This is a genomic window from Sinorhizobium sp. NFACC03 (assembly GCF_900103435.1).
GTDB lineage: Bacteria > Pseudomonadota > Alphaproteobacteria > Rhizobiales > Rhizobiaceae > Ensifer.
The window spans coordinates 1-56,977 of record NZ_FMXF01000003.1; the positions used below are offsets into that span (position 1 = coordinate 1).

General features: G+C 63.3%; 53 protein-coding genes (1 of these 53 cut by a window edge). 19 read left to right on the forward strand and 34 right to left on the reverse strand.

The genetic code is table 11. The annotated features are described in order from the left end of the window. On the reverse strand, positions 1-351 hold a 351-nt coding region (locus BLU35_RS06935), incomplete at its 3' end, for an isochorismatase family protein (RefSeq protein WP_143032895.1). Positions 352-743: 392 nt separating this feature from the next. Here BLU35_RS06935 and BLU35_RS06940 point away from each other — a divergent pair. The 5 genes from BLU35_RS06940 to BLU35_RS06965 all read left to right on the forward strand — a co-directional run bounded on the left by BLU35_RS06940 (position 744) and on the right by BLU35_RS06965 (position 6,498). After that, positions 744-1,259 carry a BA14K family protein gene (locus BLU35_RS06940; RefSeq protein WP_093232491.1) on the forward strand — a complete coding sequence of 172 codons (516 nt, stop codon included), beginning with the start codon at positions 744-746 and terminating at the stop codon, positions 1,257-1,259. A gap of 93 nt (positions 1,260-1,352) precedes the next feature. Continuing rightward, positions 1,353-1,742, forward strand: coding sequence for a MerR family transcriptional regulator (locus tag BLU35_RS06945; RefSeq protein WP_210185117.1), 390 nt, complete (start codon positions 1,353-1,355; stop codon positions 1,740-1,742). A 98-nt stretch (positions 1,743-1,840) separates the two neighbouring features. Next, a complete protein-coding gene (locus BLU35_RS35910; RefSeq protein ID WP_210185118.1) occupies positions 1,841-2,527 on the forward strand; it encodes a hypothetical protein in 687 nt (228 codons plus the stop codon). Between the two features lie 412 nt (positions 2,528-2,939). After that, positions 2,940-4,253, forward strand: a complete 1,314-nt coding sequence (locus BLU35_RS06955; protein ID WP_093232493.1) for an MFS transporter — start codon at positions 2,940-2,942, stop codon at positions 4,251-4,253. Positions 4,254-4,914: 661 nt separating this feature from the next. Next, positions 4,915-6,498 (forward strand): Na+/H+ antiporter, encoded by a 1,584-nt coding sequence (locus BLU35_RS06965; RefSeq protein WP_093232495.1) that lies wholly within the window; start codon positions 4,915-4,917, stop codon positions 6,496-6,498. A gap of 59 nt (positions 6,499-6,557) precedes the next feature. On the opposite strand, the gene BLU35_RS06970 is transcribed toward BLU35_RS06965, so the two are convergent. From BLU35_RS06970 to BLU35_RS06980, 3 genes are all read right to left on the reverse strand, one after another. Further along, positions 6,558-6,824, reverse strand: coding sequence for a DUF2277 domain-containing protein (locus tag BLU35_RS06970; protein WP_057255194.1), 267 nt, complete (start codon positions 6,822-6,824; stop codon positions 6,558-6,560). A gap of 105 nt (positions 6,825-6,929) precedes the next feature. Then, positions 6,930-8,249 (reverse strand): DUF2778 domain-containing protein, encoded by a 1,320-nt coding sequence (locus BLU35_RS06975; RefSeq protein WP_286161450.1) that lies wholly within the window; start codon positions 8,247-8,249, stop codon positions 6,930-6,932. Positions 8,250-8,504: 255 nt separating this feature from the next. Beyond that, a complete protein-coding gene (locus tag BLU35_RS06980) occupies positions 8,505-9,395 on the reverse strand; it encodes a LysR family transcriptional regulator (protein ID WP_093232496.1) in 891 nt (296 codons plus the stop codon). 97 nt (positions 9,396-9,492) lie between these two features. Between BLU35_RS06980 and BLU35_RS06985 the strand changes: the two genes are divergently transcribed. Then, entirely contained in the window at positions 9,493-10,242 is a 750-nt protein-coding gene (locus tag BLU35_RS06985; RefSeq protein ID WP_093232497.1) for a sulfite exporter TauE/SafE family protein, read from the forward strand. Between the two features lie 115 nt (positions 10,243-10,357). Here BLU35_RS06985 and BLU35_RS06995 read toward each other — a convergent pair whose 3' ends face one another. From BLU35_RS06995 to BLU35_RS07005, 3 genes are all read right to left on the reverse strand, one after another. Continuing rightward, on the reverse strand, positions 10,358-12,220 hold the full coding sequence (locus BLU35_RS06995; RefSeq protein ID WP_176907151.1) for an adenylate/guanylate cyclase domain-containing protein: 1,863 nt from the start codon (positions 12,218-12,220) through the stop codon (positions 10,358-10,360). A 224-nt stretch (positions 12,221-12,444) separates the two neighbouring features. Next, complete coding sequence (locus tag BLU35_RS07000) at positions 12,445-13,629, reverse strand: glycoside hydrolase family 5 protein (protein WP_093232499.1); 1,185 nt, start codon at positions 13,627-13,629, stop codon at positions 12,445-12,447. Between the two features lie 151 nt (positions 13,630-13,780). Beyond that, on the reverse strand, positions 13,781-14,671 hold the full coding sequence (locus tag BLU35_RS07005; RefSeq protein ID WP_093232500.1) for a LysR family transcriptional regulator: 891 nt from the start codon (positions 14,669-14,671) through the stop codon (positions 13,781-13,783). A gap of 104 nt (positions 14,672-14,775) precedes the next feature. On the opposite strand from BLU35_RS07005, the gene BLU35_RS07010 reads away from it, so the two are divergent. The 4 genes from BLU35_RS07010 to BLU35_RS07025 all read left to right on the forward strand — a co-directional run bounded on the left by BLU35_RS07010 (position 14,776) and on the right by BLU35_RS07025 (position 17,695). Further along, positions 14,776-15,390 carry a nitroreductase family protein gene (locus BLU35_RS07010; protein WP_093232501.1) on the forward strand — a complete coding sequence of 205 codons (615 nt, stop codon included), beginning with the start codon at positions 14,776-14,778 and terminating at the stop codon, positions 15,388-15,390. Beyond that, on the forward strand, positions 15,387-16,241 hold the full coding sequence (locus tag BLU35_RS07015) for an EamA family transporter (protein WP_093232502.1): 855 nt from the start codon (positions 15,387-15,389) through the stop codon (positions 16,239-16,241). Before BLU35_RS07010 ends, BLU35_RS07015 begins: the two co-directional genes overlap by 4 nt. 62 nt (positions 16,242-16,303) lie before the next feature. After that, a complete protein-coding gene (locus BLU35_RS07020) occupies positions 16,304-17,323 on the forward strand; it encodes a 2-dehydropantoate 2-reductase (RefSeq protein WP_199536466.1) in 1,020 nt (339 codons plus the stop codon). A 12-nt stretch (positions 17,324-17,335) separates the two neighbouring features. After that, positions 17,336-17,695: a TonB-dependent receptor gene (locus BLU35_RS07025; RefSeq protein ID WP_093232504.1), complete on the forward strand. Its 360-nt coding sequence runs from the start codon at positions 17,336-17,338 to the stop codon at positions 17,693-17,695. 98 nt (positions 17,696-17,793) lie between these two features. Here BLU35_RS07025 and BLU35_RS07030 read toward each other — a convergent pair whose 3' ends face one another. From BLU35_RS07030 to BLU35_RS35575, 4 genes are all read right to left on the reverse strand, one after another. Then, positions 17,794-19,236, reverse strand: coding sequence for a TRAP transporter large permease (locus BLU35_RS07030; RefSeq protein ID WP_093232505.1), 1,443 nt, complete (start codon positions 19,234-19,236; stop codon positions 17,794-17,796). Then, on the reverse strand, positions 19,233-19,748 hold the full coding sequence (locus tag BLU35_RS07035; RefSeq protein WP_093232506.1) for a TRAP transporter small permease: 516 nt from the start codon (positions 19,746-19,748) through the stop codon (positions 19,233-19,235). Before BLU35_RS07035 ends, BLU35_RS07030 begins: the two co-directional genes overlap by 4 nt. 66 nt (positions 19,749-19,814) lie before the next feature. Then, positions 19,815-20,828, reverse strand: a complete 1,014-nt coding sequence (locus BLU35_RS07040) for a TRAP transporter substrate-binding protein (RefSeq protein WP_286161451.1) — start codon at positions 20,826-20,828, stop codon at positions 19,815-19,817. Between the two features lie 227 nt (positions 20,829-21,055). Next, positions 21,056-21,454, reverse strand: coding sequence for a hypothetical protein (locus tag BLU35_RS35575; protein WP_176907153.1), 399 nt, complete (start codon positions 21,452-21,454; stop codon positions 21,056-21,058). A gap of 573 nt (positions 21,455-22,027) precedes the next feature. On the opposite strand from BLU35_RS35575, the gene BLU35_RS07050 reads away from it, so the two are divergent. Beyond that, positions 22,028-22,996, forward strand: coding sequence for a TerC family protein (locus BLU35_RS07050; protein WP_502688139.1), 969 nt, complete (start codon positions 22,028-22,030; stop codon positions 22,994-22,996). A gap of 66 nt (positions 22,997-23,062) precedes the next feature. Here the strand turns inward: BLU35_RS07050 and BLU35_RS07055 are convergent, their stop codons facing one another. The 4 genes from BLU35_RS07055 to BLU35_RS07070 all read right to left on the reverse strand — a co-directional run bounded on the left by BLU35_RS07055 (position 23,063) and on the right by BLU35_RS07070 (position 27,461). Further along, positions 23,063-23,947: an aldose 1-epimerase gene (locus tag BLU35_RS07055; RefSeq protein WP_093232509.1), complete on the reverse strand. Its 885-nt coding sequence runs from the start codon at positions 23,945-23,947 to the stop codon at positions 23,063-23,065. Positions 23,948-23,950: 3 nt separating this feature from the next. Then, entirely contained in the window at positions 23,951-24,901 is a 951-nt protein-coding gene (araH, locus tag BLU35_RS07060; RefSeq protein ID WP_093232510.1) for an L-arabinose ABC transporter permease AraH, read from the reverse strand. Further along, positions 24,898-26,412 (reverse strand): L-arabinose ABC transporter ATP-binding protein AraG, encoded by a 1,515-nt coding sequence (araG, locus tag BLU35_RS07065; protein WP_093232511.1) that lies wholly within the window; start codon positions 26,410-26,412, stop codon positions 24,898-24,900. The genes araH and araG overlap by 4 nt, the downstream gene beginning before the upstream one ends. A 65-nt stretch (positions 26,413-26,477) precedes the next feature. Then, positions 26,478-27,461 carry an arabinose ABC transporter substrate-binding protein gene (locus tag BLU35_RS07070; RefSeq protein WP_058330106.1) on the reverse strand — a complete coding sequence of 328 codons (984 nt, stop codon included), beginning with the start codon at positions 27,459-27,461 and terminating at the stop codon, positions 26,478-26,480. A 184-nt stretch (positions 27,462-27,645) separates the two neighbouring features. On the opposite strand from BLU35_RS07070, the gene BLU35_RS07075 reads away from it, so the two are divergent. From BLU35_RS07075 to BLU35_RS07085, 3 genes are read left to right on the forward strand one after another with little or no spacing between them, the layout of a single operon-like run. After that, positions 27,646-28,413, forward strand: coding sequence for a FadR/GntR family transcriptional regulator (locus BLU35_RS07075; RefSeq protein WP_058330105.1), 768 nt, complete (start codon positions 27,646-27,648; stop codon positions 28,411-28,413). 54 nt (positions 28,414-28,467) lie between these two features. After that, entirely contained in the window at positions 28,468-29,616 is a 1,149-nt protein-coding gene (gene dgoD / locus BLU35_RS07080) for a galactonate dehydratase (protein ID WP_057255211.1), read from the forward strand. 11 nt (positions 29,617-29,627) lie between these two features. Then, a complete protein-coding gene (locus BLU35_RS07085) occupies positions 29,628-30,404 on the forward strand; it encodes an SDR family oxidoreductase (RefSeq protein WP_093232512.1) in 777 nt (258 codons plus the stop codon). Positions 30,405-30,534: 130 nt separating this feature from the next. On the opposite strand, the gene BLU35_RS07090 is transcribed toward BLU35_RS07085, so the two are convergent. The 13 genes from BLU35_RS07090 to BLU35_RS07155 form a co-directional block, all read right to left on the reverse strand. After that, positions 30,535-32,604, reverse strand: a complete 2,070-nt coding sequence (locus tag BLU35_RS07090) for an ATP-dependent helicase (RefSeq protein ID WP_093232697.1) — start codon at positions 32,602-32,604, stop codon at positions 30,535-30,537. Between the two features lie 622 nt (positions 32,605-33,226). Beyond that, positions 33,227-34,666, reverse strand: coding sequence for an NAD-dependent succinate-semialdehyde dehydrogenase (locus tag BLU35_RS07095; RefSeq protein WP_058330102.1), 1,440 nt, complete (start codon positions 34,664-34,666; stop codon positions 33,227-33,229). Between the two features lie 238 nt (positions 34,667-34,904). Further along, positions 34,905-36,107, reverse strand: coding sequence for a 3-oxoadipyl-CoA thiolase (pcaF, locus tag BLU35_RS07105; protein WP_093232513.1), 1,203 nt, complete (start codon positions 36,105-36,107; stop codon positions 34,905-34,907). After that, on the reverse strand, positions 36,100-38,082 hold the full coding sequence (locus tag BLU35_RS07110; RefSeq protein ID WP_093232514.1) for a 3-hydroxyacyl-CoA dehydrogenase NAD-binding domain-containing protein: 1,983 nt from the start codon (positions 38,080-38,082) through the stop codon (positions 36,100-36,102). The genes pcaF and BLU35_RS07110 overlap by 8 nt, the downstream gene beginning before the upstream one ends. Before the next feature lie 10 nt (positions 38,083-38,092). Then, positions 38,093-38,488 (reverse strand): RidA family protein, encoded by a 396-nt coding sequence (locus BLU35_RS07115; RefSeq protein ID WP_058322299.1) that lies wholly within the window; start codon positions 38,486-38,488, stop codon positions 38,093-38,095. Then, entirely contained in the window at positions 38,466-38,894 is a 429-nt protein-coding gene (locus tag BLU35_RS07120) for an acyl-CoA thioesterase (protein WP_093232515.1), read from the reverse strand. Before BLU35_RS07120 ends, BLU35_RS07115 begins: the two co-directional genes overlap by 23 nt. 12 nt (positions 38,895-38,906) lie before the next feature. Further along, positions 38,907-40,094 (reverse strand): acyl-CoA dehydrogenase, encoded by a 1,188-nt coding sequence (locus BLU35_RS07125; RefSeq protein ID WP_093232698.1) that lies wholly within the window; start codon positions 40,092-40,094, stop codon positions 38,907-38,909. A gap of 17 nt (positions 40,095-40,111) precedes the next feature. After that, a complete protein-coding gene (locus BLU35_RS07130) occupies positions 40,112-41,308 on the reverse strand; it encodes an acyl-CoA dehydrogenase family protein (RefSeq protein WP_093232516.1) in 1,197 nt (398 codons plus the stop codon). Between the two features lie 2 nt (positions 41,309-41,310). Then, on the reverse strand, positions 41,311-42,153 hold the full coding sequence (locus tag BLU35_RS07135) for an enoyl-CoA hydratase family protein (RefSeq protein ID WP_093232517.1): 843 nt from the start codon (positions 42,151-42,153) through the stop codon (positions 41,311-41,313). 2 nt (positions 42,154-42,155) lie between these two features. Continuing rightward, positions 42,156-42,932 (reverse strand): SDR family NAD(P)-dependent oxidoreductase, encoded by a 777-nt coding sequence (locus tag BLU35_RS07140; RefSeq protein WP_093232518.1) that lies wholly within the window; start codon positions 42,930-42,932, stop codon positions 42,156-42,158. Further along, positions 42,929-45,250, reverse strand: coding sequence for a bifunctional salicylyl-CoA 5-hydroxylase/oxidoreductase (locus BLU35_RS07145; protein WP_093232519.1), 2,322 nt, complete (start codon positions 45,248-45,250; stop codon positions 42,929-42,931). Before BLU35_RS07145 ends, BLU35_RS07140 begins: the two co-directional genes overlap by 4 nt. Positions 45,251-45,464: 214 nt before the next feature. Continuing rightward, a complete protein-coding gene (locus tag BLU35_RS07150) occupies positions 45,465-45,986 on the reverse strand; it encodes a MarR family winged helix-turn-helix transcriptional regulator (protein ID WP_058322305.1) in 522 nt (173 codons plus the stop codon). Positions 45,987-46,087: 101 nt separating this feature from the next. Further along, positions 46,088-46,846, reverse strand: coding sequence for a GntR family transcriptional regulator (locus tag BLU35_RS07155; protein WP_093232520.1), 759 nt, complete (start codon positions 46,844-46,846; stop codon positions 46,088-46,090). 160 nt (positions 46,847-47,006) lie between these two features. On the opposite strand from BLU35_RS07155, the gene BLU35_RS07160 reads away from it, so the two are divergent. The 5 genes from BLU35_RS07160 (at position 47,007) to BLU35_RS07180 (ending at position 52,141) form a co-directional block, all read left to right on the forward strand. Beyond that, positions 47,007-47,996 carry an ABC transporter substrate-binding protein gene (locus BLU35_RS07160; protein WP_093232521.1) on the forward strand — a complete coding sequence of 330 codons (990 nt, stop codon included), beginning with the start codon at positions 47,007-47,009 and terminating at the stop codon, positions 47,994-47,996. Between the two features lie 64 nt (positions 47,997-48,060). Then, positions 48,061-48,840 (forward strand): ABC transporter ATP-binding protein, encoded by a 780-nt coding sequence (locus BLU35_RS07165; protein WP_058330093.1) that lies wholly within the window; start codon positions 48,061-48,063, stop codon positions 48,838-48,840. A 5-nt stretch (positions 48,841-48,845) separates the two neighbouring features. Further along, positions 48,846-49,769 (forward strand): ABC transporter permease, encoded by a 924-nt coding sequence (locus tag BLU35_RS07170; RefSeq protein WP_058322309.1) that lies wholly within the window; start codon positions 48,846-48,848, stop codon positions 49,767-49,769. A 15-nt stretch (positions 49,770-49,784) separates the two neighbouring features. After that, complete coding sequence (gene kynU, locus BLU35_RS07175; protein ID WP_093232699.1) at positions 49,785-51,032, forward strand: kynureninase; 1,248 nt, start codon at positions 49,785-49,787, stop codon at positions 51,030-51,032. Between the two features lie 140 nt (positions 51,033-51,172). After that, on the forward strand, positions 51,173-52,141 hold the full coding sequence (locus BLU35_RS07180; RefSeq protein ID WP_093232522.1) for a threonine ammonia-lyase: 969 nt from the start codon (positions 51,173-51,175) through the stop codon (positions 52,139-52,141). Between the two features lie 9 nt (positions 52,142-52,150). Here BLU35_RS07180 and BLU35_RS07185 read toward each other — a convergent pair whose 3' ends face one another. The 6 genes from BLU35_RS07185 to kynA form a co-directional block, all read right to left on the reverse strand. Then, complete coding sequence (locus BLU35_RS07185) at positions 52,151-52,837, reverse strand: ABC transporter ATP-binding protein (RefSeq protein WP_093232523.1); 687 nt, start codon at positions 52,835-52,837, stop codon at positions 52,151-52,153. Continuing rightward, positions 52,834-53,583, reverse strand: a complete 750-nt coding sequence (locus tag BLU35_RS07190) for an ABC transporter ATP-binding protein (protein ID WP_093232524.1) — start codon at positions 53,581-53,583, stop codon at positions 52,834-52,836. The genes BLU35_RS07185 and BLU35_RS07190 overlap by 4 nt, the downstream gene beginning before the upstream one ends. Then, positions 53,576-54,547: a branched-chain amino acid ABC transporter permease gene (locus tag BLU35_RS07195; protein WP_093232525.1), complete on the reverse strand. Its 972-nt coding sequence runs from the start codon at positions 54,545-54,547 to the stop codon at positions 53,576-53,578. Before BLU35_RS07195 ends, BLU35_RS07190 begins: the two co-directional genes overlap by 8 nt. A 7-nt stretch (positions 54,548-54,554) precedes the next feature. Next, the gene (locus BLU35_RS07200) at positions 54,555-55,475 is read right to left on the reverse strand and encodes a branched-chain amino acid ABC transporter permease (RefSeq protein ID WP_093232526.1); all 921 of its coding nucleotides are present in this window, start codon (positions 55,473-55,475) and stop codon (positions 54,555-54,557) included. A 94-nt stretch (positions 55,476-55,569) separates the two neighbouring features. After that, positions 55,570-56,709 carry an ABC transporter substrate-binding protein gene (locus BLU35_RS07205; RefSeq protein WP_093232527.1) on the reverse strand — a complete coding sequence of 380 codons (1,140 nt, stop codon included), beginning with the start codon at positions 56,707-56,709 and terminating at the stop codon, positions 55,570-55,572. A gap of 42 nt (positions 56,710-56,751) precedes the next feature. After that, on the reverse strand, positions 56,752-56,977 hold the end of the coding sequence (kynA, locus tag BLU35_RS07210) for a tryptophan 2,3-dioxygenase (protein WP_093232528.1). 611 nt of this gene lie beyond the right edge of the window; 226 of the gene's 837 nt are visible here — the last part of the coding sequence; the start codon falls outside the window, past its right edge; the stop codon is at positions 56,752-56,754.

A 56,977-nucleotide genomic window follows, 5' to 3' on the forward strand; every position in this document is an offset into this window, starting at 1 on the left:
GGTCCACAGCCCGGAGACGACGATTTTCTTGCGGCCGTTGGCGGCATTTTGGGCCAGGGCATCGCGGACGTTCTGATCGTCCCAGGAATTCATCGAGGTGCGTTCGAGAATGTCGTTTTCCGGGAAGACGGCGAGCAGTTCGGGATAGGTGTGGCCGGAGAAGGACCCGGTTTCGACGGTGGTGATGGTCGTTGGAATGTTGAAGACCTTTGCGGCCTTGGCGAGACCGACGACGTTGTTCTTCAGCACCTGCCGATCGATCGACTGAACGCCGAAGGCCATCTGCGGCTGCTGGTCGATGAAGATCAGCTGGCTGTTCTGGGGGGTCAGGACTTCGAGTTTGCTGGACATGGACTTTCTCCTCTTTGAGCTGGTTGGCAAGCGGGGCGTCGGTGCCCGGTCTTGGTCGGTCTGGGGTGAACTGGTTTGGTGAGAACAGGTGTAGCCGACCGGGTTGCGCTGCTGAATTGCAATAATGATTTCGATTGAATTGCGTAAAATGAAATAATTGGTGATTGCGGGTTTGTGTATCCGCCAACGGTCAAGGGCGGCAGCCGACCGGGCGTGGAGATGCCGGCGACCCGATCCGTCGTGTGCGGCCAAGCGGATGCCGCGTGCGGTTGTTCGAAAGAGGCGCATCGGGGTGCGCGCCATACCCGGCGCCGCGCGCCGTCAAAACGCAGTGCTTCTGCGCCCTTTCCGATGTATACTTCAGGACAAGCGGGGAAAATGGAGGTAAGCCAATGAACAGGCTAACGATCATTGCCTTGTCCATGGCGTCGGCGCTGACCAGCGTTTCGCCAGCCATGGCATTTCCCACAGCAGCGGACGTCCCGAAGATCGAGACGACGCAAGCGCAACTGGTTCAGTACAGACGATACGGTGGCGGTTACCGCGGTGGTTACCGCGGCGGTTACCGCGGTGGTTACGGTGGCGGTTACCATCACGGGCACGGTGGCGGCGACGATTGGGCCTGGGCGCTCGGCGGACTGGCCGTCGGTACGATCATCGGTGGCGCGCTGGCGCAGCCCTATTATGGCTCGGGCTACTACGATCAGGGCTATTATAACCAAGGCTATTACGGCGGCCCGACCTACTATCGACCGCGTTATTATGCGCCACGCTATTACCGGCAGACCTATTATGGCGGCAACGCGCATACGAGCTGGTGCTATGCCCGCTACCGGTCCTACAGGGCTTACGACGACACGTTCCAGCCCTATCACGGTCCGCGGCAGATTTGCATCTCGCCCTACTGACGGGTCTTAGGCCTTCGAGAGAAGGCCAACACTTGACGAACATAGGCCTATTCCCTAAATCTACACCCAACGTCAGGTTTAGGTGAGTGCCATTTGTCGTCCCTCATGCAGATCGGAGAACTGTCGGAACGTGCAGGCGTCAGCCACCGCACGATCCACTATTATGAGCGCCTCGGGCTGGTGACACCGGCCGAGCGCGAGGGCACGGGTTATCGCTACTACGACGAAGTTGCCGTCAAACGGCTGGAAAAGATCGCCGCACTCAAGCGTCTCGGCCTGAGCCTCGACGAAGTCGCCGCGGTCATCGACCTCTATTTCGAGGATGCAAGCGGCATCAAGAGCAAGGAAAGGGTACTGGAAATCCTGCAGGCCCAGCTCGTCAACGCCAATGCCCAGCTTGATGAACTCTCAGCATTCAAACGCGACCTGGAATCAAACATTACCCGCATGCAAGAGCTGATCGCGCAAGCGAGGCGGACCTAGAGCAGGGCCGGCGGGGATAATTGCGTCGGAAATCTACACTTGACGTCAAGTTACCTATTGCCTCACCCGATCTCCAAGCCAACCGAAGGAGTTTTGACATGCCTCGCATACAGCCCCTCATTGTGCTCGCTGCTCTCGGTCTCGTCTTCTCGCCAACCACGGCCAGCATTACGCTTGCGGAAACTCAGAAGGGAAAGTCCATGGCAACGCTTTCGGCGCAGCCCGTGGCGGCCGTCATCAAGGCAGTCATGCCGGTCGGCTACGATGAAGTCGCTCGACGCCCTGTCACTCTGGATGGCCAAGGTGCCGAACTTGTGCGTTATCAGCGAACGGACGGCCGCAACGGGGCACTCGGTAGCGAGCATTTCAGCACCGTCATCGCCGCGGATGGCCGGCTCAAGGGCTTCGCTCGCATCGACGGCGCTCTGGTTGGCGGTCAACTGCCGACGCGCGAGGAAACGCAGGCGATCGCCATGGATTTCCTGCGCGACGCGGCGCCCGATCTCCTGCCGGTGCTGAAGATCAGCTGGATCGAACGCCATGATGAGCCGCTACGGGTCGCCCGCAATGGGCGCACGGAAGACCTGACCCTGACGGGCATGAAAGTCAAAATGCGGAATACGGTCGATGGTCTCTGGATGTGGGTCATCGTCGGCGCGGACCGCAAGGTCATGGTGTTTGAGCGCGACATCAGCTGGATCACATTCCCGGGCCATCGCGGCACGGAGAAGTGGCTTCACGACTCGTGGCTCGTCGAAAACGGACACGATGTTGACCGAGGCTGACCGTCGTCCTCGCGGGGAGCACCTGCCGGAAGGGCGTTCCTGATCCGGCTGCCTGAACCAGAGGGTAGCCGGCGGCGGCGATATCGGAGTTGATCCACAGCAGGTCGCGAACGAGGTCGATAAGGAGCGCGTTGCCTTTCGCATCGGCCGCCGCTTCGATGCGCTCGCGACCAAGATGCCGGCTGACAACCTCATCCTTCAGTTAAGAGCGCGAAACCGGTCTCTAATGACGATCTTTCCGTGTGTGATGTCCGCGCGGATACAACTTCGGATTTCTTTCGAAAGATTCTTTGCAAGGCGGCGCAAACCGTCTTTGTCGCGGTACAGCCGATCCGATGCCGCTTCGGGGGCCGCTGTTCAAGTTCGATCTGCCGACGTAGTGTCCGCGCATTGATTTCTAAGGCAGGACGGAATGACGACGATCACGATGAACGAAGCGCTCGACCGCGCCGGCACGGGACCCTATCAGTACCGCTTGATTGGCATCTTCGGCTTGGTCTGGGCGGCCGATGCCATGCAGGTTCTTGCCGTTGGCTTCACGGCAGCCTCCATCGCCGCGACGTTCGGTTTGACGGTTCCGCAGGCACTCCAGACCGGTACCCTGTTCTTTCTCGGCATGCTGATCGGAGCGATTGGTTTTGGTCGGCTTGCCGATCGCATCGGTCGCCGGCGGGTGCTGATCGTCACCGTGGCCTGCGATGCCATCTTCGGCATGCTGTCGATCCTCGCACCCAGCTTCGGCGTCCTTTTGTTCCTGCGTTTCCTCACGGGCGCTGCAGTCGGCGGTACCCTGCCGGTCGACTACGCCATGATGTCGGAGTTCCTGCCCGCCCGAAGCCGCGGCCGCTGGCTCGTCATGCTCGAAGGGTTCTGGGCCGTGGGAACGCTGATCGTGGCGGTGGCGGCATGGCTCGTTGCGCTCGCGGAATTCACGGACGCATGGCGCTACATTTTCGCGGTCACGGCCATCCCGGCGGTGCTCGGCCTCGGACTGCGCTTCCTCGTTCCGGAGTCGCCGCTCTATCTGCTTCGTGCGGGCAAGGCTGCCGAGGCAAAAGCCATCGTCAACCGGATGCTCGTCGCCAATCGTCACCCTCAGCTCGAAACGACCGTATCGATCGCGCTTCCTGCGGCCTCACCGAGCGCCGGCATCTTCTCTGGGGATCTGCGCCGCCGCAGTCTTCTGATCTTGGCCGTGTGGTTCCTCGTCTCGGTGTCCTACTACGGCGTCTTCACCTGGATGCCGCCGCGGCTCGCGGGTGAAGGCTTCGGCTTCGTCCGCGGTTATGGTTTTCTCGTTCTCATCGCTTTGGCGCAAATCCCGGGCTACGCGCTCGCCGCCTATGGCGTCGAGACATGGGGACGCCGGCCGACGCTGGTCGGCTTTTGTCTTCTCTCCGCCTTGAGCTGCCTGCTTTTCGTCGTGGCAGATGGGGCGGCGGTCATTGCAGCGTCACTGCTCGTCATGAGTTTTGCGCTGCTCGGCACCTGGGGTGCGCTCTATGCCTATACGCCGGAGCTCTATCCGACGGAGTCGCGGGCAACCGGAATGGGCGCGGCGGGCGGCATGGCACGCCTCGGCGGTCTGCTCGCCCCTTCCTTGATCGGCATTCTGGTGGTCCAGAGCTTCGGGCTTGCAATCGGCACCTTTGCCGGTTTGTTGCTGGTGGCTGCGATCGCGGCCTGCCTGATCGATGCGGAAACCCGTCTTGCGTCGCTTGCGTGAGGGTCCGCGGACGAACGCGTCCATCTCTCCGGTGAAAAGGGCACTAATCACAGAGCTGACGAAATGACAGATCTACCAAGGTGTTGCGGCAAGATCGGCCTGTGCACAACCGGTGGATAGAATGCGGACAACTCGGGTAGCGATGACGCCGGGCTTTCTGATCGAGAAAACCGCTCTAGCATGCACATGCGGCCGATCCCACGGTCGCTAGTGTAGCAGCTATATCATCGGGACCGGTGCATGGCGCCGGTCCCGATCCTCTATCCAGAGCTTTTTCGGCCGCAGGCGCCGTTCCGCCATCTTTTGCAACACGCCGCGCTGACCGGGTGCGGGTGAGGGCCCCCGCTTGGGCCTGCTCGTGTGCGGTGCACGCATAGCTGCATTGCATAATAATTGTTTTCCAGATGGTCAAAAATCAGGCATAAAGCACACAGCTGATGCACATGGCGGTTCTCCTCCCAATACCGCCGCAGCAGCTGTTCCCCTCTGGAGGTTTATTGACCTTCACACCTTATGGGCCGCGGTCTTCCGTCGGCCCTTTTTTCTTTTCTGGCCGCGCCTCTTTTCTCGGCTCAAACCGCGCTGTTGATGCGCCGCGCCAATTGCGTTTCGGCAAAGCGCGTTCTGTAATGCCCTCGTCCTGGAGGGGGAGGCAGAGCGCGTGGAACCGACACATTTGTTCGAGCTGGTGATTGGCATGTTTGTGGCCATCATCGCGCTGCACTTTGTCGCCGACAGGTTCGGGTCACCGCCTTCCGTCGCACTGCTGGCCGGCGGCGCACTGCTTGCCTTCGTGCCGGGCCTGCCGGCGATCGCGGTGGATCCCGATCTGGTGCTCGTCATTTTCCTGCCGCCGCTGCTGCTCGACGGCGCATGGACGATCGCCGTCGGTCGGCTGCACCGGCATCTGATCGGCATCGCCTCGCTGGCGATCGGTGCGGTGTTCTTCACCTGTGCCGTGGTCGCCGTGGTCACGCATCTGCTTTTCCCCTCGCTCCCCTGGGCCGCCTGCGCGGCGCTTGGGGCGATTGTGTCGCCGCCCGACGCGGTCTCGGCCCGTGCCGTGTTGCAGCGTGTGCGGCTGCCTCGGCGGCTGCAAATACTGCTCGAGGGGGAAAGCCTGCTCAACGACGCGAGCGGCCTTGTGCTCTTTCGTTTCGCGATTGCCGCCGGCGTCACCGGGGCCTTCAGCGCGAGCGAGGCGGTCGGCAGCTTTTTCGTGCTGGCCATCGGCGGCGCCCTTGTCGGTACCGCCATCGGCACGGCCTGGGTCCTGCTCGCGCGCCGTCTTGGCGACGAATACTTGATCATCGCGGCCACGGCCCTGCTATCCTGGACTTCCTACCTGCTCGGCGAGTTCCTGCATGTTTCAGGCGTCATTGCCACCGTCACCACCGGCCTGATCGCAAGCTGGCACCAGCACACCGTGCTCACGGCGGCCACACGCATGCGCGGCTCGTCGTTCTGGACCGTCATCGTCTTCCTGATGGAGGCCGCCGTCTTCATTCTGATCGGCCTGTCGCTTCGCGGCGTCGTCGAGCGCGGAGGCGGCTTCGATGTCGTCGCCGCCACCATGTGGTGGCCAATCCTAACAATTCTCGTGGCGCTCTCCGTCGCGCGCTTTGCCTGGGTGTTTGGCTCGGATTTCGCCATCCGCCTCGGAAACGCCCTTGGGATGGAGCGCTATCGGCCGCTTGGGGCACGCGCGGCAACGGTGGTCTCCTGGGCAGGTGTGCGCGGTGTTGTCACGCTGGCCTTGGCCCTCAGCATACCGGAGGGCTTTCCCGGTCGCGACTTCATCCTCGTGACGTCCTTTGCCGTCATCCTGGGGACCGTGCTCGTCCAGGGCACCACGCTCGGGCGGGTGATCGCATGGGCGGGGCTCGTCGAGCCACCATCGGAAAAGGCGCGCCTCAGCATGAGCCAGGCCGAGGCGGCCATGGCGCAGGCGCAACTCGTGACCATTCAGAGCCACGCCTATGATGACGGAGGCACCCTCATCCATCCGCAACTGCTCGACAGGTATCAGCGCCGGGCGGTGTCGATCGTCGATTATGCCGAGCGCACGGAGCACTACACGCCCATTCTTCATGCCCACTTCGACGTCGTGCTCGAAGCGGTCGCAACCGGACGGCGCGAACTCATCCGGCTTCATCGCGCCGGCGAGATCGACGACGAGACGCTGCATGAATTGGAACGCGACCTCGACCTTGAAGAATTGAGTGCGCTCGCCGCCAAGGCGTGAGGAGCGCTCCCACGGGGTAGGGAACAAAGCACGTCGGCTATTGCTGACGCTACATTGTCTCAGGCAAACCGGATCGCGTTCCTAGCGCGTGCCTTGGCCGCTTCTTCTTCGCGGTTGCGCGGCGGCTGTGATGTTTCCAGTGAATAGAGCAATTCCCGGGCGCAGGCCGCGATCGAATTGACGGCGTGCTCGAAGGCCGCCTCGTTGCGCTTGGCCGGTTTGGTTGTTCCGCTCAGTTTGCGCACGAACTGCAACGCGGCGTCATGGATCTCCGCATCCGTCGCCGGCGGCTCGAAATTGAACAGGGGTTTTATGTTTCGGCACATGACGGGCTCCCGGTCCTCTTCATCTCGCTCCTGTAGAGGTCCGGATCTTAATGCCCGTTCCCCATTGGCGGAAGACCTTTGCCGTCCTTCCCTCGGACGTCCCCGTCAGGAGTTCCTGCCGTTCGATGCCAAGCGCATGCCGGCCGCGCGTCCGCCGTTCGGCACCACGACAATCTGCTTGACCTTGCCTTGTTTGAAGGCGGTCAGGAAACGCGGATAGTCGGCGAAGGCGACGCAGCCATGGGATTCCGCGCGCTTGCCGCGCAGCAGGTAGCTGTGGGTCAGGAAGCCGTCGCGGCCGTGTTTGTTCTTTCCGTCGATCGGCAGCATGCGGATCGCCTCGACCCCATGGAAGCGCGTCTCGCGCATCTTGAGATTGTAGGTGTGCGGCGGGGTCGGCCCCGTCATCTTGACATCCGCGTAGCGCGGATTGTCGGCCATCTTGCCAATGCCGGAATGGGCCTCGAGCACGCTGCCATCGGGCATGTAGACCTTGGCAGCTGTGATGTCGTAGACGGCGACGCCATTTCCTGCCTTCGCTCCGCTACCGAAGATGTTGCGCAGCGCCTGGCCGAAGCCGGTGCCGGAACTGTTCTCCGTCGGATCTTCCGGCCGGGCATAGGCGAGCTTCGGCTTTGCCGGCGTTTCGCGTTCGTCGGTCTTCCCGGTCTCTTCGGCCTTTGGCGCCGCCTCGGCTTCGGCCTGCTTGGTCGCAGGTTTCTCGGTTTCGGTAACAGGCTTCTGCACTTGTTCTGTGCGCGGGCGGAACTGCGGCATGGGACCGACAGACGGCGTGTCCTCATGGCTCGGCAGTGCGGCCGTGTCGTCAGCCGCGTCCGGTTCCGGCTGTTCGGCAAGATCGTCCTCGACAGGCGCGGTCAGCACGGCGGAAAACGCGCTGCCTTCTACATGGCTCTGAGAGGGGGTGGCATAGGCGAGCTGGACCGCCGGCTTGTCACCGAAACCGCTGGTCATCGGGGCGAAGCGTTCCGACGCGGGCACGCTCATCGTTGCGGCCTGGTGGCGAGATTGCGGGGAAGCGGAAGGGGCGGAATTGCTGGCGAGCTTTTCCGACGCCAATACCGCTTGCTTCACCGCCGCCGCAAGGCGTGCGCTCTTGCCGAGCATTTCGGCATCTTTCGGGAATTCAAGATCGCGCGCGAATCTCGCTTCGCTGGGCGTCAGGCTTGCGACCGTGGCCGGCTGCGCCGCAGCGGCCGCGACGAGCCGCGTCGCCTGGTTGACCCTGGCGTGTTTGTCCCAGGCGCGCTCCTTTGTCTTCTCGGCCAAATGGATCTGCGGTTTGGGCAGCAGGCGGCCCGAACCATGCGTGAAGGAACTGTTCATCGCGACCATACCGACGAGCGACCACGCAGCCGCGCCGACAAGAGCGGTGCCGCAGCAAGTGATCAGCAATGGACGCAACAGACGATTCAAAGACTGTGGGCGAATGATCTTACTCAACAACGCAAATCAAGCCAGAAATTCACGCAAAAGGCCCTCAGGCCGGCGAGCGACCACCGCTGCGCGACTTCCGGATTGTCCCCTTCTTGACGACTGATGGACAAAAGATGGAGAAGTATGGTTAAATTTTGCTTTCCAAGCGGCGAAAATCAGCATTTTTTCGACGCTCGCCTCAAATCAGCGAGCGAGCCTGCTCGTAGAGGTGGCTAAGGCGCTTCAGGGCCGTCCACTGCGTGCGAGATGCTCGAACAGGCTAAGCGCGGGCGGCGTCAATTGTCCGTCACTGCGGATGCACACCGACAGCCGCCGCACGGCCCATTTTTCCTGAAGGCGAATGACAGCGATCTGAGTGGGCCGGCGGCATCGGCGGGCCGCTTTTTCCGGCACGATGCCGACCCCCACGCCAGCGCCGGCCATGCGGCAGATATCATCGAAGGTGCGCAGTTTCACGCGCAGCTTGAGCTTGGCGCCGACCTTGGCCGCCTGCCCCTCGATGTGATCCTGCAAGGCGCCGCCCGCCAGGCCGATGAAGCGTTCATCGAGAAGGTCGGCGAAGCGGACCTGCGTTCTCTCGACGATCGGATGGTCGTGCCGGGCCACCACGACGAGCCGATCGGTTGCGAAGGGGCTGAGCACCAAGCCGTTTGTCTCCACCGCGTCCGAAAGAATGCCGATCTCGGCGAAGCCGGCAGCGACGCTCCTAGCGATCTCGATGCTTTGCCGCTCCTTCAGGTCGATGTCGATCTGCGGGTTGGCTGCCATCCAGGCCGCGAGCCGTTCAGGAATGAACTCGGTCATCGCTGCCGTGTTGGCGAGGACGCGAACGGTGGCGCGCATCCCCTTCGCATAGGCTCCCAGTTCACTGCGCATCTGCACCGTCTGGCGGATGATCGTGCGCGCATGGTGGACGAGCGCCTCGCCCGCCTCCGTCGGAGTGACACCGCGTCGCCCCCGCGTGAGCAGGGTAACGTCGCCCGCCGCCTCCATGGCGCGCAGCCGTTCGCTTGCCGCCGGAAGGGAAAGCCCAGCCTCCAGCGCGCCATGGGTGATGCTGCTGGCATCCACGACGGCGAGAAACAGGCGAAGGTCATTGAGGTCGAAGGGCATTCAGCAAGGATAATCGACAAACAGCCTTCGGGCCAGCCGAAGTCTGGGATCGGGACTTCCGCATTGTCTATGCCGCCGAACCGGTTATGCCGGCCACATGTTCGATGCGTCGTATTCTTTTCTGTTGGCCGTGGCCGCGACATTTTTCGTCGCCGGCCTCGTCAAGGGCGTGACCGGAATGGGCCTGCCGACCGTGGCGATGGGCGTGCTGGGTGCGCTCATTTCACCGGTCGCGGCGGCAACTCTGTTGGTTGTTCCGTCCTTCGTGACCAACGTCTGGCAGCTTCTGGCGGGACCCGGCATCCTGTCGCTCGCGCGAAGGTTCTGGCCGATGATGCTGGCGATTGTCGCCGGAACGCTGCTGGGCTCCGCATGGCTGGTGAGTGGGGACACACGGCTGACCACCGCCGCGCTTGGGGCCGCGCTCGTCATCTATTCCGGCTACGCGCTGCTTGCGCGGCCGTTCCCCATTGCTGAGCGACAGGAACGGTGGCTCTCGCCGATTGTCGGAATGCTGACCGGCGTGGCGACCGGCTGCACCGGGGTCTTCGTCATTCCCGCCGTGCCCTATCTGCAGGCCCTTGGTCTTGGGAAAAACGACCTCGTGCAGGCGCTGGGACTTTCCTTCACTGTTTCGACCATCGCATTGGCGGCCGGGCTTGGCGCCCAGGGTATCTTTCAGGCTGAAACCCTTGCATTTTCCGTGATTGCGGTCGTGCCCGCGCTTCTCGGAATGTGGGTGGGGCAATGGTTGCGCGGCAGAGTGGGCGCGCAGGCGTTCCGCCGCGGCTTCCTGTTCTGCCTGTTCCTCTTGGGCGCGGAGATGGCTCTGAGACCCGTGTTTTGAAACCGAGGCATGGTTGACTTGCCGGGCCCCACGTCGTGCCGCTTATCCCGCCCCACTGCATGTTTCCTTTAATCGTAGCCGGTTAAAGGACAAAAACATGCAGCGATTCAAAGTGCTACAGCGACCTTTGCGCGTCTGATAAGACGCGCGGCGCTGTAGTCGGCAACCGGTAGATTTCGGTCTGTTCCGTCCGACCGGAAAGGCAGTGTTTGCCAAGCGGCGCGAGGTCGGAGCGGCCTTCGGTCAGGAAATCGACGGTTTCACCGCTCAGGAGAACGACGATCTCTTCGCTCGGCGCCACCGACTTGCCGAGCTGCTCGATGCGGTTGCAGACGTTCACCGCATCGCCGACGATCGTATAGGCGGACCGCCCGCTCATGCCGATATTGCCCGAGACGACCGGACCGGAATGGACGCCGATGCGCACCCTGAGGGGAGCTAGCCCCTGCCGGCGCCGGTCCGCATTGTCCTTGGCGACCGCAAGCGCAATGGCGCGGGCCGCGCGCATGGCGCGATCGGCATGATCCGGCTGGTCGTCCGGAGCACCCCAAAACGCCATCACGCAATCGCCGATGAACTTGTCGATCGTGCCGCCCTCGTCCTCGATGCATTGGCCGAGCAGATCGAAATGCCTGTTCAGGAGCGCGGCGACTTCGGCAGCCGTGGTCTTTTCGGCCGTGGCGGTGAAATCGACCACGTCGGTAAACATGATGGTCACCGTTCGCTGCGTCGAGACGAGATCTCCGCTTCCCAGCAGATGGCGCACCAGTTTCTTCGGCACGTAGGTTTCGAGCCAGCGCAGCCCGGTCAACATCGTATTGTAGGCGCGCGCCTGTTCGTTCAACTCCGTGAACAGGCTGCCGGGCAGGGGGTGAAGAGCCGCGAAGTCGAGCATGCCAACGGCACGGACCTCACGCGCCATGCTGGTGACCGGGCGAACGATCAGACGGCTGACGACCCATGCGATGACGATCGCCGCGAGAAGCACCACGAGACCGGCCACGCCGGCACGCAGCAGATCCGAAATCGGCTTCTCCAGGGATTCGATCGGTACCTCGACGCCGACGACAAGAGGAGCGGGTGCGTAGCCGCTGACCTCGCGGGTGAGAATGACACGACCCTTGTCCCCCACTTCCACGACACGAGCCTCCAGCGCCGAGTCGTGGAAGGTCTCGGGTTCCCCGTCCCACAATGCGGCGAGGAACGGATCGCCAAGTTCGCTAAGCTTCGGCAGTCGGTGCTCTGCGGACAGGAGCGGATGGCCCGATGCCATCATCGGATGGGCGAGCACTTGGTCGCGGCCGTAAAGGACGAAGGGCGTCGTCCCGGGATTCGAGACGGCGATCTGGCGCAGGAAGTCCGAAATGGCATCGACCGTGATCGTTGCCCTGAAGACGCCGGCAAACTGGTCGCCGGCGCTTGCCGGCTGCTGCAGGTTTGTGACCGACGTGCGTATCGCCGGATCTGGAACGAAGTAGACCGGCCCCCATTCGGCCTCGCCGCTACGGCGCGCCTCGTCGATCTCCGTACGCTCGTTGTCGGTCCTGATCGTGTCCGCGAAGGAAAAGACGCCCTTGGGGCCCTGGGTCACACCGAAGATTTCGCCATTTGGCTTGACGAAGGAGAGCACGCGCACCTGCGGGGTCGCCGCGAGCGCGCCGGTCATCACCCGCTCCAGGGCCAGCGTGTCCGCCGGATCGAGGCGCCCGGCGCCGACTTCCTTTGCCAGGAACGCCAGCTGGTCCTCAACCGGGGCGAAGCGGCTGCCGATTTTCGTCTGGACGGCGTCGAGGCCAAGATGGGCCGATTGGGCGAGCAATTCGCGCGTAGCACCGGCCGACATGTACCACACGACGGAGAGGATGACGGCGGCTGTTAGAGCCACCAGTGCCGCCATCACGATCGCCAGCGTGCGCGACAGGGAGATGGTTCGCTTTCGTGTGTCGGCGTCGGCCGCCCCGGTTGTCTGCAAAGACATGCCCCAAGTTGGAAACGGCGCCACATACGTCATGGCGCTCGTAAGGATGATAGTTCTTCTAACGATTCCTGCCCTTTTTCCAAGCAGACCGGGGTCCGGTTGGATAGGCGAAGGCTGCCACGTGATGTGCATCGCAATCGAGCGCTTTTGTGACGCCCGCGCGGAAAGCAGTCACGCCTGACGGCCGGCACGCCCCGGCTCCAGGGCGTTGCGGCGGGACGCGGTCACTGATCCTCGGCGAGCCGCCGGCTGATGGGCGCGAACTCCGGTGTCGACTTGCGCGGCGTCGTGTCGCGCTCATTGGCTTCCATCTGCTGCCAATATTTCCAGCCCACGGTCTTCGAGCCGAGCTCGTAGTCCATGCCATCCCAGGCATCTTCTCGGAAGCTGTAGAAAGCCCAGTGCAGATCGTCCTTGTCGAGCGCGGTCAACACGTCCTCGAGATAGGTCTTGCAGCCCGCCCAGCGCCGCATGCAGCCAAATTCGCCGGCGACGAGACGGTTGAGCGGCACGCCCTTGTCCTTGGCCCATTGTACAGGCTTTGCGAGATAAGCGGCCGCCCGCGCTCGGTCCCAGGTCTCTTCGCCTTCGCCAAAGGGCACCTTGCCAGGATAGGCATAGGGCTTGTCGCGCTTGATGTTAGGCGCACTGGTCGCCGCATAGGGTTCGTACATGTGAAAGCTGTAGAGCACCTTCTGGTCCGTGAGCCCCGATGGCCAGTAGGAAAACGCATCGGCTGCCGCATACCAGCCGGCATCCGCCATCACAGGCGTTGCCGGATCGACCTCGCGAATGGCGGCGATGACGGTCTCATAGAAGGCTTTGAGATCCGAAGCGCTGCCTTGTTTGCCGTCGTACCAGGCCTGCATCGCCTGCGGATCGGCATGCTCGGCAAGGCCATTGTTCTTTTCCGGTGCCGGTTCGTTGACGATGTTGTAGGCGGCAACCGCCGGATGGTCCTTCAGTTCGCGCGCCAGATCCTGCCAGAAGCGCGCGGCCTCGTTCCACCATGCCTTGTCCTGCCAGAGCCGGCCGTCGAACTTGTTGCCGTTGTTCTGGGCCCAGCGCATGCCCGGCATTGACAGCGGCGCGATGACCACCTTGAGGCCCGCCTTGTCGGCGTCGTCGAGCGTCTGTCTGAGCGTCTTCAGATCGGCGACAGGAATACCGTCGTATTTGTCCGCGTTGCCGATCAGGTAGTCGCGTTTTGCCGGTTTCCACTTGTCGTAGGAAAGGCGCACCCAGGTGGCGCCGTAGCCTGCCAGCGCCTTGAAATAGGCCTCGTCCGGCGGCAGCCGGTTGAAGCTGTTGCCGCCATGCTGGGGCTTGTCCCAGAACGTCATGAGATCGGCGGCATCTGCCGAGCCGGCGAGGCTGACAGCAAAGAGGGTGGCGGCAATCAGGCGCATGAATCGGTCCTTCGGGCTCTGGTTTAAGTGCCGGTAACCTACTGGCGGATCGCATCGCCGGTGTTCCCCAGGGAACAGTGCCAGATTTTGTCGGCTTGCAACGGTTCGATCGAACGCCCGTCAAGCGGCGCGGCATGGGCGAGGCGCATGATTACGGGCGGCTGAATACTTCGGCGAGAAAATCAAGAAACGCCCGGATCTTCGGCGCGACGTGCTGCCGGGAAGGATAGATGGCGTAGAGCGTGGTTTCGACCGTCTCCCAGTCGGGAAGCGCGCGTTGCAATCGGCCGTTTTTCAGATCGTCCTCCACATAGGGACGGGGTATCAGGCTCAGCCCGAAGCCGGCGCGCAGTGCATCGCGCACGGCAAGGCTCGATGTTACCGAATAGCGAGCCTTTACGGCCACTTTCTCCGTTCGACTGCCCTTTCGGAACTCCCATAGATCCGCATGTCCCGAGAGACTGAAGCGGACACAGTTGTGCGATTTCAGGTCGGCGGGCTCCAGCGGTTCGCCACGGGCCACGAAATAGGCGGGCGCCGCGCAGACGACGTGCGGCATGGCCGCGAGTTTTCTGGCGATCAGGCTTGAATCCTCCAGCTTGTCGCTGCCGCGAATGGCGAGATCGAATCCCTCCCGGACAATATCGACGCGCCTGTCATCGAGATGCAGGTCGAGCTTGAGGTCCGGGTAGCGGGACAGGAACTCGGGGATGACGGATGAAAGCCGCATCAGCGTCACGGTCATCGGCGCGGCGACGCGCAACGTCCCGCCCGGCGTCTGCCGGACGGGCGAGAGTGCTGCGTCGGCATCCTTCAATGCATCCAGTCCGCGCACGAGATGCTCGAGATAGAGGTTCCCCTCGTCCGTCAGCGCCATGCGTCGCGTGGTCCGGTTGATGAGCCGCGCGCCGACGCTGGCTTCTAGCTCGGCAACGTTCTTGCTGATCGCGGCCGGCGATAGGCCGAGCCTGCGCCCCGCCTCCGCGAAGCTGCCGAGTTCGGCCACATGGCGGAAGACCTGGAGGGCAGTGTAGCGATCCACGATAATTTTCCATTGGTGAATGATGTCTTATGAATTGGCAATATTATCAATGACAGGTGAATTCAATACGGTCGGTCCGACAGACACACGATCGGATCGGAAGAATGACACATCCCATGATCGCCCTCATCGAACAGCGCGTGTCCGCCAATCGTTTCGATGCGACTCATGTGCTGGCGGATGCGGAAATCGAGCAACTGGTGTGTCTCGCGACCCGCGCGCCAACGGCCTACAATCTTCAGAACTGGCGGTTCATCGCCGTGCGCACGCCGGAAGGAAAATCCAGGCTGCGCAATGTGGCGCACGGGCAAGCCAAGGTCTCGGAAGCTGCCGTGACTTTCATTGTCTGCGGCATCCTGCCCGATCACCAGACGCTGCCTGCAAGGCTGCGCCCGTTCGTCGACACCGGTTACATGCAAACCGAAATGGTCTCCGGTTGGCAGGAGGCTGTGCGCACCCAATATGCCGACGTCAAGGTTGCCCGCGATGAGGCCATGCGTTCGGCCAGTCTCGGCACCGCGACCTTGATCTATGCCGCCGAGGCTTTGGGATTGGCGACGGGCCCTATGGGCGGGTTCGATGCCGAGGGCGTTGCCCGGGAGTTCAACCTTGGGTCGGACGAATTGCCGGCAATGCTTCTTGCCGTCGGCCGTGCCGTTCCCGGAAACTGGCCGCAAAAGCCCCGCAGGCCGCTTGGCGAGGTTCTTCACTTCTCATGAAAACAGACGTTTCCGATATCGCCTTGACGGCGATTGCCCCCGTCATCTGGGGCAGCACCTATATCGTTGCCACCGAGTTCCTGCATGGCTTCTCGCCGCTGACGGTCGCCCTGTTGCGAGCATTACCGGCCGGGTTGCTGCTCCTCATGATCGTCCGGCGACTGCCGCGCGGCATCTGGTGGTTTCGTGCCTTTGCGCTCGGAGCTCTCAACATCTCGATCTTTCTGAGCATGCTGTTCGTCGCGGCCTACCGCCTTCCGGGCGGCGTCGCGGCAACCGTCGCGGCGGTCCAGCCTTTGATCGTCGTTTTCATCGCAGCGCTCCTCCTGAAGGCGCCGATCCGTCCGGTGTCGCTCGTCGCGGCCATTGTCGGCATTATCGGCGTCGCGCTGCTGGTGTTGACGCCGCAAGCCGCGCTCGACGAAATCGGCATTGCCGCAGGCCTCGCCGGCGCCGTTTCCATGGCCTTCGGCAACGTCCTGGCGCGAAAATGGAAGTCGCCGGAATCGCTGCTCACATCCACGGCATGGCAACTGACGGCCGGTGGCTTGCTTCTCGTCCCCGTCGCCCTTGCCTTCGAGCCGGCGGTGCCGTTCCCGACCGTTCCCAACCTGCTTGCTCTCGCCTGGCTCAGCCTGATCGGCGCGGCGCTGACCTATGTTCTCTGGTTTCGCGGCATCGCACGGCTGGAATCGGCGGCGGTGTCGGCACTTCTCTTCCTGAGCCCGCTGACGGCTGTCCTGCTCGGATGGGTGTTCCTGGGTCAGTCTTTGAGTGTGCTCCAGATTGTCGGCGTCCTTCTGGTCATCGGCAGCATCTGGCTCAGCCAACGCGGTTACGCTCGATCGTAAACGGCACGTTGGAATGCGAGGATCCCGGCCTATACTCCCTGGCATGCGGAGGGGCGGGTGTTGTGAAAATCGGAGTGTTCGGTGCCGGCGCGGTCGGCGGTTTTGTCGGCGGCTGCCTTTTGGCCGGTGGCGCAGAGGTGATCTTTGTCGGTCGGGCGGCGCGTGGTGCCGCTTGGCGAAAGGACGGATTGCGCCTGACCGATCTGGATGGGCGTGACGATTTCGTCGCGCCCGAGCGGATCGTTTACTCCGATACGGCTTCCTCCCTGGCGGATTGCGATCTCGTTCTCCTGACGGTGAAATCCGGGCAGACGGCGGGTGCCGCGACAGAGCTCTCCTCGGTGCTACGCCCCGGCATCCCGGTCCTCAGCCTGCAGAACGGTGTGAGCAACAGCGTCACCCTGCAGACCTTGCTGCCGTCCGCAAAGATCCTGCGCGGCATGGTTCCCTTCAACGTGACGACCCCCGGCCCCGCCCATCTGCATCGTGCGACGGAAGGCAATATTGCCGTCGAGCACGACCCGCTGACGGCTGCAGCCGCACCGTTCTTCACGGCAGCGGGACTGGCTTTCGACCTGCGCGGCGACATGGAGGCGGTGCAATGGGCGAAGCTGCTGATGAACCTCAACAACGCAATCAATGCGCTCTCCGGATTGCCCCTGCGCGCGCAGCTCCAGACACGGGGCTTTCGCCTCTGCCTGGCGCTCGCCCAGCGGGAGGCATTGGCGCTGCTCGCTGCAGAAGGACGCCTTCGACTGGCGCGCCTGACACCGCTGCCACCGGGTTGGTTGCCGTCCGTTCTCAGCCTGCCGGATGCCCTGTTCCGTGCCATTGCCGGTCGCATGCTGAAGATCGACGCCACTGCGCGCTCCTCGATGGCCGACGACCTTGCCGCCGGCCGCTTCCCCGAGGTGGATTGGATCAACGGCGCGGTCGTCGCGCTCGCCACCAAGCTTGGCCGTCGGGCGCCGGTCAATGAGCGGCTTTGCACGCTGGTCAAAGATGCGGCGGCTTCCAGGCGCAAGACATGGGAGGCAGATGCGCTGCTTGCCGAGCTCAGGCAGAGCGTACGCTCAGAATAGAAGGGTACCGGCTTGCGTCTCGTGGGCGCCGGACGTTACCAGGTGCCGCCGGAATACACCGTGGCGCTGACATTGCCGCAGACGTTCCGGGATGATGCGCTGACGGTCGGCGGCAGGATTTCGCGCACCGGTTCGCGCGCGATCGGTCATGGCGACGTCACCGCCCAGGGTGCTTCGCAATTCATCTCGCTCATCGACTGGAGGCCTTACACGCTGGTCGATGCCTTCGCCGAGTACAGGATCAACGAGAGCCTGACCGCGAGCTTCCGGATCGAGAACCTGACGGACGCCTACTATGTCGACCCGTTGAGCCTCGCGCAGCAGCCCGGTCCGGGGCGCACATTCTATGCGTCGCTGAGGGCCGAGTTCTGAGCCTTTCGCCGATCCGCGACACGGCCCCAGATGCCGGGCCATGTCGTGTCAATTGTTGCGAGGCGGCGCGCATGAGCGCCGCCTAGGAACCGGCCCCGTCAATTCAGCAATCGGACCAGCGCCAGCGCAACCCCCGGGGAAACCGTGACGATGACCAGCCTGATGAGGTCGGCGATCACGAACGGCATCACGCCTCGGTAAGTCTGCGCTATCGGCACGTCGGTCGCCAACTTGTTGATGATGAAGACATTGAGGCCGATCGGCGGGGCGGAGAGGCCAATGCCGACGACGATCAGGACGAGAATGCCGAACCAGATGGCGACGTCGTCCGGCGGCATGCCGAGGTCGAGCGTCATGACGATCGGGATGAAGACGGGAAGGGTCAGCAGGATCATCGCCAGCTCGTCCATGACGGCGCCGAGCACGATGTAGATCAGCAGCATGCCGCACACGACGGCGTAGGGCGGCAGCCCGGACTCCCCGATCATCGAGGCGAGCATCATCGGCATCTGGGTCAGCGCCAGGAACGCGCCGAAGACTTCCGCCCCAAGCAGAATCAGGAAGATCATCCCGCTGGTTTCGGCTGTCTGCAGCAGCGCGTTCTTCAAGGCTGCCGGGTTCAGCGTCCGTTGCAGCAGGCCGATCGCGAGCGTCACCGCGGCACCGACCGCAGCACCTTCCGTCGGCGTGAACACCTCGCCATAGATTCCTCCGACGACCGTGACCGCAACGGCGGCGGCGGGTACGACGGCGAAATCCGCGGCGAGCAGAAGCAGGCCGAAGATTGCCAGCAATATCGCACCGACGGTGCCGAGCGAACCCAACAACCAGCCGACGGTGCCGCCGACAAGCAAGACCAGCCCCGCCGGCCGCGCCCAGAACGGACGCTGCGTCTTTGCGACTTCGACGACCGTCACTGGTGGCGCGAGATGGGGCTTGCGCCGCACGACCACGGCAATCGCGATCAGATAGAACGCCGCTGCCAGCAACCCCGGCACCAGGGCGGCCTGGAACAGCTTGGCGATGTTCTGCTCGGCGGTGATTGCATAGATCACCAGGATGACCGAGGGCGGAATGAGGATGCCGAGCGTACCGCCGGCGGCGATGGTGCCGGTTCCAAGCCCGGCATCGACCCGCGCGCGGCGCAGTTCCGGCAGTGCCGCGCGTCCGAAGGTTGCAGTGGTTGCGACCGACGAGCCGCAGATCGCGCCGAAGCCGGTGCAAGCCGCAATCACCGCCATCGGCATTCCGCCCCTGAACCGTCCGAGCCTCCGCTCGGCCACCCGGAACATGGTCGCGGCGATGCCCGATTGTTCGGCAAGCGCGCCCATCAGGATGAAGAGGGGAATGACGGATAGCGTATAGCTGGCAAACTGGCTGTAGGTGTTGGTCTGCAGGTAATAGACCAGCGCGTGCGGGCCGGAGAGATAGGCATAGCCGGCGGCGCCGACTGCCAGCATGGCGAGCGCGATCGGCATTCTGATGGCGATCAGGACCAGCATCGCAGCGAAGCCCAGGCAAGCAATGGCAAAGCCGCTCATCGAGGGCCTCCGATCTTGAGAATGGCGACGGACAAGCCGATGACGGATGCGAGCGCTGCCAGCGCGGCGCAGGTCAGATAGACCGGCCAGATCGGCCAGGGCAGCTGGATCAGCGTCGTTCCGTACAGACGCGCCTCCAGTCCGCCAGTGAGAAGACCCCAGGCGAAGAATGCCAGGCAGGCCGCCAGCACGAGGTCCCAGGCACCATCGATGACCCGCGTGACGCGTGACGGAAGGGCGAGCGTAAAGGTATCGACGGCAATATGGCCGTTGCGCGCCTGGGTGTAGCCGAGGAATGAGAAGATCGCGACACCGATCGCGACCTCGACCAGTTCGTAGTCGGCCGGTACGGGCCGGTTGAAAAGCCAGCGGCCGAGGACGCTGATCGTCACCAATGCGGCTGCGAGGCAGATCAGCGTTCCGCCTATGAGTGCCAATCCTGCCGCAAGCCGCTCAACCTCGCGGCGTCGCGGCACCGTCATGGCAGCCTCGTGTGTTGCTTCTTCCGTCATCCCGGTTCCAAGCTCTCGAATTGTTGGATGGAGCCAAATTCAGGCGCGCTGGGCTCGCAGTCGCGCTCAGGCGTTCGAGTATTTTTGAACGAGCCCGTGCGCCGCTTCGATCAGTGCCTTGCCGTCGAGATCCTTGGCCTTCATGGCCTCGATCCACTTGTCGTGGACAGGCTTGGTTGCCGCGACCCATTTCGCTTTTTCGTCCTCGGAAATCGCGCTGATCGATCCGCTTCCGGATGCTTCGATCGCGGCCCGCACTTCGGCGCCGACGCTGTCCCACATTTCGCCGGCCTTCTTGGCGAAGGTCATGCCGCTGTTGGCGTCCAGCACCGCCTTCAGATCGGCCGGCAGCGCCTCATACTTGCCCTTGTTCATCGCGAGGAAGAAGGTCGCGGTGTAGAGCGTCGGCGAGCCCGGAATTTCCGTATGGAACTTGGTGAGTTCATTGACCTTGATGGACGGTACCACTTCCCACGGGATGACGCAGCCGTCGATCGCCCGTTGGGCCAGCGCTTCCGGAACTTGCGGAACAGGCATGCCGACTGGTGTTGCGCCCAGTGCCGCCAGCGCCTCACCGGCAAGCCGGGTCGGATTGCGTAGCTTCAGGCCGGCCAGATCGGCGCTGGATTTCACCTCCTTGTTGGTGTGGATCAGTCCATGATCGTGCGCCCAGAAGCACAGAAGCTGCGTGTCGCCGGTCTCTTTCAGGACATGCGTCTGTCCGTATTCCTGGCACGCCTGTGCGTTGACGGTGGCCTCTTTCGCGGCGACGAAAGGAAGCTCGAACACCTCGGTGGAGGGGAAGCGCCCAGGCGTGTTGCCGGGCAGGGTCCAGACGATATCGACGACGCCGTTGGCCGCCTGATCGTAAAGCTGCGGCGGCTTTCCGCCGAGCTGCATGGCCGGAAAGATGTCGACCTTGAGCGCGCCCTTGCTCTGCTCCTCCAGGGTTTTTGCCCATGGAGTCAACAGCCGCTGGTGGACGTTGGACGCCGGCGGCAGGAAGTGGTGCAGCTTCAGCGTAACTGCGCTCTGGGCGCGCGCGGCACCCGTTCGCAAGATGAGAGGCGCCGCAAGCATGGCACCACCGGCTTTAATAAGGCTCCGTCGGTTCAGTATCATAGATCCCTCCCATTGATCAGTGTCGCTCCACCCGGAAACAGGGCATGCCTGTGCCGCTCCACGTCAATTCAAATGACGGCGATCCGACTGTGATGCAGGCCCTCCTCGGCGGCTTGAATCTTCCTCTCGCTCCTCATCGGGAATATTCAATCCATTAACATGTTAAGTTTATTTTGAACCGACTGTCAAGCGAGGTCGCGCGAGGCGGCCGGGCGCCGATTAGGCCGTCCACGCAGCGGCTCTGGGCGGCCGATCGCCGGCTGTCCGCGAAAGTGATTTTGTCCCCCACGCCAATCGGTGTGGGGGAGGCGTTGCTGGAAACTGTTCGAACTGGAGTTGCTCGACGAATTGGAACTGCTGTTCGAGCTGGAGTTCCGCGAGGAGTTCGACGAGCTATTGGAACTGCGGTTGGAACTCCAGCTTCCGCGTCCATCGTCGTTCCGGCTGTAGCGCGCGTGGCTTGATTTGCCGTTGCCGGTCGCCTTCTGCAGGAAGCGGGTGACCGGGTCGTCGGCGATGGCAGGTGCAGGTGCTGCCGCGCCAACCACCAGGAATGCACTCAGAACTGCGAGAACCTTTTTCATGATGTTTCTCCAATGAAAGAACGCAAGGGGCAAAACGCCTTGAACCGGCGGCTTTTCCTTGGGTTCGGTTCGGTTTTGATCGGCATTGGCGCCGATCAGCTCAATCGTCTCTGTCCGCTGGACCGGTTGTTTTCCCGTCCTTCGGTTCTCGAACCATTCTCCAATGCGTGATCCTGATGCCGTGTCTGGCTTCGGTCACAGAGTGGCGTTCGGCTCCCGGTTGAGGCGGTTTCATCGCACGCTCTGCCGTCGGTGGGAGCCGCGGTAACCGGTTTGGCGGTGGCCGCGAGCCTCGTGGCGGTGCGACGAAGAGCGAGAGCTTGCCGCACCGACAACCGGCCTTGTTCCGGGCAAACCGAGCCCGGTCGTTAGCCGGGCAGTGGGGCCCACAGGACGTCCAGAAATTCTTGAAAAATTTGCAGTCCCGCGCTTGAACCGCGAAAATCGAGATCCCATTTCTGCGCCAACCCGCTGGTCCGGGCCCCTCTGGCGAGAGCTTCGGCACTCTTGCGATGTCGGACCTTATTCCGACAACATGTGCCGAATGGGGACCCGTCTGTGGACTTTTCCTTCATGTCAGAAGTGTGGCTGGGAACGCCGCTCTGGATGTGGGCGAGCTTCTTCGCCCTCGTCATCGCCATCCTGTCGTTCGACCTTGGTATTCTCCATAAGGAAAACAAGGAGATCGGCGTTGCCGAAAGCGTCAAGCTTTCCGCCTTCTACATCGCGCTCGGCCTGACCTTTGGTGGCTTCGTGTGGTGGTACCTCGGTTCCGAGTCCGGCCTCGCCTATATGACGGGCTTCGTGGTCGAAAAGACGCTGGCGCTTGATAACGTCTTCGTCATCGCGCTCATCTTCTCCTTCTTCGCCGTGCCCCGCATCTATCAGCACCGGGTCCTCTTCTGGGGTATCCTCGGCGTCATCGTGCTGCGCGCTATCATGATCGGCGTCGGCGCGACCTTGGTCGCTGAGTTCGCCTGGATTCTCTATATCTTCGCGGTGTTCCTCATCATCACCGGTATCAAGATGCTGGTCATGAAGGAGGCCGAGCCCGACGTCTCGAACAATATGCTGGTTCGCTTCATGCGCAGCCGCTTCAACGTCACCGAAGAACATCATGGTGAGCGCTTCTTCGTGAAGCTCGTAAACCCGAAGACCGGCAAGATGACCTGGTTTATCACGCCCCTCTTCATGGCGCTGGTCATGGTCGAAGTGGCCGACGTGATCTTCGCAGTCGACTCGGTTCCCGCGATCTTCGCGATCACCACCGACCCCTTCATCGTCTATACGTCGAACATCTTCGCTATCCTCGGCCTGCGCGCCCTTTATTTTGCCCTTGCCGCGATGATCCATCGCTTCCGCTACCTGAAGCCTGCGCTCGCCGTCGTCCTGATCTTCATCGGCTCGAAGATCTTCGTCGCCGATCTCCTGGGGCTTGAGAAATTCCCGGCGGCTCTCTCGCTCGGCGTCACCTTCGCGATCATTGCCGCTGGCGTGGTCTGGAGCCTCGTGAAGACGCGCGAAGAACAACAGCCCGCATAGCACCGCGCCGCTAGGGGCGCCGTCTTCGTCTATTGGGAAGAACGACAGCCGCTCCAGGGCGGTCGGTCACAGCCCGAGTAGATGGAACCGCAGGGCGACTGTGCCTTCTAGAGTTTCGCCGGGCGCCAGTCTGACGAGGCCGCCGTTTTCGGGCTGGCGGTGCGCGTTCGGTCGATGGCTCATCGGTTCGAAGCAGAAGAAGTCGGCGCCGGTGGAAGGAGAATAGAGGACGAAGAAACGAAAGCTCCCGTCGGCGTCGAGCGAAAGCGCAAGGCCGGTTTCCGGCCACTCGATGCGCATCTTTCCATCCCAGCCGTCGAAGGCATTGTTCAGCCAGCCGGGCGGCAGTGGGGCGCCGGATGTGAAGTCCAAATCTTGCGGAACCGGCTTCACTGCGCCCGGCAGGTGGTTCTCCCGCTCCGTCCAGTATAGCTCGGCGCGGGCAAAAAGGCCGGTTCCCGGTGTGCGCGGAAAATAGGGATGAAGGCCCAATCCATAGGGGAGCGCCTGCGCGGCCCGGTTGGTGACAGTGAGCGAAAGGGTCAGGTTCGCACCGTCGATCGCTATCGTCTGCACCGCCTCATAGGCGAAGGGCGTGGCAGCGTTTGCCTCTTGCCGATAATGCAGCGCAACCGAATGACGGTCCGGGTGAAGGATCGACCAGCGCCCAAGCCAACCGTCGCCGTGCAGGACGAGCGGATCGGCCGTGTTGGCCGCCAGCGTGTAATCGCGACCTTCGAAGTGGAAGCTATTGTCCTCGATGCGGTTGCCGAAGGCCACCAGCGGAAAACATGCCTCGGCGCCGAGCACCTGGGAGGCGAGACCTGGCGCCGGCGTCGGCGCGAGCACCGGGATGCCGCGCCAGCGGGCAGAGAGGATGGCGCCGCCGAGCGGGCTCACCTCGACGGTGAGCCCTTCGTCATTCTCGAGGACGAGGGTGTCCTTCGCCATTTGCTAGCTGCGGCGGCCGGCAGCAGCCGAGCGGAGATTGTCGAGCAGCACGGCGAGCAGAAGGATCAGACCGCGGACCACATATTGGTAGAAGGCCTGAATGTTGAGCAGGTTCATGACGTTTTCGGCGATGCCCATGATCAGCACGCCGACGATCACACCGGTCATCGCCGCACGGCCGCCCGCAAGCGAGACGCCGCCGAGTACGCAGGCCGAGATGACCGAGAGTTCGAGACCCGTTGCCGCATTCGGCTGGCCGGAGGTGATGCGCGAGGCGAGCAGCACGCCGGCGACGGCGCAGACGAGGCCCTGCAGCGCGAAGATCCAGATGCGCATGTTGGAGACGTTGACGCCGGCAAGCCGTGAGGCTTCCGGATTGCCGCCGATCGCCAGCGTGTTCTTGCCGAAGACAGTGCGGTTCAAGACGAAGAAGAAGACGAAGAAGAAGAAGCCCATCACCCAGATCGGCGTCGGGATGCCGAGGAACTTGGATAGCGCCAGCTGATAGAAGCTCGGATCGTTGATGCCGACGGCGCGGCCGTCGGACGCAATCAGCGCGAAGCCGCGCACGATCTGCATGGTGGCGAGCGTGGTGATCAGCGCGTTGATGCGGAAATGGGCGATCACCACGCCGTTGACGAGACCGACGAAACCGCCGCACAGGAGCGCGGCAACGAGGCCGATAAGGATCGAGCCCGAAGCGTTCGACGCCATGACCGCGGCCATGCCGGAAAAGGCGACAGTGGAGCCGACCGAGAGGTCGAAGTCACGCGAGGCAAGGCAGAACATCATCGTGCAGGCGACGATGCCGATGGTGACGACCGATTGCAGCAGGCCCAGCATGTTGCGCTCGGTCAGGAAGTTCGGAACCGTCAGTGCCACGATGGCGAAGGCGACGGCGAAGATGACGACGAGACCCTGTTCGCCGAGAAGAAGTTTTTTCAAGGAAGTCATGACGGCTGAACCTGCTTGGTTGGAACATCGGGAAGGGCGGCGGCGAGGATGCGGCGCTCGTCGAAATCAGCGCGCGCAATGTCGGCGGCGATCCGGCCCTGGCACATGACGAGGATGCGGTCGGTGATGCCCATCACCTCGGGCAGCTCGCTGGAGATGACGACGATTGCCATGCCCTGAGCCGCGAGTTCGTAGAGGATCTCGTAGATTTCCGATTTCGCCCCGACGTCGATGCCGCGCGTCGGCTCGTCGATCACGAGCACTTTCACGCCCTGTTCGGACAGCCAGCGGCCGAGGATGACCTTCTGCTGGTTGCCACCGGAGAGATTGATGATGTCCTGCTTGCGCGATGGCGTGCGCACCCGAAGCTTGGCGATGAAACGATCCGCAAGCTCCGCTTCCTTTTTCAGGTCGAGGATGCCGAAGGGCGAGAAATGCCGGCGCGACGAGATCGCCATGTTCTCCTCGATGCTGCGCCCCTGGACGATGCCGTCGAACTTGCGGTCCTCCGGACACAGCACCATGCCGGCGCGGATCGATTGCGGCGGGCTGTCGGCCGGCACGATTGCGCCGTCGATGGTGACCGTTCCCTGGTAGCGCGTGTCCGCACCGTAGACGAGCCTTGCCATCTCGCTGCGACCGGCGCCGATCAGGCCGAAGAAGCCGAGGATCTCGCCGCGCCTGACGGAAAAGCTTAAGGGCGCCTTCAGTTTCGGCCCGGAGATGTTGTCGACGCGAAGCCGTTCGGCGCCGAGATCACGGGCCCGCCAGCCCCAGATGTTGGATATCTCGCGCCCGACCATTTCGGCGATGATCTGGTCGCGTGTCACCCTGGAAATATCGGGATGATGGGCGGCAAGTTTGCCGTCACGCAGCACCGTCAGGCTGTCGCAAAGCCTGAAAATCTCGTCGAGGCGGTGGGATACATAGAGGATTACGGTGCCGTTCGAACGCAGACGCTCGATGAGCGAAAACAGGATTTCGCTTTCGCGCGACGAAAGCGACGATGTCGGCTCGTCGAGCGCGATGACGCGCGCATCGAGCATGACCGCCTTGGCGATCTCGACCATCTGACGTTCGCCGATCGAAAGCGAGGCGATCTTGGCCGACGGATCGACGTCGATGCCGATTTCGGAGAGTTTCTCGCTGACAACGCGGATCAGCTGGCGGCGATCGATCACCCCACCCTTGCCGGGGAAGTGGCCGAGCCAGAGGTTTTCTGCAACCGTCAGCTCAGGAACGAGCTGCAATTCCTGATGGATGACGATCACGCCGGCACGAAAGGCGTCGCGCACGGAACGATAGCTCTGCGCCGCGCCGTCGATGCGGATCTCTCCCTGGTCGGCCGCCTGGTCGCCGGACAGCAGTCGGATGAGCGTCGACTTGCCAGCGCCGTTCTCGCCCATGAGCCCATGGACGGCACCCTTGCGCACGGAAAACGAAACGTCCGACAGCGCCTGGACGCCGGGATAGCCCTTGGAGATCGACTGGAATTGAAGAAAGTCTTGCATGTGCGGCTCCGATACGGAACGCCCGGCGGGATCAGCCGCCGGGCCGATGGTGTCGCAAGCAGCGATTACTCGATGCCGAGGTCCTTGCGCACGGCTTCGTAATTGTCGCGCAGTGCAAGCTGGCCGGCGGTCAGGGTCAGCTTTTCCGGCTCCTTGCCGTTGGCGATCCACTCAAACATGTTGAGCGCGGTCTCGTAGCCGTGACGCTTCGGCGAAATGATGACCGTGCCGAAGAAGCCGGTGGCCGAGGGCTTCTTGAACTCGTTGATCGCCGAGTCCGCGCCGCCGATGCCGACGCCGATCATGCTGTCGGCGGCAATGCCGACCGTCTCGGTTGCGCGCACGGCGCCAAGTACGGCTTCGTCGTTGAGGCCGATCGCGACCCACTTTTTGATGCCGGCGTTCTTGTTCAGAACGATCGTCGAGGCGTTGAGCGCAGCCTCCGTATCGGTCTTGGCCTGCGGCGCGTCGAAGATGTTGGCTTCCGGGAAGCCGTTGGCCTTGAGGACGGAAAGCGCGCCCTCGACACGATCGACCGCCGTCGGGAGCTGGTCGTAGGAGACTCGGATGGCGCCGACATCCTTCATGTCCCAGCCACGCTTCTTGACCTCGTCGACAATCGCCTGGCCGACGGCCTCGCCGATTTTCGTTGCCGAGATGCCCATATGCGGAACGTCCTCGATCGGGCTGCCATCGGCATTGACCAGCCGGTCGTCGACGGTCATCAGCTTGAGCTCGTTGGCGGCAGCCTTGGCGACGATGCCAGGGCCGAGCTTGACATCAGGCGTGCAGACGATGAAGCCCTGTGCGCCCTGGGCGCCGAGGTTGTCGATTGCCGACTGAACCTTCTCGCCGTCTTCAGCGCCGATCTTCACCAGCGTGAAGCCCTTTTCCTTGGCGGCGACGTCGGCGAACTTCCACTCGTCCTGGAACCACGGCTCTTCCGGCTGCTTGACGATGAAACCGATCTTGACGTCGGCAGCGAACGCTGAGGTTGCCGTGAGCACGGCGACGGTACCAGCCAGAATGGCTGCCTTGATAAAGCGCATGATCTCTCTCCCTGGTGAACTGCCTCCTGCAGTGGGCATTTGTGTATGATGAATCATCATATTCGTCAATTGCCATTGTATGATGAATGAGCTAGTGGTGTATAACGATAGCAGCGTGCTTCTGTGCGTTGTCGCGTTAGGGCGTCTGCGCTAAGCAGCGGTTGGGAGACGCGAGCGGGAGGAGATGGCGGTGGCAGAGCAGCAACATGGAAGCGGCATGGAGGAGCGCGGCCAGCGCCGCCCACGCGTCCAGAAGAACGTGACACGCGCGATCGCTTCGGACATCTGCGCCGACGTCTTTCCTGTCGGCTCCTACCTGCCACGTGAGAACGACCTTTGCGAACGCTATGGCGTCAGCCGAACCGTCATTCGCGAAACGCTGAAGGTGCTTGAATCGAAGGGAATGGTGCGTGGTCGCTCGCGGGTCGGAACCGTCGTCTGCAACAAGGACGAATGGAACATCCTCGATTCGCAGGTTCTTGAATGGATCGGCGAGCGCATCTTCGAATTCGATCTCTTGAATTGCATTCTGGAGGCCCGCCGGGCGATCGAGCCGGCGGCGGCGGAGTTTGCCGCCGAGCGCGCTACCGTCCAGGAGATCGCCGATCTCGAGCGCGCCTGGCAGGCGATGCGCGACGGCGAACGCGATCTCGCCGGCTTCACCGATGCCGACGTCGCCTTTCATACCTGCCTGCTCAAGGCGAGCCACAACCAGGTTTTTCTGCAGCTCGTCGGCATCATCCAGGCGGCGCTGAAGTTCTCGCTGCACGCCTCCAACGAAGTCGCCGAGCGCCGTGACGAGGCGATCGACATCCATGGCGAACTGGTCGAGGCGCTGCGCCTGCGCGACAAGGTGCGGGCGCGCGACTGTTCCATGCGCATGCTCGACCTTGCGGCGCGGGACCTCAAGATTGCTGTCGAACGTCACCGGCCCGCCCTCTCGACGCGCTGAAATCTTCCCTCAGGCGGCCGTCGCCGTCTTGTTTCACCCAGCGGATATCGCACCATGAAAATCACCAAGCTCACAACCTATATCGTTCCGCCGCGCTGGCTGTTTCTGAAGATCGAAACCGACGAGGGGATCGTCGGCTGGGGCGAGCCGGTCGTCGAAGGGCGAGCCCTGACGGTGGAAGCCGCCGTCAACGAGCTCTCGGACTACCTGATCGGCAAGGATCCGCTGCTCATCGAAGACCATTGGCAGGTCATGTATCGCGGCGGCTTCTACCGCGGCGGCGCGGTTCACATGTCGGCACTTGCCGGGATCGACCAGGCGCTCTGGGACATCAAGGGCAAGGCCTATGGCCAGCCGATTCATGCGCTGCTCGGCGGACAGGTGCGTGACCGCATCAAGGTCTATTCCTGGATCGGCGGCGACCGTCCGTCCGACGTCGCCAACAATGCGCGCGATGTCGTTGCCCGCGGCTTCAAGGCGATAAAGCTCAATGGTTGCGAGGAGATGCAGATCGTCGACACCTGGGAGAAGGTGGAGAAGGCGGTCGAGACCATCGCGACGATCCGCGAGGCGATCGGTCCGCATATCGGCATCGGCGTTGACTTCCACGGCCGCGTGCACCGGCCGATGGCCAAGGTGCTGGCGAAGGAACTGCAGCCCTTCAACCTGATGTTCATCGAGGAGCCGGTGCTTTCGGAAAACCGAGAGGCGCTGAAGGAAATCGCCAACCATTGCTCGACGCCGATCGCGCTTGGTGAGCGGCTCTATTCACGCTGGGACTTCAAGTCGGTGCTTTCAGACGGCTATGTCGACATCCTGCAGCCCGACCTTTCGCATGCCGGCGGCATCACCGAGTGCCGCAAGATCGCGTCGATGGCGGAAGCCTACGACGTGGCACTGGCGCCGCATTGCCCGCTCGGACCGATCGCGCTCGCCGCCTGCCTCCAGGTCGACGCCGTCAGCTACAACGCCTTCATCCAGGAGCAGAGCCTGGGCATCCATTACAATACGGGCAATGACATCCTCGACTACATCTCCAACAAGGAGGTTTTCCATTACGCAGACGGCTTCGTGTCGATCCCGCAAGGACCGGGCCTCGGCATCGAGGTGGACGAGCAATATGTCATCGAACGAGCGAAGGAAGGCCATCGCTGGCGCAATCCGATCTGGCGCCACGCCGACGGCAGCGTCGCCGAGTGGTGAGGAGCGCGGAGATGGCGGGTCGTCTCGAAGGAAAGCGCGTCGTCATCACTGGGGCGGCTCAAGGCATCGGCCTTGCTATTGCCGAGACCTTCCTTGCGGAAGGCGCGAGCCTCTACCTCATCGATCGTGATGGGGATCTGCTGGCGAGAGAGGCTGAGCGGCTCCGTGCGACGGGCGGAAAGATCGGTTACACCACGGCCGACATCACGGATTCGGATGCCGTCGAACAGGCGGTTGCCACGGCGAACCGCGAGATCGGCCAGCCGAATGCGCTGGTCAACAATGCCGGCGTCAACGTGTTCTTCGAGCCGCTGAAACTCTCGGATGCCGACTGGCAGCGCTGCTTCGACATCAACCTCAAGGGCGCGTGGAACTGCAGCAAGGCCGTGCTGCCGGGCATGATCGCTGCGGGTGGCGGCGTCATCCTCAACATCGCCTCGACCCACGCCTTCACCATCATCCCGCACACCTTCCCCTATCCCGTCGCCAAACATGCGCTTCTCGGCATGACCAAGGCGCTGGGGCTGGAATATGCGAGGCAGGGCGTGCGTGTGAATGCGCTGGCGCCAGGCTACGTGCGCACGCAGAAGGCCGAGGAATACTGGAACTCATTTCCCGACCCGGCCGCGGCGGAAGCCGAAACGATGAAGCTTCATCCCGGCGGTCGCATCGCGACGCCGGAGGAAATCGCCAAGGCCGCCCTCTTCATGATTTCAGACGAGTGCCCCTTCATGAACGCCACCTGCCTGACGGTCGATGGCGGGGTGAGCGTGCTGCATCATCCCTAAACCGTCGGCTGATGTCCGCGCCTGAATGGCGGTCTCTGCTATAGCAGACGGGTAGAGCATCCTTTTCATCGGAACGGCGCTGGGCAGCAGGCGGTTCGGAGGCCGAAGCATCACGGCCGCGACCCCACCCTCACTTCCACATGGAACGCATGCGGGCGCCGACGTCGATGCGGATCTGCTTGGCGCTGCGTTCGCCGGCAGCCGCCGAAATCTTCGGCCAGTTCGTTGTCTCGAAGAACTGCAGCAGCGTCGCCGGAATGAAGCGGGTCCGCGATGCGTAAACATGCCGGTCGCCCTGGCTGTTCTGGCCGTAGGTGAAGAACCTTTGCGGCGTCACCAGTGCCAGGTGGTCGCGTGCCCGCGTCATCCCGACATAAAGCAGCCGCCGCTCCTCTTCGAGCTCGGCAGTCGTGCCGACACCAAGATCGGACGGGATGCAGCCGTCGACGACATTGAGCATGAAGACCGAGCGCCATTCCTGTCCCTTGGCCGAATGAATGGTCGAAAGGATCAGGTAGTCCTCGTCGAGCAGGGGCACGCCCGCCTGGTCGCTGGTGGCATCCGGCGGATCAAGCGTTAGTTCGGTCAGGAAACGCTCGCGGTTCTGGTAGCCGCCGGCGATCTGCTCGAGTTGCACGAGATCGGCCTTGCGCGTCTCGGCGTCTTCGTGGATGCGGTCAAGGTGGGGTTCGTACCAGGCACGCGCCGTCGCGATTTCCCCCGGCCATCCCGTGTCGGCTTTCCGTAGAGCGGAAACGAGATCGACGAAGCTCGCCCAATCCTCCCCGGTCTTGGGTGGCGCTGGGATTTCCGCGAGCGCTGCAAGCGGCTCCGGATCGGCGGCGATCGCGTCGAGGATCTTGCCTGCCGTCTGCGGGCCGATCCCGGGCAGCATCTGCAACAGCCGGAAGCCGGCGACGCGGTCACGCGGGTTCTGCGCGAAACGCAAGGTCGCCAGCAGATCCTTGACATGGGCACTGTCGAGGAATTTGAGGCCGCCGAATTTCACGAAGGGAATGTTGCGACGGGTGAGCTCGACTTCGAGCGTGCCGCTATGGTTTGCGGAACGAAACAGCACCGCCTGCTGCTTCAGCGCTATGCCGACCTCGCGGTTGGCGAGAACCTGCTCCACGATATAGGCGGCCTGGTCCGTCTCGTCCTTGACGGTGACAAGCTGCGGGCGCTGCTCCGACTGCCTGTCCGTCCAGAGGTTTTTGGTGAACCGTTCCCGCGCAAGCCCGATGACGCCGTTGGCGGCAGCGAGGATCGGCTGGGTCGAGCGATAGTTTTGATCGAGCGTGATGACGTCGGCGGGTTCCGGCGAAAACGCATTCGGGAAATCGAGGATGTTGCGGACCGTCGCGGCCCGGAAGGAATAGATCGACTGGGCGTCATCTCCGACGACCGTCAGGCCATGGCCCTCGGGCTTGAGCGACAGCAGGATCGAGGCCTGAAGGCGGTTCGTGTCCTGATATTCGTCGACCAGGATATGATCGAAACGGCTGCTGATATCCTGCGCCAGTTCCGCGTCGGAAGCCATCTGCGCCCAGTAAAGCAGCAGATCATCGTAGTCGAGGACGTTCTGCGCCTGCTTGGCCTCGACGTAGCCTGCAAACAGTTCCTTGAGTTGCTCTTCCCAGTTCGCAGCCCAAGGATACGCCGTCTTCAACACGTCGATGATCGAGCTTTCCGAATTCACGACGCGCGAATAGATCGCCAGGCAGGTCCCCTTGGTCGGAAAGCGGCTTTCCATCTTCGAAAAACCGAGCTCGTGGCGAACGAGGTTCATCAGGTCGGCGCTGTCTTCGCGATCATGGATCGTGAAATCCTGGCCGAGGCCGATCTGTTCGGCATAAATCCTGAGGATACGCGCGCCGATGCCATGGAAAGTGCCCGCCCAGGAGAGCGCGTCTGTCATGACCGCAGCATTGTCGCCGATGACCTGGCGACAGATCCGCTCGACCCGACGCTTCATTTCCGAAGCCGCCCGTCGTGAAAAGGTCATAAGCAGGATGCGACGCGGATCGGCGCCGTTGACGATCAAATGTCCCACCCGGTGAGCGAGCGTATTCGTCTTGCCCGAACCGGCACCCGCAATAATCAGCAGAGGGCCGCCAACCTGGCCTTGCGGCAGTCCCACACCATGCACCACCGCCTCGCGCTGGCGGTCATTCAGTTTTTCGAGATAGGCGGCGCTCATACGTATCCAGGCGTTGTCAGCAAGATTGCCAAATTCTTCGTTCCGTTTCATCTCCTTGAAAGAATTCACGGATTCCGCTTCACGGCGTCAAACTCTTCGCCCGAAGCAGATGACTCGGAACAAAAATGGAACGTATCAGCTTCGATTGCTGCTGGAAACCCGGCAAGCCGGGCTTTCACCAGGCTGCGATACCGCAGAGTGTTCGACAGATTGTGAGCAGAGCCGTGGACGGTGGGAATTTCGATCTCAAGAAGGAGATGCGGGATTTGGTCACCGTGTTTCGGAAACCTTCGACCTGGCTTTCGGTGCGCCGAACAAGCCAACCCGTTGGTGTTTAGATTGCCCGGGCCACGACCTGCGCAGCGACCGACACCAACAAGGTTGCCAGAGCGAGGGCCGTACCAAATCGTGCGATCTTCAAGCGGCGCCCGCGTGCGCCATTCCAATCATAACCCATCGTGCTCTCCCATAGGCATCATGCCATGCGTCCGATGGTGAGCAAACTTCGTAACAGGGGAGTAAATTTAAGACTGCTACTTCTGCGGGCGGCTCTCGTGCCCTTGATGGGTGACACGCAGCATCTCCCGCGCGCCGGGCGCGCGCGGGAGATGATCGAGCGCGGTTACACGCTCTTGCGCGTGACGAAGCGGGTTTCCAGATAGGCTTCGATCGCCTCGGAGCCGCCTTCCGTTCCGTAGCCGGAATCCTTGATACCGCCGAAGGGCACCTCCGGCAGCGCCAGGCCGAGATGGTTGATCGAGATCATTCCGCTCTCGACTTCGCTTGCGAGGCGATAGGCGCTTCGCTCGGAGCCGGTGAAGGCGTAAGCCGCAAGCCCGAACGGCAGGCGGTTGGCCTCGTTGATCGCTTCGTCGAGCTCGTTGAAGCGGTTGATGATGGAGACGGGACCGAAGGGTTCGTCATTCATGATACGGGCGCTGACCGGAACGTCGGCAAGCACCGTCGGCTCGAAGAAATAGCCTCGGTTGCCGATGCGATGCCCGCCGGTTGCCAGCCGGCCGCCATGCTCCACGGCGTCGGCGACCAGGCTTTCGATCGCCGGGATGCGCCGCTCATTGGCCAGCGGCCCCATGTCTATGCCGGTCTCAAGGCCGTTGCCGACCTTGACCTTCCGCGATGCGGCGACGAAACCTTCAAGGAACTGATCTGCCACCCGCTCCTGCACCAGGAAGCGGGTCGGCGACACGCAGACCTGGCCGGCGTTGCGATACTTGCTGCCGGACATGATCGCGACGGCCTGCTCGATGTCGGCATCGTCTGTGACGATGACCGGGGCGTGGCCGCCGAGTTCCATCGTCGCGCGCTTCATATGCTGGCCGGCGAGTGCTGCCAGCATCTTGCCGACCGGGGTCGAGCCGGTGAAGGACATCTTGCGGATGACCGGATGCGAGATCAGATACTCCGAGATGACCGCCGGCACGCCATAGACGAGGTTGACGACGCCTGCGGGAATGCCAGCATCGACGAAGCACCGGATCAGTTCGGCCGGCGATGCTGGTGTTTCCTCCGGCGCCTTCACGATGATCGAGCATCCCGTGGTCAGCGCGGCAGACAGCTTGCGTACGACCTGGTTGATCGGGAAATTCCACGGCGTGAAAGCGGCGACCGGGCCGACGGGCAGCTTGACGGTCATCTGGGTGACGTCTGGCGTGCGCGGCGGAATGATCTGGCCATAGGCGCGCTTTCCTTCCTCGGCAAACCACTCGATGATTTCGGCGGCGCTGAGGATTTCGCCCTTGGACTGGGCCAGCGGCTTGCCCTGTTCCCGCGTCATCAGCCAGGCGATGTCGACGGCACGCTCGCGCAGCAGCGCCGCTGCCGTTCGCATGACCTTTGCCCGGTCGAAAGCCGAGGTCGCCCGCCAGACCTGGAAGCCTTTTTGGGCGGCGTTCAGCGCTTCATCCAGATCCGCCACTTCTGCCCGGGCCACCTGGCCAATCGTTTCCTCTGTGGCTGGGTCGATGACGGGAATGGTCTTGCCCGCTCGAGCCGGCCGCCAGGCGCCGTCGATATGAAGGAGGATATCGGGATACTGGGTCATGGGGGAACCTTTGAAGATTGACGTCTATCGCTTCGAGTGCAGGACGCGCCGGTGGGGAAGTGCGAAGGAGCGCGATGCCGATCAGTTGGGCGCTTCCGCCGGCAATATCAAGACGCGATTTGTCAGGAATAGGCGTGTCGGTTCCGAAGCCGGTGTCGAAAGGGGATGGGGGCTACCCGCGATGACGTGATCTGGCGATCGCGCCAGACCTCGCACCGATCCTTCTAAGAGGCGGACATCACGGCCGCGTCAGCAGCATCGAGATGCCCTGTCCGACGCCGATGCACATGGTGGCGAGTGCCCGCTTGGCACCTTGAAGCTCAAGCTCCAGGGCCGCCGTCAGCGCCAGCCGCGCGCCGGACATGCCAAGCGGATGGCCGAGCGCGATGGCGCCGCCATTGGGATTGACGTGGGGTGCATCGTCGGCCAGCCCGAGCTGCCGCATACAGGCGAGCGCTTGTGCCGCGAAGGCCTCGTTCAGTTCGACGATATCGATGTCGCCGAGACGGAGGTTCAGACGCTCCAGGAGCTTGCGGGTCGAAAACACCGGGCCGATGCCCATGATGCGTGGCGGAACACCCGCCGTCGTCATCCCGTCGACCCGAGCGAGCGGTTGGAGCCGGTAGCGTTCGACCGCTTGGCCGGAGGCAAGGACGAGGGCAGCCGCGCCGTCGTTGACGCCGGAGGCATTGCCGGCGGTAACCGAGCCATTGGCGCGGAATGGCGTCGGCAGACCGGCAAGCTTCTCGATGGTCGTTTCGCGCGGGTGTTCGTCGTGCTCGACGCGCGTCGTCTCGCCCTTGCGTGACTTGATCGCATAGGGGGCGATTTCGCGGGCGAAACGCCCGCTCTTTTGCGCAGTGGCCGCCCGGGCCTGACTGCGCAGTGCAAAGCCGTCCTGGTCTTCGCGCGAGATGGAAAACTCGGCCGCGACGTTTTCGGCAGTCTCCGGCATGGAGTCGATGCCGTATCGGTCTTTCATGACGGGATTGACAAAGCGCCAGCCGATCGTCGTGTCATGGATTTCGGTGCCGCGCTGGAACGGGCTTTCGGCCTTCGGCATGACGAAGGGCGCGCGCGACATGCTTTCGACGCCGCCGGCGACGATGATCTCGGCTTCGCCCAGACGGATCGCGCGGGCGGCATAGCCGACGGCGTCCAGCCCGGAACCGCACAGCCGGTTGATCGTCGTTCCGGCTACCGTTTCGGGCAACCCGGCGAGCAAGGCGGCCATGCGCGCGACGTTGCGGTTGTCTTCGCCCGCCTGGTTGGCGCAGCCAAGAACAACCTCATCGATCGCCTCGGTCGGAACGGACGAAACGCGCGCCAGCGCCTCGCGGATCACGTGGGCCGCAAGATCGTCCGGACGTGCGCTCGACAGAACGCCGCCATAGCGGCCGATGGGCGTGCGGACGCCGCCGACGATATAGGCTTCACCCATGGGATTTGTCCTTGCCTTGCTCGGCTGTGAACATCGGCCCGCCCTTGTGCGCGGGAAAGCCGTAGCCGTTGATCATCACCAGATCGATGTCGCTTGGACGTGCCGCGATCCCTTCGGCCAGCAGGGCCGTTCCCTCGTCGGCCATCGCTTTCAGAAGCCGGCTCACGATCTCGTCAGCGGTGAAATCGCGCGGCGTGATGTTCTTCACCGCTCTTGCGGCTTCGATGACCGCAGTGACCTCGGGATCGACGGCCCGTTTGCCATCGGAATAGGCGTACCAACCACGGCCGCTCTTGCGACCGAGACGCCCCGCTTCGCAAAGCCTGTCGGCGATTTCGACATAGCGTGCGGCAGGATCCCGCGTCGCCGCCTGTCGCTTGCGGCGCGCCCAGGCGATCTCGAGCCCGGCCATGTCGTTGACGGCGAAGATCCCCATCGGAAAGCCATAGGCCTCGAGCGCGGCGTCGATCTGCTCAGGCAGTGCCCCATCCTCCAGCATGAACTCTGCCTCGCGGCGATAGGCGGAGAAAATGCGGTTGCCGATGAAGCCTTCGGTGACGCCTGAAACGACGGGCAGCTTGCCGAGACGTTTGACGAAGGCAAGCGCACTTGCCAGCGCGTCCGGTGTGGTCTTGGCGCAATTGACGACTTCGACAAGCCGCATGACGTTGGCGGGCGAGAAGAAGTGCAAGCCTACGACCCGCGACGGATCGGCTGTCGCGGCGGCAATCGCATCGGGATCGAGGTAGCTCGTGTTGGTCGCGAGGATGGCGCCGGGTGCGACGATGCCGTCGAGCCTCTGAAACAGCTCTGTCTTAACCTGGAGATCGTCGAAGACCGCTTCGATGACGAGGTCGGCATTCGCGAGATCTCCGGCTTCGGCGGTCGTCTGCAGCCGCGCCAGGCAGTCGTCGCGGCCGGCCGCAGTCAGCCGTCCGGAGCGTACGGTCTTCTCAAGGGTCTCGGCGATGCGTGTCCGCCCGCTGGCGGCGGCTTCTTCCGTGTGCTCCAGCGCGACCACGCGGTAGCCGGAGGTCAGGGCGGAGACCGCGATGCCGGATCCCATCAACCCGGTACCGACGACACCGACGGTCTCGATCCTGCGCGGCGATACCTTATCGAGCCCCTCGACCTTGCCGGCGGCACGCTCGGCGAAGAACACGTGCCTGAGGGCAGCGGACTCGGTGGAATCGCGCAAACGCAGGAAGGTCGCGCGTTCCTCGGTCAGTCCTTGTTTCAGGTCGAGTTCGCCCGCTGCCTTGACGAGGCGAACGGCCTCGGCGGGGGCGGCTTGGCCGCGGGCTCTCGCCAGAACCTTTGCCTCTGTGGCGCTGACGGCGGCGGCGTCCGCCGGCGGAACGGCGATCATGCCCGTCCGGTGGAGCGGTTTGGCGGCGGGTTCCTGCACGAAAGCCAGTGCGGCACCTACGGGATCGGCGGCAACGCTGTCGGCAAGGCCAAGCGTCACGGCTTCGGCGGCCTTGGCGGCACGCCCGGTTCCGATGAGGTCGATCGCCGCGACGATACCGATCAGACGCGGAAGGCGCTGCGTCCCGCCCGCGCCCGGGACGAGGCCGAGTTTGACTTCGGGGAGGCCGAATGATGCCTTCTCGCCGGCGATACGGCCGTGGCAGGCGAGCGCCACTTCGCAGCCGCCGCCAAGCGCCGCGCCGTTGACGGCAGCGACGACCGGCTTCTCAAACGCCTCGATGCGCTCGATCACGTCGGGAAGCGTCGGTGCGACCGGCGGCTTGCCGAACTCCCTGATGTCGGCGCCACCGATAAAGGTGCTGCCGGCGCCCGTGATGACCACGCCCCTAATCGTGGGGAGACTGGCCGCATGTTCGAGCGCCGCCATCAGGCCGGACCTGACATGCGCAGAGAGGGCGTTGACGGGCGGATTGTCGATGTTGACGACGAGTACGTCGTCTTCAACAAGGGCGGAAACGCTCTCCGAAAATCGGACCTCGGACATGGTGGCAGCCTCAGTCGGGGATGACGGCCGTGGCCTGGATCTCGATCTTGGCGCGGTCCTCGACGAGCGCCACGACCTGCATCGCCGCCATGGCCGGGAAATGCCGGCCGATGATGTCGCGATAGGCCTGGCCGATGCCGCGCAGATTGCCGATATATTCCTGCTTGTCGGTGAAGTACCAGGTCATCGTGGTGATGTGTTGCGGCTCCGCGCCGCCGGCGGCGAGCACAGCGACGACGTTCTTCAGCGTCTGGCGCACTTGCTCGACGAAATCGTCGGTCTCGAACTCGGATTGCGCGTTCCAGCCGATCTGGCCGCCGACAAAAACAGTGCGGCCCGTTGCAGCCACGCCGTTGGCATAGCCGATGGGCTTTGCCCAGCCTTCAGGTTGCAGGATGGTGTGCATCGGTCGTCTCCAGATGTTGTGTCAGCGCAGCACGGATGTCATCCGGCCACGCGTGAGAAGCGTGATTGTCGAGCGAGGTGGCAACGACCCGCTGGTTCGCCGTCCAGAGCAAGGCATCTCTTGCCGAGACCGTATGCTCCATGTCGAGCGACGAGCGGCCGATACCTCTGACCACGAGGGTGAAATCAAGTTCGTCGCCCTGAAAGCCCGGGCGAATGAAGGTGAGATCGAGGCGCACTGTCGGCACGCCGATCCGCCGCTCGTCGTTCATCGTCTTCCAGGGAAAGCCGAGCGACGCGAAGAAGTCCTCTGTCACCCCGACAAGGATGTTGAGGTAGGACGGGAAGTAGGCGATCCCTGAGGGGTCGCAGTCTCCGAAGCGCAGCGGTCTCTTGGTCGTGAACATCGACGCCGGACCTCAGTTGGCGAAGGCGGCGATGCCGGTGATGGCACGGCCAAGGATCAGCGCGTGGATGTCATGCGTGCCCTCATAGGTGTTGACCACTTCGAGGTTGACGAGGTGACGTGCCACCGGAAACTCGTCGGAAATCCCGTTGCCGCCGAGCATGTCGCGGGCGGTTCTGGCGATCTCCAGCGCCTTGCCGCAGGAATTGCGCTTGAGGATCGAGGTCAGCTCGACCGGCGGGTTGCCTTCGTCCTTCATGCGGCCGAGGCGCAGGCAGCCCTGCAGGCCAAGGGCAATTTCCGTCGCCATGTCCGCGAGCTTCTTCTGGATCAACTGGTTGGCGGCAAGCGGTCGGCCGAACTGCTTGCGGTCGATCACGTATTGCCGCGCCGTCGCGTAGCAGGACTCAGCCGCACCAAGGGCGCCCCAGGCGATGCCGAAGCGCGCGGAGTTGAGGCAGGTGAAGGGACCTTTCAGCCCGGTCACATCGGGCAGCATGTTTTCTTCCGGCACGAAGACCTCGTCCATGACGATCTGGCCAGTAATCGATGCCCTCAAGCCCACCTTGCCGTGGATCGCCGGTGCGCTGAGCCCCTTCCATCCCTTTTCGAGAATGAAGCCGCGGATCAGACCATCGGCGGTCTTCGCCCAGACGACGAAGACATCTGCGATCGGCGCATTCGAGATCCAGGTCTTGGAGCCGGAAAGCAGATAGCCGCCATCGACCTTGGTGGCCTTGGTGATCATCGAGCCGGGATCGGAACCATGATCGGGCTCGGTGAGGCCGAAGCAGCCGATTTTCGTGCCGGCAATCAGTCCCGGCAGGTATTTGCGTTTCTGGTCCTCGCTGCCGAAGGTATAGATCGGCACGATCACCAGGGAAGACTGGACGCTCATCATCGAGCGGTAGCCGCTGTCGATGCGTTCTACTTCGCGGGCGATCAGACCGTAGGAGACGTAGTTGAGGCCCGCGCCGCCGTATTCCTCGGAGACCATCGGTCCGAGCAGGCCGAGTTCGCCCATCTCGGCGAAAATCGACGGATCGGTCTTCTCGTGGCGGAAGGCCTCCTGCACGCGCGGCGCCAGTCGGTCTTCGGCATAACCTTGCGCGGTGCGCCGCACCATGCGTTCTTCTTCGGTCAACTGCGCATCCAGGTTGAATGGATCCTGCCAGTCGAATGACGCCTTCGAACCATGCATGTTCGACATCCCCCTCGTTATCGTCCCGTACCTTTCATCAGCTCGCGGCCGATGATGAGCTTTTGAACCTCGGTTGCGCCCTCGTAGATCCGCAGTGCCCGGATCTCGCGATAGAGCCGTTCGGTGATTTCGCCGACGCGCACGCCGCGGCCGCCGAAGAGCTGCAGCGCCTGGTCGATGACCCATTGTGCATTCTCGGTCGCCGTCATCTTGGCCATGGCCGCTTCCCGCGTGGTCGGCCGCTTCTGCACGTCGCGCTGCCATGCCGTGCGGCAGGTCAGAAGGGCGGCGGCGTCGATCGCAGTCGCCATCTCGCCGAGCGTGCTTTGCGCCGTCGGCAAATCGGCAAGGGTTGCGCCGAACATCTTGCGGTTCTTTGCATGCGCCACTGCCTCGTCGAGCGCCCGGCGGGCAAAGCCTGTTGCGGCGGCCGCGACGGAGGGGCGGAAGATGTCGAGCGTGCGCATGGCGATCTTGAAGCCTTCGCCGGGGCTTCCGAGAAGCTGCGACGCCGGGATGCGGCAATTGTCGAAGCGAAGCCGGGCAAGCGGATGCGGCGCGATCGTCTCGATGCGCTCGGCGATCGTGAAACCCGGCGTGTCGGCGAAAACCACGAAGGCGGAAATGCCGCGTGTGCCGGGCGCTTCGCCGGTGCGGGCAAAGACCGTGTAGACGTCGGCGATGCCGCCGTTCGAGATCCAGGTTTTCTCGCCATCGAGCACGAAATGATCGCCCTCGCGTCGCGCACCACAGGCCATCGCTGCGACATCCGAGCCAGCCTCGGGTTCGGAAAGCGCAAAGGCGGAAATCCACTCGCCGCGGCTGACCTTGGGCAGGACGGCCTGCTTCAGTGCCTCTGAGCCAGAAAGGCTGATCGCGCCGGTGCCGAGCCCCTGCATGGCGAAGGCGAAATCGGCAAGACCGTCGGTATAGGCAAGCGTTTCGCGGATGAGGCAGAGCGAGCGGCTATCGATCTCCTCGCTTGCGCCGCCAAATGCTTTCGGCACGCAATGGCGAAGCACGCCTGCGGCGCCAAGGGCGCTGACGAGGTGTTTGCACGCGGCATCGGCATTTGCGTGATCGATCTCGCCGAGGCCGCCACGGGATACGAAGTCATCCAGCTCCGCAGCAAGCGCACGATGACCATCGTCGAAGAACGGCCAGTCGAGATGGTCGCGGGTTGGTGGGGGCAAAGCCGTGTCACGGGAACTCATGCTCAATTCCCTTTGAATTCCGGCTTCGTCTTGGCGGCAAAGGCCTCGAAGGCGCGGCGGAAATCGCCGGTCGCCATGCAGATCGCCTGGGTTTGGGCTTCCGATTCGATCAGCTGGTCGATGCCCATCGCCCATTCCTGGTCGAGCATCTTCTTTGTCATCGCATGGGCGAACCAGGGGCCATCGGCGATGGTGCGCGCGAATTTCTGCGCCTCGGCGAGCAGCGACGCACGCTCGTGCAGGGCGTTGTAGAAGCCCCAGGCATGACCCTCGGGCGCGGTCATGACCCGGCCGGTGAAGAGCAGTTCGGCGGCGCGGCCTTGGCCGATGATGCGGGGAAGAATGCCGCAGGCGCCCATGTCTGCACCCGCGAGCCCAACGCGCGTGAAGAGAAAGGCGGTCTTCGCTTCCGGCGTCGCGACGCGGAAATCGGAAGCCATCGCCAAGATAGCCCCGGCGCCGGCGCAAATTCCGTCCACGGCGGCGATGACGGGCTGCGGGCAGGCGCGGATCTGACGCACCAGTTCTCCGGTCATGCGGGTGAAATCCAAGAGGTCGGGCATCGACATGCGCGTCAGCGGTTCGATGATTTCGAAGACGTCGCCGCCGGAGGAGAAGTTGTCGCTGGCGCCGGTCAGCACCACGGCGCGCACGTCGCTGGCGCGGGCAAGCGACCGGAAGAGATCGCAAAGCTCCTCGTAGCTCTCGAAGGTCAGCGGGTTCTTCTTTTCCGGACGGTTGAGCGTGATCGTCGCGACCCGGCCGTCCGCGTCCGTTTCGAACAGGAAGTGCTTGGCCTTGTGGTCCCTAAAGGCGCGCTTCTTGGCCTGCATCGGGTTTGTCATCTCTATCCTCCGAGAACTTCGCCACCGGCAACGGCGATCGCCTGGCCGGTGATCGCGGTCGCCTTCTCCGACACCAGCCAGGAGACGGTGTCTGCCACCTCATCCGGCGTCACCAGGCGCCCTTGCGGATTGGAACGGGCAAGGCTGGCACGTGCCTCCTCGCGCGAACGACCGGTCTTCTCGCTGATCGTGTCGAGCGCGCCATCGATCAGCGGCGTGTCGGTGAAACCGGGGCAGACGGCATTGACGGTCACGTCGGTTCGCGCAAGCTCGAGCGCCAGAGCGCGTGTCAGCCCGACGACGCCGTGCTTCGATGCGCAATAGGCAGAAACATAGGCATAGCCGGTGAGGCCCGCCGTGCTCGCGACATTGACGATGCGGCCGTTGCCGGCCCGGCGCACGGAGGCAAGGGCTGCCTGCGTTACGAGAAAGACGCCGGTGAGGTTGATCGAGATTACCCGCTGCCAGAGCGCGAGATCGGTTTTCTCGAATGGCGCCGAGGGCGCCTCGCCGGCGCAGTTGACGAGAACGGCGATGTCTCCGCTCTTAGCAATCGCAGCCGCGATCCCTTGCTCGATGGCGGTCGGGTCGGTCACGTCAAACCCATAGTGGACGTGGGCTTCGCCGCCCGATGAGAGGATCTCTGCTCGCACAGCTTCGAGCGGTGCTGCGCGTCGTCCGGCAAGGCTGACGACATGGCCGTCGGCGGTAAGCGCAAGCGCAATCGCCTTGCCGATGCCGCTGCCCGCGCCTGTGACAAGGGCGTGCCTCTTGCTCATGGCTTGCCCGCCGTCGTTGCCGCACGCGCCAGATTGTTCACATATTGCGCGCGGGCGGAGTGGTACTGCTTGGGCCAGGGCTGATCGTCATAGCCGATCTTTGCCGCCTCATGCAGGACGAAGGATGGGTCGGCCAGGTGCGGGCGGGCAATCGCGCAGAGGTCGGCGCGACCGGCAGCGATGATGGAATTGGCGTGGTCGGCCTCTGATATCGCCCCAACGGCGATCGTCGCGACCTGGATCTCGTTGCGGATCTTGTCGGAAAACGGTGTCTGGAACAGGCGGCCGTAGACCGGCTTTTCCTCCTTCACCACCTGACCGGAGGAGCAGTCGATCATGTCGGCACCGGCCTCCTTGAACAGGCGGGCGAAGATCGCCGCGTCCTCGGGGGTGTTGCCACCCTCGTGCCAGTCATGGGTCGAAAGGCGCACCGACATCGGTCTGTCCGCGGGCCACGCATTGCGAACGGCATGGAACACTTCGAGGGGAAAGCGGGCGCGGGCCGCATGGTCGCCGCCATATTCGTCCGTGCGACGATTGGTGAGCGGCGACAGGAAACTCGACAGCAGGTAGCCGTGCGCCACGTGCAGTTCGAGGATGTCGAAGCCGAGGTCGCGGGCCCGTTCGGTGGCCTGCACGAAGTCCGCGACGACGCGGTCCATGTCGGCACGGGTCATTTCGCGCGGCGTGTCCGAATGCTTGAGATAGGGCAGGGCCGAGGCGGAAATGAGCGGCCAGCCGCCTTCGCTCAAGGGCTGGTCGATCCCCTCCCAGGCGAGCTTGGTCGCACCCTTGCGCCCGGCGTGCCCAAGCTGGATGCCGATCTTGGCCGGCGTCTGATGGTGCACGAAATCGACGATCCGCTTGAAGGCATGCGCCTGCTCGTCGTTCCAGAGACCAAGGCATCCGGGCGTGATGCGAGCATCGGCCGATACGCAGGTCATTTCCGGGAAAACGAGAGCGGCGCCCCCCATGGCGCGCGCGCCGAGATGCACCAAGTGAAAATCGTTCGGCACGCCATCGGTTGCCGAATACATCGCCATCGGCGAAACGACGATGCGGTTCTTCAGCGTCAGGCCGCGGAGCTTGAACGGCGTGAACATCGGCGGCGGGACCGTGCCGTTGGCGGCCGGCTCGACGCCGGCGCGTTCGGCAAACCAGCGCTCGAAGCCTTCGAGCCAGTCCTTGTCGCGCAGGCGGAGATTTTCGTGACTGATGCGCTGCGAGCGGGTCAGCATCGAATACATGAACTGCTCGGGCTCCAGCGTATCGGCATAGCGCGTGCCGACCACTTCGAACCACTCCATGGCATTGCGGGCCGCATTCTGTATGCGCGCGACGTCGACGCGACGCACCTCCTCATAGGCGCTGAGCACCGCGGGAATACTGGCCTTGTCATGGCCGAGGATGTCGAACTGGCGGGTGAGTTCGATGGCATCGTCGATCGCAAGCTTGGTGCCCGAGCCGATGGCGAAGTGCGCGGTATGGGCGCTATCGCCCATCAGTACGACATGGCTGCGGCCGTTGAAATGACTCCACTTCTCGCAGATCAGCCGGCCGAAATTCAGCCAGGCCGAGCCACGCAAATGGCGCGCATTGGTCATCAGCTTGTGGCCGTCGAGGGTCCCGGCAAAGAGCTTTTCGCAGAAATCGATCGATTGCTGCTGGTCCATCTGGTCGAGACCATGGGCCCGGAAGACGTCATCGGTGGTCTCGACAATGAAGGTCGAGGTGTTTTCGTCGAAGCGGTAGATGTGCGCCTGGAACCAACCGTGTTCGGTGCGCTGGAAATCGAAGGTGAAGGCGTCGAACTGCTTGTTCGTGCCGAGCCAGACATAGCGGTTCGGTCGAACGACCATATCGGGCCGGAATATGTCGGCGTATCTGTTGCGAATGCGCGAATTGACGCCGTCGGAGGCGATGATCAGATCCGCGTCGGCGAACTGCTCGTCGCTCTCGACATCCTGCTCGAACACCAGTTCGACGCCGAGTTCGAGGCAGCGCTCCTGAAGGATGTTGAGCATCTTCTTGCGGCCGATGCCGACGAAGCCGTGGCCGGTCGTCCTGATCTTGCGACCCTTGAAGACCAGCTCGATATCGTCCCAATGGTTGAAGGAGATCTCGATCGCCTCGGCCGTCTCCGGATCCCATTGGCGCATCGATTGCATGGTGGCATCCGAGAAGACGACGCCCCAGCCGAAGGTGTCGAAGGCGCGGTTCCGCTCGACCACGGTTACGTGGTGTTCCGGGTGCTGGCGCTTCATCAGCAGCGCGAAATAGAGCCCGGCTGGCCCGCCACCGATACAGACGATCCGCATGTCGTTCTCCTCCCGAGTTCCGGCTGCGTGTGTCGCCGTCGAGATGCCGTTGGCCGTCATCCCGGACTGCTGGGAACAAGGTGGACTCGTTCGGGAGAAATTTCAAGCTTAAAATTGTTTTGGGTGGACGTGATGCGTGTGCGCGCGTTCAGACGACGGCGCGGTGGTCATCACGCCGCTCTACGCTCTTGGGAAAAGGGAAGACGTGTTGCCCTCAGGAGTTGCGGGCCAGGGAAGCGATAACGGACCGCTTGAGCTTGGCAAGCTCGTCCATCAGCACACCACCGTCCTGCGGTGAAACACCCGCGAACAGGTCGGAGATCCAATCGGCATGGGTTGCTGCCATCTTCTCGAATTCGGCGCGGCCGTAGGGGGTCAACGCGATGACCTGCACGCGGCGATCCGTCGGGAGCGTCGTACGGCTGATGTGGCCGCTCTCGGTCAAGCGCTCCACCAGCACCGTAATGTTGCCGGGCGAAACCATCATGCGCTTCGAAACTTCGCCAAGCACCATGCCGTCAGGGGCGCGTTCGAGTTGGGCCATCAGGTCGAAGCGCGGCAAGGTCGAATCGAATTCTTCCCGAAGCCGGCGACGGATCTCGCTCTCGACCAGCGTCGAGCAGGTCAGCAGGCGCAGCCAGAGCCTCAGCTCGGCGCGGTGATCGCCTGGAGCTTCGAGCGCCTTGGTCTCGCCATCCACCCATTCCGGCGAAGTATCGAACTTGTCTTCACCCATCATTGCAAACGCCCGCTTCTTTTCCTGCGCCTTGGCAGGCACTTCCCTGTCTCTTTGCTTTTAGAGACGTTTCCGGCTCTTGGACAGGCTGTCACGTGCCGTCATTTGGACGCATGCCGCGGCAACGGCGGTGAACGGCCGCTATCTTCGGACTGGTCGTAGACATTGACCGTAAAGCCGATGTGGTCGGTCATCAGCTTTCGGGCGCGGTCGACGTCGCGGTCGAGTGCGGCCTCCATCAGTTCCGTATGATGCTCTATCGCCATCGCGTCCTGCAAGGCGACAACCGCTTCCTCGTAGCCCTCGCTCATCCCTGCGGCAGCGCGCAGTGTGGGGGCCAGGCTCAGGAAACGGTGGTGGCGGCGGAGCTGGTCGGAGATCGTCGCCTGGAAGCGGGAAAGCCAGCTCGATCTCGCCGCACCGATCAGGGCGGTGTGAAAGGCGGCATGCTTCTCGTCCCACTCGTCGATTTCGCTTTCGGAGACGTTTTCGACGGCAATCTTGCAGCGCGACAAGCGATAGTGGGCGGTGACGACGGCGGACTCCCATGCGCTGTCGCCATTTTCGATCGACTCGACGAGCAGCGGAATTTCAACGACCTGCCGCGCTCGGGTGAGGTCGTCGAGCGCCTCCCGCGAGACCGGCGCGACGGCAAAGCCGCGATTGCTGATCGCCGTGACCAGGCCCTCCGCTTCCAGCCGCGACAGTGCTTCCCGCAGCGGCGTCCAGCCGAGCCCGTAGCTTTCGCGCAGCGCGCTCAGCTTCATCGGCGCGCCGGGCTGCAGCCGCGTCGCCAGAATGTCGCGGCGGAGCAACCGGTAGGCCGATTCGGTTTTGGTCGACTGTTCGTGGTCTTGCATCAAGTTCCCTAACGCCCGCATCGGATCGACACAATTATATATAGTTCTGCGGTTAAGATGAAAATATATATATTTGTTTGACAAGACCTCCGACCGTCGCCATCATCCACGCACGCCGCCGAGGAGGGCGGTAACGCTCGTCAAATTCTGGGAGGGATGTATGAGCAGGCTTAAGAGCACTTGGCTTTCGGGATTGGTCGCCGCCGGCGCAATGGCGTGGGGACTGGGAACGGCTGCCGCTGATCCGATCCGCATCGGCATCGCCAACTTCGGCGAACATCCGCAATTGAGCGCGTCGATCGCCGGCTTCAAGAAGGCGCTGGCTGAAAACGGCTTCGTCGAAGGCACCGACGTCGTCTACACCGAGAGCCACACCAATTTCGACGCCTCGCTGGTTCCGCAGATGATTGCCAAGCTGCAGGCCGAGCAGCCGAAACTGATCTACACGATCACCACGCCGGTCTCGCAGATCGCCAAGAAAGCGCTCGCCGGCTCCGGCATCCCGGTTGTCTTTTCTGCCGTCACCGATCCGGTGGCCGCGAAGCTGGTTCCGTCCTGGGAGGCCGGTGAGGAGGGCATGACCGGTGCGACGGACCTTCAGGATGTGGCCGCCGTGATGGCCTTTACCCGCAAGCTGCTGCCGGAAGCCAAGCGCTTCGGCGTGCCCTACAATCCGGGCGAGGCGAACGACACGGCGCTGCTCGACAAGATTAAGGAAGCCGCACCTGCCGCCGGCTTCGAAGTCGTCGCCGTCGGCGTCGACAACGTCAACGACATTCAGCAGCGCATCGCCTCCTTCGCCGGCAAGGCCGACGTGATCTACACGCCCGCATCCAACCTGCTGCAGCCGGCCATCGGCGCAGTTTCTGCGGCGGCACGCCAGGCAGAGATCCCGATCGTCAATTCCGACGACGGTGCCGTCCGCGATGGCGTCGTGCCGGCAAGCTTTGCCGTCAACTACGAGCAGGTCGGCGTCAATGCCGGCAAGATCGCTGCGGAGATCCTCAAGGGCAAGGACCCGAAGACGATCGCGCCGTCGCGCCCGAGCTATGAAGACCACGCGCCGCTGATCTCGAAAAAGGCGACGGCCGCCTTCGGCATCGAAGTGCCGGCATCGCTCGCCACCGATTGCGGCTGCGTCGTCGACTGATCTCCAATTGGTCTCAACAGTGACGGCGCCGGGAGCGCCGTCACTCCACGGATAGGGGGAGCCAATGCTGGAAATCAGATCGGCCCGCAAGGTTTTCTACAAGGGGCAGGCAGACGAGAAGGTCGCGCTCGACGGCCTCAAACTCAGCCTCGCCACAGGCGAATTCGGTGTCGTCATCGGCTCGAACGGCGCCGGCAAGAGCAGCATGCTCAACGCCATCTCCGGCGCGCTCGTGCTCGATAGCGGCCAGGTCGTCATCAATGGCGACGACGTGACGGCCATGCCCGTGCACAAGCGTGCCATGCGGCTTGCCCGCGTTTTCCAGGACCCGATGCGCGGCACCGCCGCCAGCATGACGGTGGCGGAAAACATGTTGCTTGCCGAACTGCGCAGCAACAAGCGCACCTTGCGCCGCGGCCTCAATGCGGCGCGGCTTGCCACCTACAAGGAACGGCTATCGCTGCTGGGCCTTGGTCTCGAAAACCGTCTCGACACACGGGTGGAGCTTCTGTCCGGCGGACAGCGGCAGTCGCTGTCGCTGATCATGGCGGTCGGCGGTGAGCCGGAACTGCTGCTGCTCGACGAGCATACCGCAGCACTCGATCCCCGCACCGCCGATATCGTCATGCAGGCGACGATCCGCGCGGTCGAGGCGCTAAAGCTGACGACGCTGATGGTGACACACAACATGCAGCATGCGGTAGACTTCGGTCATAAGGTGATCATGCTCGATGCCGGGCGCGTCCGCCTCGAGATCGACGGCAAGGAAAAGGCTCAGACGACCGTGCCTGATCTGATCGGCCATTTCTCCGTCAAAACCGACCGCATGTTCCTGGCGAGCTGACGATCATGGATATTCTTCAAAACACCATCGCGAGCTTCGTCTCGCTCGTTCCCGTCACCCTGGCGCAGAGCCTGATCCTCGCCTTCGTGGTGCTCGGGATCATGATCCCGTTCCGCATGCTGAGTTTCCCGGATCTGACCAGCGAAGGCGCGTTTCCGCTCGGCGGCTGCGTCTGCGGCGTGCTGATGGCGGCGGGCATGTCACCGCTGGCCGCGATCGCCATCGCGCTCGTCGCCGGCTTCGTCGCCGGCTGCTGCACGGCGTTCATTCATCTCAGGTTCCGGATCCACACCCTGCTTGCCGGTATCCTGATGATGACGATGCTCTATTCGATCAACCTCAGGATTATGGGGCGGTCGAACCTCTCGGTCTTCGGCGCAACGACCGTGTTCGACTGGGCGCCGGGACTGCAGCCGGGCTTCCCGGCAAGCAAGATTGTGGTCGCGGGGCTGATCGCGCTCGTTGTCTTCTTCCTGCTCTATCATTTCTTCCGCACCGAGAAGGGCACCGCCGTCCGTGCCGTCGGCGCCAACCCCGATATGGCCGAAGCGCAAGGCATCAACGTCTGGCTGGCGACCATCGGCGGTGTCGGCCTTGCGGGAGCGTTTTCCGCAGGCAGCGGCGCGCTGATGGTGCAGTCGCAGGGCTTTGCCGACGTCAACATGGGCCTCGGCATCCTGATCAACGGCCTTGCGGCGCTCATGATCGGCGAGGCGATCGTCGGCAAGCAAAGCGTGCTGCGCCAGCTCGCTGCCCCCTTTGTCGGTGCGATCGTCTACTACCAACTCGTTTCCTTCTGCCTGGCGGCCGGTATGCCCCCGCCGGACCTGAAACTTGCGACCGGCCTGTTCGTTCTCGCCATGCTGGCTCTTCCGAGCCTCAAGCGAAGCCGCGGACCGGCACCCGCCCGCGAAACCGTTCGCGAATAAATGAGGACCACCTTCATGAATGCAGTTCCTGATTTTGCTGCGATCGAGGCGATGGATGCCGCCGATGTGCTGCGCCCGATGCGCGAACGTTTCATCCTGCCGCCGGACCTGATCTATCTCGACGGCAACTCGCTTGGCGTCGCCTCGACCGCTGCCTTCGACGAGCTTCGCAAGGCGGCTACCGAGGAATGGGGGCAGGATCTTATCCGCAGCTGGAACACGGCCGGGTGGTTCGAGATGCCGCTTGCGCTCGGCGACCGGGTCGGGCGGCTGATCGGTGCGGCCGCCGGCCAGACTGTCGTTTGCGATACGACGTCGATCAACATCTACAAGGCCCTGCACGCGGCCATGGCGCTGCGGCCCGATCGCTCTGTCATCGTCAGCGAAGGCGGCAGTTTCCCGACGGACCTCTACATGGCCGAGGGCGTGGTTTCGACGCGCCCCGGCGCTTCGCTGCGCCTGGAAGGGGTCGATGCGCCCGAGATCGAGGACCTGATCAACAGTGACGCTGCCGTGGTTCTGGTCAACCACGTGAACTACAAGTCCGGTGAACTGCGCGACATGGCAGCGCTGACACGCAAGGCGCATGAACATGGCGCGCTGGTCATCTGGGACCTCTGCCATACGGCCGGCGCCCTGCCTGTCGATCTCGACGGCGCCAATGTCGATTTTGCCGTCGGCTGCACCTACAAGTACCTGAACGGCGGCCCCGGCGCGCCTGCCTTCATCCATGCCGCGACCCGCCACCACGGCGATATCCGCCAGCCGCTCACCGGCTGGTGGGGCCATGCGCGCCCCTTCGCCTTCGAAAAGCGCTATGCGTCCGGCGAGGGCATCCGTCGTTTCCTCTGCGGCACGCAACCGATCCTGTCGCTGCGGGCGCTGAAGGGCGCGCTCGACATCTGGGACGAGGTCGACATGGCGCAACTGCGCGAGAAGAGCATCCGGCTCACGGATCTCTTCATCACGCTCGTCGAGGCGAAATGCGCTGCCTACGGCCTGGAACTCGAAAGCCCGCGCGACGGGACAAAACGCGGCAGCCAGGTTTCGTTCAGCCATCCAAACAGCTACGAGATCATGCAGGCCCTCATTGCCCGCGGCGTCATCGGCGATTTCCGCGCGCCCACCACGATGCGCTTCGGCTTCACGCCGCTCTACGTGAGCTATGCCGATGTGTGGCGGGCGGTCGAGATTCTGGAAGAAATCCTCGGCACCGGTGCGTGGCAGGATGCGCGCTTCGCCGTCCGTGCGGCCGTGACCTGATTGATGGCACCGAAGAACTGCGGGCGGCATTTCGCCCGCAGCGTCTTGTTCAGACGCAGACTGAAGTCGCCGCCCGCAACGGATTCGTTCCGAACCACTGTGCCCGAAGGTGGGAAGACGGCTAACGGGGGACTTAAGCAATGACTGCACCACGCCGTCCGACACGGGATGAAATCGCCGAGGCTCGCGCCCGCATCGCTCCCCACTTCGCGCGAACCCCGCTGGTGCGGCTCGACCACGGCTTTCCCGATCGGCAGATCTTCCTGAAGCTGGAGACCCTTTCACCGATCGGCGCCTTCAAGCTCCGTCCCGCCTTGAACGCCCTATTGTCACGCTATCCGGCCGATCTGCAAAACGGCGTGGCCGTCACCAGTTCCGGTAACATGGCTTACGGCATGGCCTGGGCCGCGCGCCTCATCGGCGTGCCGATGGTTGCCTATATGTATCGCGGCGCGCCGCAGACCAAGATCGACGGCGTACGCGCGCTCGGTGGCGAAGTGCGCTTCGTCAGCGTTGAGACCTGGTGGGACTACATTACCGATGCGGCCCGTCCGGATGCGCCGGAACTGCTGATCAATCCGGTGACCGACCAGGCGGTGCTCGCGGGCAACGGCTCGATCGGCATGGAAATCATCGAGGATCTGCCCGATGTCGACGTGGTGCTCACCCCCTATGGCGGCGGCAGCATGACGACCGGGGTCGCCAGCGCTGTCAAGGCCACTTCCGACCGTTGCCGTGTCTTCGCGGTCGAGGATGACAGCGCCGCTCCGGTTTCGGCGGCACTTGCGGCGGGACAGATCGTGACGATCGAGACCCGCCCGTCGTTCATCAAGAGCATCGGCGCGCCATCGCTTGTGCCGCAGCTTTGGCCAGTGGCACGGGAACTCATCGACGGGGCGATTACCGTCAGCCCGGCCCAGGTGACCGATGCCATGCGGCTCCTCTTCAAAAAGGGCAAGGTCGTCGCCGAGGGGGCAGGGGCCGCCTCGCTCGCCGCCGCGATCTCGCGGCCAGATCTCAAAGGAAACGTCGTCTGCGTCATCTCGGGCGGCAACATCGACGCATCCGCCTATTCCGTTGTGCTCGGTGGCGGTATCCCCTCGACCTGATTGGCAAGCTCAGACGCCGAGATAGCGGTCCTGAAGCGCCGGTGTCAGCGCTGCCGGCGACCCTTCGAACACCGTCGCACCCTTTTCCAAGACGAAGCAGCGGTCGGCCACGGGCAGCAGTTCCGAAAGCGTCTTGTCGACCACGAGGATCGATTGGCCGGCGGCCTTCAGCGTGCGGATCGCCGACCAGATGTCCTGCCGAATGACCGGCGCAAGGCCCTCGGTTGCCTCGTCGAGAATGATCAGGCTGGGATTGGTCATCAGCGCCCGGCCGATGGCAAGCATCTGCTGCTCGCCGCCCGAGAGCGTGTTGGCATATTGGTCGCGCCGTTCACCGAGGCGGGGAAAAAGGGAGACCACCTTCTCGAAGGTCCACTCGCTGCCGCGGGCCGTGGCAACCAGGTTCTCCATGACGGTGAGATTGGGGAAGCAGCGTCGCCCTTCGGGCACGAGGCCGAGGCCGAGTCTCGCTATCCGGTGCGGTCGCATGCCGAAGATCGCCTTGCCGGCGAAGCTGATCGCGCCGGAGCGCGGGCGCACGAGGCCGAGGATCGAACTGATCGTCGTCGTCTTGCCCATGCCGTTGCGGCCCATGAGCGCGACGACCTCGCCCTCCCGCACATCGAGAGTGACGCCGAAGAGCGCCTGCGATGCGCCATAGAAGGTTTCGAGACCTTTCAGTTCGAGCAGGCTCACGCGGCTTCTCCCAAATAGGCGCGGCGAACGTCCGGATCGCTGCGGATTTCATCGACCGTGCCTGTTGCGATGATGCGGCCATAAACGAGCACGGAAATGCGATCCGCAAGCGCAAAGACCGCGTCCATGTCGTGTTCCACCAGCAGCATCGGCGCTTCATGGCGCAAGCCGTCGAGGAACGTCGTCAGCCGCTTCGAGCCTTCCGGCCCCATGCCGGCCATCGGTTCATCGAAGAGAAACGTCCTCGGCGACAGCGCCAGCGCGATGGCGATTTCGAGCTGCCGGCGTTCGCCATGCGAAAGTTCCGCCGCCGGCACATGGGCGCGCGCGGCGAGGTCCACACGCTCGAGCATCGCCATTGCCGGCTCGGTCAGGTCCCTATCGCTCGTAACCTGGCGGAAGAAGCGGAAGCTGCTGCCCTGTCGCGCCTGCACCGCCAGCATGACGTTGCGAAGCGCTGAAAACTCCTGCGCCAGCGACGAAATCTGGAAGCTGCGCGCAAGGCCGAGCCTCGCGCGGGCTGCCATGTCGAGCCCGCCGATATCCTCGCCGAGAAAGCGGATGCTGCCGCTGTCGGCCTTGAGCGAACCGGCGATCTGGTGGATCAGCGTGCTTTTTCCGGCACCGTTCGGGCCGATCAGCGCATGGATTTGCCCTGGGCGAAGCTCAAGGCTGACCCCGTCGGTCGCCTTGAGCGCGCCGAAGGATTTGCGGAGATCGCGGATTTCGAGAACAGGCTCAGACATGGCGCGGCTTTCCGGAGAGGAGCCCCAGCAATCCGCCGCGGGCAAAGAGCACGATGCCGAGCAGGATGAGGCCGAGGAAGAACTGCCAGCGCTCGGTGATACCGCCGAGCACATATTCGAAGAAGACGAAGATCATCGCGCCGGCGACGGGGCCGAACAGCCGACCCTTGCCGCCGAGGATGATGAGCACGATCAGTTCACCCGACATGTGCCAGGAGAGCATAGAGGGCCCGACGAAGCGATTGAGATCGGCGTAGAGCGCGCCGGCAAATCCGGTGATCATCGCCGAGGCAGCAAAGGCGACGAGCCGGATATTGAAGGGTGCGATGCCGACGGCGGCAAGGCGGATTCCATTCTGTCTTGCCGCCTGCAGGGCGCTGCCGAAGCGCGAACCCTCGACCACGCGGAACAGGAGAAGTGCGGCCATGAGTGCCGCGTAGCAGATCAGGAAATAGGGCAGGGGCCTGGCGGTGTTGACGCCGGGAAAGGCGTTGCGCATCGACATCGACAGGCCATCTTCGCCGCCATAGGCGGGCCAGGAGACCGCGAAATAGTAGATCATCTGCGCGAAGGCGAGCGTGATCATGATGAAATAGACGCCTGATGTGCGCAGGCTGATCGCGCCGATCGGCAGCGCGATGAGGCCGGCAACCGCCACGGCCGCTATCCAGACGAGCGGCATCGACGTCGTTGCCGGAATTCCGGCAAACAGCGGCTCGCCATTGAAGGCGTGGGTGGCAAGGATGCCGGCGACATAGCCGCCGAGCCCGAAGAAGGCTGCGTGGCCGAAGGACAGCAGCCCGCCGAGCCCGAGCGCCAGATTGAGGCCGACGGCGGCAAGCGCCAGGACGACGACGCGGGTCGCGAGCGTCACATAGAAGGGTTCGCCCATGCCGGCGGCCAGAACCGGTGCGCCGAGAAGCAGAAGGGCAAGCAGCAGGTTGACGGTGGTTTCGCGACTCATCTTGACCTCACGACTGTGCCGCAAATAGGCCGCTCGGCCTGAAGGCGAGGATGAGGGCCATGACCACATAGATCAGCATCGAGGCGAGCGCCGCGCCAATCGTAGTCGCCTGCGATGCGGGCATGGTGAGCGCCAGAACCGAGGGGAGCAGGAAGCGGCCCATCGTGTCGACAACGCCGACAATCACCGCGCCGACGAGCGCGCCCTTGATCGAGCCGATGCCGCCGATGACGATGACGACGAAAGCGAGGATGAGGACCGGTTCGCCCATGCCGACCTGCACCGACTGCAGCGCACCGACGAGGGCGCCGGCAAGCCCGGCGAGTGCTGCGCCGAGCGCGAAGACGACCGTATAAAGCGTGCCGATGTCGACGCCGAGCGCGCCGATCATCTCGCGGTCGGATTCGCCCGCGCGGATACGCATGCCGAGCCGCGTCCTGGCGATCAGCAGATAGAGAGCGATGGCAACCGCGATGCCGACGCCGATGATCGCCAGGCGGTAGAGCTGGTATTGGCCGCCGCCGGGGAGGGGCACCGCGCCCTGCAGCAAGGGCGGTATGTCGAGGTAAAGCGGAAAGGAGCCAAAGAGCCAGCGTGCGCCTTCGGACAGGATCAGGATCAGCGCGAAGGTGGCGAGCACCTGGTCGAGATGGTCACGATCATAGAGCCTGCGGATGACGGCAACCTCGATGATTGCACCGACGCCCGCCGCAGCCGCAAGACTGGCGATCAATCCGATCCAGAAGGAGCCGGTCGCGGCAGCGACGGTCGCGCAGGCGAAGGCGCCGATCATGTAGAGCGAGCCGTGGGCAAGGTTGATCAGGCCCATGACCCCGAAAATCAGGGTCAGGCCGGCGGCCATCAGAAACAGCATCACACCGAGCTGGAGCCCGTTGAGGAGTTGTTCGATCAGGAGTGCGGTGAACAAGAGACCGGTCCAAGCTTCATATCAGGAGGACATGGATCATCGACCGGATGCCGGCATCAGGGCCGGGCACCCGGGCGATAACAGGTGCGAGGCACTACATGCCGCACTTATCGGCGTAGGCGTCCTTGTGGTCTTCGAAGGCGGTGGCGATGATCTTGTTGGTCAGGACGCCATCGTCTTCCTTCACCACCTCACGAACGAAGATGTTCTGGATCGGGTGGTTGTTGTTGTTGAAGGTGAACTTGCCGCGCACCGACTTGAAGTCCGCCGCCTTGAGCGCTGCGCGGAAGGCGTCCTTGTCCTTGACGCTCGCCTTCGACAGCGCGGCGAGGATCAGGTTTGCCGTATCCCAGCTTTGCGCGGCGTAGATCGAGGGCAGGCGCTTGTACTCGGCCTTGAACGCTTCCACGAACTTCTTGTTGGCTTCGTTGTCGAGGTCCTTGGACCAGGTCGCTGAGTTCTTGACGCCAAGGGCGGCGTCGCCGATCGCCGGCAGGACGTCCTGGCTGAAGGAGAAGCCCGGACCCATAACCGGGATGTTCACGCCCGACTGCGCATATTGCTTCATGAAAGCGATGCCCATGCCACCGGGCAGGAAGAAATAGACTGTGTCGGCGCCGGAGGCGCGGATCTGGGCGATTTCGGCGGCATAGTCCGTCTGGCCGACCTGCGTGTAGATCTCGCCGGCAAGAGCGCCCTTGTAGTAGCGCTTGAAGCCGGTCAGTGCGTCCTTGCCGGCCGGATAGTTCGGCGCCAGGATGAAGGCGTTCTTGTAGTCCTTGTTGGCGTATTGCCCCATCGCCTCATGGAAATTGTCGTTCTGGTAGGCGACGTTGAAATAGTTCGGGTTGCAGTTCGCACCGGCCAGTGCCGAAGGACCGGCATTCGGTGAGAGATAGATCACGTCCTGCGCGACCGCGTTCGGCACGACCGCCATGGCGAGGTTCGACCAGATGATGCCCGTCATCAGGTCGACCTTGTCGCCCTGGATCATCTTTTCGGCGATCTGCACCGCAAGTTCCGGCTTCTGGGCATCGTCCTCGATCACCAGCTCCACGTCCTTGTTGCCCGATTGCTTGATCGCAAGCGTGAATGCGTCGCGCATGTCGATGCCGAGGCCGGCGCCGCCGCCCGAAAGCGTGGTGATGACGCCGATCTTCACCGGCTCGGCATGGGCAAGGCTCGACGTCGCAAGCGAGAGGCCAAAAAGGCTCGCTGCCAGAATGCGGTTCATGCTGTTCTCCTCCTAATAGGTTCCCTTATGAGTTGTGTTCTATCAGAGACCCGTGCGCACGTGCCAGAGCTCGGGAAAGAGTTCCACTTCGAGCATCTTCTTCAGATAGGACGCGCCGGATGTGCCCCCGGTTCCGCGCTTCAGGCCGATGATGCGCTCGACCGTCGTGACGTGATTGAAGCGCCATCGGCGGAAATAGTCCTCGAAATCGACCAGCTTCTCGGCGAGTTCATAGAGCATCCAGTAACGTTCGGGATCGCGGTAGACC

Bases quoted from the DNA above. Each gene is read 5' to 3' on its own strand.
- BLU35_RS07015 (WP_093232502.1), top strand. From the start codon at position 15,387: ATGAAAACAGACGTTTCCGATATCGCCTTGACGGCGATTGCCCCCGTC.
- BLU35_RS07110 (WP_093232514.1), bottom strand. From the start codon at position 38,082: ATGTCCGAGGTCCGATTTTCGGAGAGCGTTTCCGCCCTTGTTGAAGAC.
- BLU35_RS07190 (WP_093232524.1), bottom strand. From the start codon at position 53,583: ATGTCTGAGCCTGTTCTCGAAATCCGCGATCTCCGCAAATCCTTCGGC.
- BLU35_RS07035 (WP_093232506.1), bottom strand. From the start codon at position 19,748: ATGACGGAAGAAGCAACACACGAGGCTGCCATGACGGTGCCGCGACGC.
- BLU35_RS07150 (WP_058322305.1), bottom strand. From the start codon at position 45,986: ATGGGTGAAGACAAGTTCGATACTTCGCCGGAATGGGTGGATGGCGAG.
- BLU35_RS07085 (WP_093232512.1), top strand. From the start codon at position 29,628: ATGGCGGGTCGTCTCGAAGGAAAGCGCGTCGTCATCACTGGGGCGGCT.
- dgoD (WP_057255211.1), top strand. From the start codon at position 28,468: ATGAAAATCACCAAGCTCACAACCTATATCGTTCCGCCGCGCTGGCTG.
- BLU35_RS07055 (WP_093232509.1), bottom strand. From the start codon at position 23,947: ATGGCGAAGGACACCCTCGTCCTCGAGAATGACGAAGGGCTCACCGTC.
- BLU35_RS07170 (WP_058322309.1), top strand. From the start codon at position 48,846: ATGGATATTCTTCAAAACACCATCGCGAGCTTCGTCTCGCTCGTTCCC.
- BLU35_RS06995 (WP_176907151.1), bottom strand. From the start codon at position 12,220: ATGTCTTTGCAGACAACCGGGGCGGCCGACGCCGACACACGAAAGCGA.
- BLU35_RS07075 (WP_058330105.1), top strand. From the start codon at position 27,646: ATGGCGGTGGCAGAGCAGCAACATGGAAGCGGCATGGAGGAGCGCGGC.
- BLU35_RS07095 (WP_058330102.1), bottom strand. From the start codon at position 34,666: ATGACCCAGTATCCCGATATCCTCCTTCATATCGACGGCGCCTGGCGG.
- BLU35_RS07010 (WP_093232501.1), top strand. From the start codon at position 14,776: ATGACACATCCCATGATCGCCCTCATCGAACAGCGCGTGTCCGCCAAT.
- BLU35_RS07205 (WP_093232527.1), bottom strand. From the start codon at position 56,709: ATGAACCGCATTCTGGCAGCGAGCCTTTTTGGCCTCTCGCTTGCGACG.
- BLU35_RS35575 (WP_176907153.1), bottom strand. From the start codon at position 21,454: ATGAAAAAGGTTCTCGCAGTTCTGAGTGCATTCCTGGTGGTTGGCGCG.
- BLU35_RS07090 (WP_093232697.1), bottom strand. From the start codon at position 32,604: ATGAGCGCCGCCTATCTCGAAAAACTGAATGACCGCCAGCGCGAGGCG.
- BLU35_RS06980 (WP_093232496.1), bottom strand. From the start codon at position 9,395: ATGCCCTTCGACCTCAATGACCTTCGCCTGTTTCTCGCCGTCGTGGAT.
- araH (WP_093232510.1), bottom strand. From the start codon at position 24,901: ATGACTTCCTTGAAAAAACTTCTTCTCGGCGAACAGGGTCTCGTCGTC.
- BLU35_RS07195 (WP_093232525.1), bottom strand. From the start codon at position 54,547: ATGAGTCGCGAAACCACCGTCAACCTGCTGCTTGCCCTTCTGCTTCTC.
- BLU35_RS07130 (WP_093232516.1), bottom strand. From the start codon at position 41,308: ATGAGTTCCCGTGACACGGCTTTGCCCCCACCAACCCGCGACCATCTC.
- pcaF (WP_093232513.1), bottom strand. From the start codon at position 36,107: ATGGGTGAAGCCTATATCGTCGGCGGCGTCCGCACGCCCATCGGCCGC.
- BLU35_RS07155 (WP_093232520.1), bottom strand. From the start codon at position 46,846: ATGCAAGACCACGAACAGTCGACCAAAACCGAATCGGCCTACCGGTTG.
- kynU (WP_093232699.1), top strand. From the start codon at position 49,785: ATGAATGCAGTTCCTGATTTTGCTGCGATCGAGGCGATGGATGCCGCC.
- BLU35_RS07180 (WP_093232522.1), top strand. From the start codon at position 51,173: ATGACTGCACCACGCCGTCCGACACGGGATGAAATCGCCGAGGCTCGC.
- BLU35_RS06970 (WP_057255194.1), bottom strand. From the start codon at position 6,824: ATGTGCCGAAACATAAAACCCCTGTTCAATTTCGAGCCGCCGGCGACG.
- BLU35_RS07145 (WP_093232519.1), bottom strand. From the start codon at position 45,250: ATGCGGATCGTCTGTATCGGTGGCGGGCCAGCCGGGCTCTATTTCGCG.
- BLU35_RS07115 (WP_058322299.1), bottom strand. From the start codon at position 38,488: ATGCACACCATCCTGCAACCTGAAGGCTGGGCAAAGCCCATCGGCTAT.
- BLU35_RS07030 (WP_093232505.1), bottom strand. From the start codon at position 19,236: ATGAGCGGCTTTGCCATTGCTTGCCTGGGCTTCGCTGCGATGCTGGTC.
- BLU35_RS06955 (WP_093232493.1), top strand. From the start codon at position 2,940: ATGACGACGATCACGATGAACGAAGCGCTCGACCGCGCCGGCACGGGA.
- BLU35_RS07050 (WP_502688139.1), top strand. From the start codon at position 22,028: ATGTCAGAAGTGTGGCTGGGAACGCCGCTCTGGATGTGGGCGAGCTTC.
- BLU35_RS07160 (WP_093232521.1), top strand. From the start codon at position 47,007: ATGAGCAGGCTTAAGAGCACTTGGCTTTCGGGATTGGTCGCCGCCGGC.
- BLU35_RS07140 (WP_093232518.1), bottom strand. From the start codon at position 42,932: ATGAGCAAGAGGCACGCCCTTGTCACAGGCGCGGGCAGCGGCATCGGC.
- BLU35_RS35910 (WP_210185118.1), top strand. From the start codon at position 1,841: ATGCCTCGCATACAGCCCCTCATTGTGCTCGCTGCTCTCGGTCTCGTC.
- BLU35_RS06940 (WP_093232491.1), top strand. From the start codon at position 744: ATGAACAGGCTAACGATCATTGCCTTGTCCATGGCGTCGGCGCTGACC.
- BLU35_RS06985 (WP_093232497.1), top strand. From the start codon at position 9,493: ATGTTCGATGCGTCGTATTCTTTTCTGTTGGCCGTGGCCGCGACATTT.
- BLU35_RS07165 (WP_058330093.1), top strand. From the start codon at position 48,061: ATGCTGGAAATCAGATCGGCCCGCAAGGTTTTCTACAAGGGGCAGGCA.
- BLU35_RS07120 (WP_093232515.1), bottom strand. From the start codon at position 38,894: ATGTTCACGACCAAGAGACCGCTGCGCTTCGGAGACTGCGACCCCTCA.
- BLU35_RS07135 (WP_093232517.1), bottom strand. From the start codon at position 42,153: ATGACAAACCCGATGCAGGCCAAGAAGCGCGCCTTTAGGGACCACAAG.
- BLU35_RS07040 (WP_286161451.1), bottom strand. From the start codon at position 20,828: ATGCTTGCGGCGCCTCTCATCTTGCGAACGGGTGCCGCGCGCGCCCAG.
- BLU35_RS07000 (WP_093232499.1), bottom strand. From the start codon at position 13,629: ATGCGCCTGATTGCCGCCACCCTCTTTGCTGTCAGCCTCGCCGGCTCG.
- BLU35_RS07070 (WP_058330106.1), bottom strand. From the start codon at position 27,461: ATGCGCTTTATCAAGGCAGCCATTCTGGCTGGTACCGTCGCCGTGCTC.
- araG (WP_093232511.1), bottom strand. From the start codon at position 26,412: ATGCAAGACTTTCTTCAATTCCAGTCGATCTCCAAGGGCTATCCCGGC.
- BLU35_RS07125 (WP_093232698.1), bottom strand. From the start codon at position 40,094: ATGCATGGTTCGAAGGCGTCATTCGACTGGCAGGATCCATTCAACCTG.